The 57,671-nt window shown below is 70.6% G+C and carries 40 protein-coding genes; 24 read left to right on the forward strand and 16 right to left on the reverse strand.

What is annotated here, in order from left to right:
* Window positions 1-197: 197 nt before the first annotated feature.
* Window positions 198-1,700, forward strand: coding sequence for a SulP family inorganic anion transporter (locus ACFW48_RS22400; protein WP_386317169.1), 1,503 nt, complete (start codon window positions 198-200; stop codon window positions 1,698-1,700).
* Window positions 1,701-1,859: 159 nt separating this feature from the next.
* Here the strand turns inward: ACFW48_RS22400 and ACFW48_RS22405 are convergent, their stop codons facing one another.
* A complete protein-coding gene (locus ACFW48_RS22405; RefSeq protein ID WP_386317172.1) occupies window positions 1,860-3,389 on the reverse strand; it encodes a helix-turn-helix domain-containing protein in 1,530 nt (509 codons plus the stop codon).
* 75 nt (window positions 3,390-3,464) lie between these two features.
* On the reverse strand, window positions 3,465-3,662 hold the full coding sequence (locus ACFW48_RS22410) for a DUF4236 domain-containing protein (RefSeq protein ID WP_386317173.1): 198 nt from the start codon (window positions 3,660-3,662) through the stop codon (window positions 3,465-3,467).
* 318 nt (window positions 3,663-3,980) lie between these two features.
* Between ACFW48_RS22410 and acnA the strand changes: the two genes are divergently transcribed.
* On the forward strand, window positions 3,981-6,698 hold the full coding sequence (gene acnA / locus ACFW48_RS22415; protein ID WP_386317175.1) for an aconitate hydratase AcnA: 2,718 nt from the start codon (window positions 3,981-3,983) through the stop codon (window positions 6,696-6,698).
* Between the two features lie 70 nt (window positions 6,699-6,768).
* Here the strand turns inward: acnA and ACFW48_RS22420 are convergent, their stop codons facing one another.
* A complete protein-coding gene (locus ACFW48_RS22420) occupies window positions 6,769-7,707 on the reverse strand; it encodes an FG-GAP repeat domain-containing protein (protein WP_386317177.1) in 939 nt (312 codons plus the stop codon).
* 229 nt (window positions 7,708-7,936) lie between these two features.
* Window positions 7,937-11,743 (reverse strand): GH92 family glycosyl hydrolase, encoded by a 3,807-nt coding sequence (locus ACFW48_RS22425; protein WP_386317179.1) that lies wholly within the window; start codon window positions 11,741-11,743, stop codon window positions 7,937-7,939.
* 393 nt (window positions 11,744-12,136) lie between these two features.
* On the opposite strand from ACFW48_RS22425, the gene ngcE reads away from it, so the two are divergent.
* The 9 genes from ngcE (at window position 12,137) to ACFW48_RS22470 (ending at window position 24,277) form a co-directional block, all read left to right on the forward strand.
* Entirely contained in the window at window positions 12,137-13,585 is a 1,449-nt protein-coding gene (gene ngcE, locus ACFW48_RS22430) for an N-acetylglucosamine/diacetylchitobiose ABC transporter substrate-binding protein (RefSeq protein WP_386317181.1), read from the forward strand.
* An 85-nt stretch (window positions 13,586-13,670) separates the two neighbouring features.
* A complete protein-coding gene (locus ACFW48_RS22435; protein ID WP_121749741.1) occupies window positions 13,671-14,597 on the forward strand; it encodes a carbohydrate ABC transporter permease in 927 nt (308 codons plus the stop codon).
* A 3-nt stretch (window positions 14,598-14,600) separates the two neighbouring features.
* Window positions 14,601-15,524, forward strand: coding sequence for a carbohydrate ABC transporter permease (locus ACFW48_RS22440; protein WP_386317185.1), 924 nt, complete (start codon window positions 14,601-14,603; stop codon window positions 15,522-15,524).
* A 194-nt stretch (window positions 15,525-15,718) separates the two neighbouring features.
* Window positions 15,719-16,930, forward strand: coding sequence for an ROK family transcriptional regulator (locus ACFW48_RS22445; RefSeq protein WP_121749743.1), 1,212 nt, complete (start codon window positions 15,719-15,721; stop codon window positions 16,928-16,930).
* Window positions 16,931-17,063: 133 nt separating this feature from the next.
* Entirely contained in the window at window positions 17,064-18,167 is a 1,104-nt protein-coding gene (locus tag ACFW48_RS22450) for a sugar ABC transporter substrate-binding protein (RefSeq protein ID WP_386317354.1), read from the forward strand.
* A gap of 165 nt (window positions 18,168-18,332) precedes the next feature.
* Window positions 18,333-19,124 (forward strand): ATP-binding cassette domain-containing protein, encoded by a 792-nt coding sequence (locus ACFW48_RS22455; protein WP_055419686.1) that lies wholly within the window; start codon window positions 18,333-18,335, stop codon window positions 19,122-19,124.
* A complete protein-coding gene (locus ACFW48_RS22460; protein WP_386317188.1) occupies window positions 19,121-20,413 on the forward strand; it encodes a sugar ABC transporter permease in 1,293 nt (430 codons plus the stop codon). Before ACFW48_RS22455 ends, ACFW48_RS22460 begins: the two co-directional genes overlap by 4 nt.
* A gap of 271 nt (window positions 20,414-20,684) precedes the next feature.
* Window positions 20,685-22,607, forward strand: a complete 1,923-nt coding sequence (gene dxs / locus ACFW48_RS22465) for a 1-deoxy-D-xylulose-5-phosphate synthase (RefSeq protein ID WP_386317356.1) — start codon at window positions 20,685-20,687, stop codon at window positions 22,605-22,607.
* Window positions 22,608-22,714: 107 nt separating this feature from the next.
* Window positions 22,715-24,277 (forward strand): amino acid permease, encoded by a 1,563-nt coding sequence (locus ACFW48_RS22470; protein ID WP_386317191.1) that lies wholly within the window; start codon window positions 22,715-22,717, stop codon window positions 24,275-24,277.
* Window positions 24,278-24,356: 79 nt separating this feature from the next.
* Here ACFW48_RS22470 and ACFW48_RS22475 read toward each other — a convergent pair whose 3' ends face one another.
* Entirely contained in the window at window positions 24,357-24,734 is a 378-nt protein-coding gene (locus tag ACFW48_RS22475) for an NTP pyrophosphohydrolase (protein ID WP_386317358.1), read from the reverse strand.
* Between the two features lie 94 nt (window positions 24,735-24,828).
* Between ACFW48_RS22475 and ACFW48_RS22480 the strand changes: the two genes are divergently transcribed.
* Entirely contained in the window at window positions 24,829-25,848 is a 1,020-nt protein-coding gene (locus tag ACFW48_RS22480) for a hypothetical protein (protein ID WP_386317194.1), read from the forward strand.
* A gap of 120 nt (window positions 25,849-25,968) precedes the next feature.
* On the forward strand, window positions 25,969-27,093 hold the full coding sequence (locus ACFW48_RS22485) for a hypothetical protein (protein ID WP_386317197.1): 1,125 nt from the start codon (window positions 25,969-25,971) through the stop codon (window positions 27,091-27,093).
* 26 nt (window positions 27,094-27,119) lie between these two features.
* On the opposite strand, the gene ACFW48_RS22490 is transcribed toward ACFW48_RS22485, so the two are convergent.
* Window positions 27,120-28,208 carry an LCP family protein gene (locus ACFW48_RS22490; RefSeq protein WP_386317200.1) on the reverse strand — a complete coding sequence of 363 codons (1,089 nt, stop codon included), beginning with the start codon at window positions 28,206-28,208 and terminating at the stop codon, window positions 27,120-27,122.
* A 370-nt stretch (window positions 28,209-28,578) separates the two neighbouring features.
* Between ACFW48_RS22490 and ACFW48_RS22495 the strand changes: the two genes are divergently transcribed.
* A complete protein-coding gene (locus ACFW48_RS22495; RefSeq protein WP_386317202.1) occupies window positions 28,579-32,544 on the forward strand; it encodes a CDP-glycerol glycerophosphotransferase family protein in 3,966 nt (1,321 codons plus the stop codon).
* A 151-nt stretch (window positions 32,545-32,695) separates the two neighbouring features.
* On the opposite strand, the gene ACFW48_RS22500 is transcribed toward ACFW48_RS22495, so the two are convergent.
* Window positions 32,696-33,604, reverse strand: coding sequence for an endonuclease/exonuclease/phosphatase family protein (locus ACFW48_RS22500; protein WP_386317205.1), 909 nt, complete (start codon window positions 33,602-33,604; stop codon window positions 32,696-32,698).
* 71 nt (window positions 33,605-33,675) lie between these two features.
* Here ACFW48_RS22500 and ACFW48_RS22505 point away from each other — a divergent pair, with 71 nt between their 5' ends.
* Genes ACFW48_RS22505 through ACFW48_RS22515 form a run of 3 tightly spaced genes read left to right on the forward strand, consistent with a single transcriptional unit; the run spans window position 33,676 to window position 38,224 of the window.
* Entirely contained in the window at window positions 33,676-35,136 is a 1,461-nt protein-coding gene (locus tag ACFW48_RS22505) for a hypothetical protein (protein WP_386317208.1), read from the forward strand.
* Window positions 35,137-35,178: 42 nt separating this feature from the next.
* Window positions 35,179-36,669, forward strand: coding sequence for a hypothetical protein (locus ACFW48_RS22510; RefSeq protein ID WP_386317211.1), 1,491 nt, complete (start codon window positions 35,179-35,181; stop codon window positions 36,667-36,669).
* A 46-nt stretch (window positions 36,670-36,715) separates the two neighbouring features.
* On the forward strand, window positions 36,716-38,224 hold the full coding sequence (locus tag ACFW48_RS22515; protein ID WP_386317213.1) for a hypothetical protein: 1,509 nt from the start codon (window positions 36,716-36,718) through the stop codon (window positions 38,222-38,224).
* Between the two features lie 81 nt (window positions 38,225-38,305).
* Here ACFW48_RS22515 and ACFW48_RS22520 read toward each other — a convergent pair whose 3' ends face one another.
* From ACFW48_RS22520 to ACFW48_RS22540, 5 genes are all read right to left on the reverse strand, one after another.
* Entirely contained in the window at window positions 38,306-40,444 is a 2,139-nt protein-coding gene (locus tag ACFW48_RS22520; protein ID WP_386317216.1) for a 3-hydroxyacyl-CoA dehydrogenase NAD-binding domain-containing protein, read from the reverse strand.
* The gene (locus ACFW48_RS22525; RefSeq protein ID WP_386317219.1) at window positions 40,441-41,658 is read right to left on the reverse strand and encodes a thiolase family protein; all 1,218 of its coding nucleotides are present in this window, start codon (window positions 41,656-41,658) and stop codon (window positions 40,441-40,443) included. Before ACFW48_RS22525 ends, ACFW48_RS22520 begins: the two co-directional genes overlap by 4 nt.
* A 221-nt stretch (window positions 41,659-41,879) precedes the next feature.
* Window positions 41,880-43,172, reverse strand: a complete 1,293-nt coding sequence (locus tag ACFW48_RS22530) for an HRDC domain-containing protein (protein ID WP_386317222.1) — start codon at window positions 43,170-43,172, stop codon at window positions 41,880-41,882.
* A gap of 155 nt (window positions 43,173-43,327) precedes the next feature.
* Window positions 43,328-43,990: a response regulator transcription factor gene (locus ACFW48_RS22535; protein WP_003972894.1), complete on the reverse strand. Its 663-nt coding sequence runs from the start codon at window positions 43,988-43,990 to the stop codon at window positions 43,328-43,330.
* Between the two features lie 291 nt (window positions 43,991-44,281).
* Window positions 44,282-44,959 (reverse strand): DUF3000 domain-containing protein, encoded by a 678-nt coding sequence (locus tag ACFW48_RS22540; RefSeq protein ID WP_386317225.1) that lies wholly within the window; start codon window positions 44,957-44,959, stop codon window positions 44,282-44,284.
* A 150-nt stretch (window positions 44,960-45,109) separates the two neighbouring features.
* Here ACFW48_RS22540 and hemE point away from each other — a divergent pair, with 150 nt between their 5' ends.
* On the forward strand, window positions 45,110-46,177 hold the full coding sequence (gene hemE, locus ACFW48_RS22545; protein WP_386317228.1) for a uroporphyrinogen decarboxylase: 1,068 nt from the start codon (window positions 45,110-45,112) through the stop codon (window positions 46,175-46,177).
* A 278-nt stretch (window positions 46,178-46,455) separates the two neighbouring features.
* Here hemE and ACFW48_RS22550 read toward each other — a convergent pair whose 3' ends face one another.
* Window positions 46,456-47,976 carry a glycoside hydrolase family 3 protein gene (locus ACFW48_RS22550; RefSeq protein WP_386317229.1) on the reverse strand — a complete coding sequence of 507 codons (1,521 nt, stop codon included), beginning with the start codon at window positions 47,974-47,976 and terminating at the stop codon, window positions 46,456-46,458.
* A 446-nt stretch (window positions 47,977-48,422) separates the two neighbouring features.
* On the opposite strand from ACFW48_RS22550, the gene ACFW48_RS22555 reads away from it, so the two are divergent.
* Genes ACFW48_RS22555 through ACFW48_RS22575 form a run of 5 tightly spaced genes read left to right on the forward strand, consistent with a single transcriptional unit; the run spans window position 48,423 to window position 53,799 of the window.
* Window positions 48,423-49,508 (forward strand): phytanoyl-CoA dioxygenase family protein, encoded by a 1,086-nt coding sequence (locus ACFW48_RS22555; protein WP_386317232.1) that lies wholly within the window; start codon window positions 48,423-48,425, stop codon window positions 49,506-49,508.
* Window positions 49,490-50,815, forward strand: coding sequence for a DUF6271 family protein (locus ACFW48_RS22560; RefSeq protein ID WP_386317234.1), 1,326 nt, complete (start codon window positions 49,490-49,492; stop codon window positions 50,813-50,815). Before ACFW48_RS22555 ends, ACFW48_RS22560 begins: the two co-directional genes overlap by 19 nt.
* Before the next feature lie 8 nt (window positions 50,816-50,823).
* Window positions 50,824-52,032 (forward strand): type III PLP-dependent enzyme, encoded by a 1,209-nt coding sequence (locus ACFW48_RS22565; protein ID WP_386317237.1) that lies wholly within the window; start codon window positions 50,824-50,826, stop codon window positions 52,030-52,032.
* Window positions 52,025-52,594, forward strand: a complete 570-nt coding sequence (locus ACFW48_RS22570; protein ID WP_386317240.1) for a GNAT family N-acetyltransferase — start codon at window positions 52,025-52,027, stop codon at window positions 52,592-52,594. The genes ACFW48_RS22565 and ACFW48_RS22570 overlap by 8 nt, the downstream gene beginning before the upstream one ends.
* Entirely contained in the window at window positions 52,594-53,799 is a 1,206-nt protein-coding gene (locus ACFW48_RS22575) for an MFS transporter (protein ID WP_386317243.1), read from the forward strand. The genes ACFW48_RS22570 and ACFW48_RS22575 overlap by 1 nt, the downstream gene beginning before the upstream one ends.
* An 18-nt stretch (window positions 53,800-53,817) precedes the next feature.
* On the opposite strand, the gene ACFW48_RS22580 is transcribed toward ACFW48_RS22575, so the two are convergent.
* Window positions 53,818-54,636, reverse strand: coding sequence for a rhomboid family intramembrane serine protease (locus ACFW48_RS22580; protein WP_386317246.1), 819 nt, complete (start codon window positions 54,634-54,636; stop codon window positions 53,818-53,820).
* A gap of 134 nt (window positions 54,637-54,770) precedes the next feature.
* Between ACFW48_RS22580 and ACFW48_RS22585 the strand changes: the two genes are divergently transcribed.
* Entirely contained in the window at window positions 54,771-55,136 is a 366-nt protein-coding gene (locus tag ACFW48_RS22585; protein WP_386317249.1) for a hypothetical protein, read from the forward strand.
* Window positions 55,137-55,205: 69 nt separating this feature from the next.
* Here ACFW48_RS22585 and ACFW48_RS22590 read toward each other — a convergent pair whose 3' ends face one another.
* Window positions 55,206-56,630: an FAD-dependent oxidoreductase gene (locus ACFW48_RS22590; RefSeq protein WP_386317251.1), complete on the reverse strand. Its 1,425-nt coding sequence runs from the start codon at window positions 56,628-56,630 to the stop codon at window positions 55,206-55,208.
* Between the two features lie 27 nt (window positions 56,631-56,657).
* Complete coding sequence (locus ACFW48_RS22595) at window positions 56,658-57,629, reverse strand: DUF4349 domain-containing protein (protein ID WP_386317253.1); 972 nt, start codon at window positions 57,627-57,629, stop codon at window positions 56,658-56,660.
* Window positions 57,630-57,671: the final 42 nt, after the last annotated feature.

A 57,671-nucleotide genomic window follows, 5' to 3' on the forward strand; every position in this document is an offset into this window, starting at 1 on the left:
GGCCCTGATCCGGTCCATGGCGGCACTGAAGACTCGCGGGCAATGATGCCCGACCGGTGACCCAAGGGTCGCCGCCCTGTCCGGCAAGGCCCCCGTCGAGGCGGCCGGGGTGCCGGACGATTCCTCATCGGGATCACGTACGCCGAGCGCGTGTGTCCAGCGGCAGTGGATGCGTGCGCCTGAACAGAAACGGTTGCATGTCCTCACCGCTGTCCCAAGCTCCCAAGCTGCGCCTGTCCAAGCCGGACTGGCTCGCGTCTCCGAAGGTCGTGCGCACCGAGGTGCTGGCCGGTCTGGTCGTCGCCCTGGCGCTCATCCCGGAGGCGATCTCGTTCTCGATCATCGCCGGGGTCGACCCCGCGGTCGGCCTGTTCGCCTCCTTCACGATGGCCGTCGTCATCTCCGTCGTCGGTGGCCGCAAGGCGATGATCTCTGCCGCGACCGGCGCCGTCGCCCTGGTCATCGCCCCGCTCAACCAGGAGTACGGCCTCGGCTACATGGTCGCCGCCGTCATTCTCGCCGGCGTCTTCCAGGTGATCCTCGGTGCACTCGGCGTCGCCAAACTGATGCGGTTCGTGCCGCGCAGCGTCATGGTGGGCTTCGTCAACGCCCTGGCCATCCTGATCTTCATGGCCCAGGTGCCCGAGATGCACGACGTGCCGTGGGCCGTCTACCCGCTCCTCGTCGCCGGCCTCGCGCTCATGGTGTTCTTCCCGAAGGTCACCAAGGTGATCCCGGCGCCGCTGGTCTCCATCGTCGTCCTGACGGTGATCACCGTCGCGGCGGGCATCGCCGTCCCGAACGTCGGCGACAAGGGTGAACTGCCCTCCTCCCTGCCGGTACCCGGGCTGCCCGACGTGCCCTTCACTCTGGACATGCTGACCACCATCGCGCCCTACGCGCTCGCCATGGCGCTGGTGGGTCTGATGGAGTCGCTGATGACGGCCAAGCTGGTCGACGACATCACCGACACCCACTCCGGCAAGACCCGCGAGTCCATCGGCCAGGGCATCGCCAATATCGTCACCGGCTTCTTCGGCGGCATGGGCGGCTGCGCCATGATCGGCCAGACCATGATCAACGTAAAGGTCTCGGGCGCCCGCACCCGCCTGTCCACCTTCCTGGCCGGTACCTTCCTGATCATCCTGGTCGTCGTCTTCGGCCCCATCGTCTCCGACATCCCCATGGCCGCCCTGGTCGCCGTCATGATCATGGTGTCGGTGGGTACGTTCGACTGGCACTCGATCCAGCCCAAGACGCTCAAGCGGATGCCGGTCGGCGAGACGATCGTCATGGCCGTCACCGTCATCTGTGTGGTCGCCACCCACAACCTGGCCATCGGTGTGGTCGTCGGCACCATCGCCGCGATGATCATCTTCGCCAAGCGGGTCGCTCACCTCGCCAACGTCTCAGGCGTGGTCGACCCCGACGGCGAGCAGGTCGTCTACTCGGTCACCGGCGAGCTGTTCTTCGCCTCGTCCAACGACCTCGTCTACCAGTTCGACTACAAGGACGACCCCGACGACGTCGTCATCGACCTGTCCGGCACCCACATCTGGGACGCCTCGTCGGTCGCCGCCCTGGACGCGATCGAGACCAAGTACGCCCAGCGCGGCAAGAAGGTCACGATCGTGGGGCTGAACAAGCCCAGCGCCGACATGCACCAGCGCCTGGCCGGCCAGCTCACCGGCGGGCACTGACGGACCGTCGAGGCTGCCGCCGACTTCCTGGAGGGCGGCCCGCAGTCCGCCGCGGGCCCAAAGTCCCAGAGAAGTCCCAGAGAATTCCCCGAGATGCCGCCGCGCCCCGCCCTGACCCGCTTCACCGCAGGTCGGACGAGGCGCGGCGGCATTCGTATGTCAGATGTCCCGGAAGATCTCGATCTGCGCCCCGATCGAGTTCAGCCGCTCGGCCAGGTCCTCGTACCCGCGGTTGATGACGTACACGTTGCGCAGTACCGACGTGCCCTCGGCCGCCATCATCGCCAGCAGGACCACCACGGCGGGGCGCAGGGCCGGCGGGCACATCATCTCGGCGGCGCGCCAGCGGGTGGGGCCCTCGACCAGGACGCGGTGGGGGTCCAGGAGTTGGAGGCGTCCGCCGAGGCGGTTGAGGTCGGTCAGGTAGATGGCGCGGTTGTCGTAGACCCAGTCGTGGATGAGGGTCTGGCCCTGCGCGGAGGCGGCGATGGCCGCGAAGAAGGGGACGTTGTCGATGTTCAGGCCCGGGAAGGGCATCGGGTGGATCTTGTCGATCGGCGCTTCGAGTTTGGAGGGGCGGACGGTGAGGTCCACCAGGCGCGTACGGCCGTTGTCGGCGAAGTACTCCGGCGTGCGGTCGTGGTCGAGGCCCATCTCCTCCAGGACCGCCAGCTCGATCTCCAGGAACTCGATGGGGACGCGGCGGACCGTCAGCTCCGACTCCGTCACCACGGCGGCGGCGAGCAGGCTCATCGCCTCGACCGGGTCCTCGGAGGGGGAGTAGTCCACGTCGGCGTCGATGACCGGCATGCCGTGCACGGTGAGGGTGGTGGTGCCGACGCCCTCGACCCGGACGCCGAGGGCCTCCAGGAAGAAGCAGAAGTCCTGGACCATGTAGTTGGAGGAGGCGTTGCGGATGACGGTGACGCCGTCGTGGCGGGCGGCCGCGAGGAGCGCGTTCTCGGTGACCGTGTCGCCCCGCTCGGTCAGCACGATCGGGCGGTCCGGGCGCACCTGACGGTCGACCACCGCGTGGTAGTGACCCTCGGTCGCGGCGACGTCCAGGCCGAACCGGCGCAGCGCGATCATGTGCGGCTCGATGGTCCGGGTGCCGAGGTCGCAGCCACCGGCGTAGGGAAGCCGGAAGCGGTCCATGCGGTGCAGCAGCGGACCGAGGAACATGATGATCGAGCGGGTGCGGACGGCGGCCTCGGCGTCGATGGCCTCCATGTCCAGCTCGGCCGGCGGCACGATCTCCAGGTCGGTGCCGTCGTTGATCCAGCGGGTGCGTACGCCGATGGAGTTCAGCACCTCCAGGAGGCGGTAGACCTCCTCGATGCGGGCGACCCGGCGCAGCACCGTGCGCCCCTTGTTGAGCAGCGAGGCGCACAGCAGGGCCACGCAGGCGTTCTTGCTGGTCTTGACGTCGATGGCGCCGGAGAGGTGCCGGCCGCCGACCACCCGCAGGTGCATCGGACCCGCGTAGCCGAGAGAGACGATTTCGCTGTCCAGCGCTTCGCCGATGCGGGCGATCATCTCAAGGCTGATGTTCTGGTTGCCGCGCTCGATGCGGTTGACGGCGCTCTGACTTGTGCCGAGCGCCTCCGCAAGCTGTGACTGCGTCCAGCCGCGGTGCTGCCGGGCGTCACGGATGAGCTTGCCGATGCGTACGAGGTAGTCGTCTGCCATGAGGTTGAGGCTATCTCAGATATGAGATGGCACCTCTCGGGGGGTCCGTCGGAGTGACGGGCCGTCAAGGCCACCTCAATGATGCCTGGTCGAGCGGGTGCGCCGCCATCCGAAAGGTCCGGGCAAATCCATCGATGTCGTACGACGTCCCGTGCTGCTGCGGGTGTGGCGCGGGCCGTTCCTGCCGCCGGTCGTGATGGACCAGGAACGTTTGTTGATGTTCAGTCGTACTCCGGGAAGGATCCGGAGGCTCTTGCGGAACGTGAGGGGCATCGCGCCTCCTTCCGAGTCGCGCCGGGATGTTCCCGGCGCAAGTCGGATACCCCCGTTCTGCGTAGTGATGGCCGCGCGGGTCACCCGGGACGGGTGCCGGGTGGGGCGTACGCCACACCGCGCCCGGGCATGACCAGTCCGCCCCCATGTACTAGAGTTATCTCGACATCGAGATATCTGCCGAGGCGCACCGCAGTCGCATGCCGCTATCGGGTCTGGCAGTAAGGGTTACCTAACTTAGCCCTACCTTAGCGGATCGGCCAGGGCGGCGTGGCGGCAGGATGCGGTGGTACGCGCACATAAATGAAGGAGACTGTCGTGTCGGCGAACAGCTTCGACGCCCGCAGCACACTGCAGGTGGGCGACGAGTCTTACGAGATCTTCCGGCTGGACAAGGTCGAGGGCTCCGCGCGCCTTCCCTACAGCCTGAAGGTGCTGCTGGAGAACCTCCTCCGCACCGAGGACGGCGCGAACATCACCGCCGACCACATCCGCGCCCTCGGCGGCTGGGACTCGCAGGCCCAGCCGTCGCAGGAGATCCAGTTCACGCCGGCCCGCGTGATCATGCAGGACTTCACCGGCGTGCCCTGTGTCGTCGACCTCGCCACCATGCGCGAGGCCGTCAAGGAACTCGGCGGTGACGCGGCGAAGATCAACCCGCTGGCCCCGGCCGAGCTGGTCATCGACCACTCCGTCATCGCCGACAAGTTCGGCACCAACGACGCCTTCAAGCAGAACGTCGACCTGGAGTACGGCCGCAACAAGGAGCGCTACCAGTTCCTGCGCTGGGGTCAGACCGCCTTCGACGAGTTCAAGGTCGTCCCGCCGGGCACCGGCATCGTCCACCAGGTGAACATCGAGCACCTGGCCCGCGTCGTCATGACCCGTGACGGCAAGGCCTACCCCGACACCCTGGTCGGCACCGACTCGCACACCACCATGGTCAACGGCCTCGGCGTCCTCGGCTGGGGCGTCGGCGGCATCGAGGCCGAGGCCGCGATGCTCGGCCAGCCGGTCTCCATGCTGATCCCGCGCGTCGTCGGCTTCAAGCTGACCGGCGAGCTGACGCCCGGCACCACCGCCACCGACCTGGTCCTCACGATCACCGAGATGCTGCGCAAGCACGGCGTCGTCGGCAAGTTCGTCGAGTTCTACGGCGAGGGTGTCGCCGCCACGTCGCTGGCCAACCGCGCCACCATCGGCAACATGTCGCCGGAGTTCGGCTCCACCGCCGCGATCTTCCCGATCGACGACGAGACGCTGAACTACATGCGCCTGACCGGCCGCAGCGACCAGCAGGTCGCGCTCGTCGAGGCGTACGCCAAGCAGCAGGGCCTCTGGCTGGACCCGAAGGCCGAGCCGGACTTCTCCGAGAAGCTGGAGCTCGACCTCTCCACGGTCGTGCCCTCCATCGCCGGCCCGAAGCGCCCGCAGGACCGCATCGTCCTCGCGAACGCCGCCGAGCAGTTCAAGCAGGACGTCCGCAACTACGTGGACAGCGTGGACGAGGCGGGCCAGGAGTCCTTCCCGGCCTCCGACGCCCCGGCCGTCGCCCCCAACGGCGCCCCGTCCAACCCGGTTCCGGTCACCGCCCCCGACGGCACGACCTACGAGCTGGACCACGGTGCGGTGACGGTCGCCGCCATCACCTCCTGCACCAACACCTCCAACCCGTACGTCATGGTCGCCGCCGCCCTGGTGGCCAAGAAGGCGGTGGAGAAGGGCCTGACCCGCAAGCCGTGGGTCAAGACCACCCTCGCCCCGGGCTCCAAAGTCGTCACCGACTACTTCGAGAAGGCGGGCCTGACCCCGTACCTCGACAAGGTCGGCTTCAACCTCGTCGGCTACGGCTGCACCACCTGCATCGGCAACTCCGGCCCGCTGCCGGACGAGGTCTCCAAGGCCGTCAACGACCACGACCTCGCCGTCACCTCGGTCCTCTCCGGCAACCGGAACTTCGAGGGCCGGATCAACCCCGACGTCAAGATGAACTACCTGGCGTCGCCCCCGCTGGTGGTCGCCTACGCGCTCGCGGGCTCCATGAAGGTGGACATCACCAAGGACGCCCTGGGCGCCGACCAGGACGGCAACCCGGTCTACCTCAAGGACATCTGGCCCACCGAGGCCGAGGTCAACGAGGTCGTCGCCAGCGCCATCGGCGAGGACATGTTCACCAAGTCCTACAGCGACGTCTTCGCCGGCGACGCCCAGTGGCAGGCGCTGCCGATCCCGACCGGCGACACGTTCGAGTGGGACGCCGAGTCCACCTACGTGCGCAAGCCCCCGTACTTCGAGGGCATGGGCATGGAGCCGGCCCCGGTCGAGGACATCTCCGGTGCCCGCGTGCTGGCCAAGCTGGGCGACTCGGTCACCACCGACCACATCTCCCCGGCCGGTGCGATCAAGGCCGACACCCCGGCCGGCAAGTACCTGACGGAGCACGGCGTCGAGCGCCGGGACTTCAACAGCTACGGCTCGCGCCGCGGCAACCACGAGATCATGATCCGCGGTACGTTCGCCAACATCCGCCTGCGCAACCAGATCGCGCCGGGCACCGAGGGCGGCTACACCCGCGACTTCACCCAGGACGGCGGTCCGGTGTCGTTCATCTACGACGCCTCCCGCAACTACATCGAGCAGGGCATCCCGCTCGTCGTCCTGGCCGGCAAGGAGTACGGCTCCGGCTCGTCCCGTGACTGGGCGGCCAAGGGCACCGCGCTCCTCGGCGTCAAGGCCGTCATCGCCGAGTCCTACGAGCGCATCCACCGCTCGAACCTCATCGGCATGGGCGTCCTGCCGCTCCAGTTCCCGGAGGGCCAGACGGCCGGCTCCCTCGGCCTGACCGGCGAGGAGGCCTTCTCCGTCTCCGGCGTCACCGAGCTGAACGACGGCACCACCCCGCGCACGGTGAAGGTCACCACCGACACCGGTGTCGAGTTCGACGCGGTCGTCCGCATCGACACCCCCGGTGAGGCGGACTACTACCGCAACGGCGGCATCCTGCAGTACGTGCTGCGCAGCCTGATCCGCAAGTAGGCGGCACCGCACAACGGCCGAGGGCCGCACCCCCGTCGCCGGGGGTGCGGCCCTCGCCCTTGCTCGCCCCTCAGAACAGCAGGCGGTACGTGTTCCAGCCGCCGCTGCCGATCTTCACACGGGACTTGTACGGGGACGCGGCGTTGCCGGTGCCCTTGTACAGGTACAGCGCGCCCGTCTTGTCACGGGCGACCAGGTCCGTGATGCCGTCGATGTCGATGTCGCCGACGGAGACGATGTTGTTGTAGGTGTTCCAGCCGCCGCCGATGCGGGCGCGGGACGTGAACGGCGCCTTGTAGTCGCCGGTGCCCTTGTAGAGCCACAGCACGCCGGAGCTGTCCTTGGCGACGATGTCGTCCTTGCCGTCACCGGTCAGGTCGCCCTTGCCGGTGATGTGGGTGTAGGCGTTCCACCCGCCGCCGACCCTGTAGCGCTGGGTCAGCTTGCCGTTGCCGTAGCCGAGGTACAGGTACAGCACGCCGGAGCTGTCACGGGCGAGCAGGTCGTCGGCTGCGGCGCCACCGACGTTCGCCGGCGAGAACAGCTGGTTGTAGATGTTCCAGCCGTTGCCGACGAAGACGTGCTCGTCGCTGGTGGTGCCCCACTCACCGTAGTACAGCTGGCCCCCGGACGTGACGTGCCAGAGGCCGTCCGAGAATCCGTCGGCGTCGTGGTCGACCTGCGTCATGGCGCGGGCGCTCTGCCAGCCGTATCCGGCGTCCCAGCGAGCGTCCAGCCCGCCCTCGAAGTCCGGGTCGTAGCTCCACAGGTCACCCTCGCCGTCCACACCGAACAGCGGGTTGATCGGGGCGTCTCCGGGTATGGCGGAAGCGCCGTACTTCTCGGCGCCCGAGGGCTTCACTTCGAGGTGCGACCGGGACGCGGTGGCTCCCGGTTCGTCGGCGGCGACCGCGACACTCGCACCGCTCGCCACCAGAGCGGCGGTGAGCGCCGCAGCCGTGGCACGCGCCAGGGCGCGACGCGTGTTCAGGCCGGAGCTTTTGGCCACGTGGGTCCTCCATTTGGTCATGTGGAAGGGATCGCGGACGGGTAAGTCCGCATGATCCCGGGGTACTTCGTGATCCTTACACATGACGTTCACACGTCAATCAGATTAACCACGGGGGACGAGAGCGGTACAGAACAGGTACGCAAGCGCAACGTGGGGCGTACAACCTTTTGCGGGGTACGCCGGTCGCCCGGCGTACCCCCCACGCACCGTCATTCCACGGTCACCCTCACGCCAGCAGTTCCACCTCCGCCAGCGTGTGCTCACCGTCGAGGACCAGCCGGTACTTCGCGTACGTCCCCGGCGACTTCACCGAGAACGCCCGGGTCTGCCGGTCCCAGGCGAAGGACTCGCCGGAGCGCTGGTCCAGCGTCCGCCAGGTCGTGCCGTCGGCCGAGCCCTGGAGCTTCCAGCCGGTCGGGGCCTTCGCGTGGTCCGCCGACGACGTCAGCGTGTACTGGAGGGCCTTGGCGCCCTTCCGGGGCACCGGCAGGTCCACCGACGTCACGGCCGCCTCGGTCGCCGACGTGTCGTCGAACAGGGCGCCCTCGCCCTCGATCGCGTCCGCGCGCGGGGTCGGCACCTCGTCGTCCTTGGTGATCGACACCGGCGCTGAATTCTGGCCGGTGCCCCACGAGGAGGGCCGCGGGCCCATGTCGAACTCCAGGACGCCGCCCTTCGCGATCAGGTCGTGGGGGAGCGCGGTGGAGTTCCAGCGCTTGCCGTTGACCTTCAGGCCCTGCACGTAGACGTTCTTCGTGCTGTTCTTCGGCGCCTTGACGACCAGCTCGCGGCCGTTCTCCAGCTCGACGGTCGCCTTGGTGAACAACGGGGAGCCGATGGCGTACTCGCCGCTGCCCATCACCAGCGGGTAGAAGCCGAGCGCGGAGAAGAGGAACCAGGCCGACTGCTCGCCGTTGTCCTCGTCACCGTGGTAGCCCTGCCCGATGTCACTGCCGGTGTACAGGCGGGAGAGCACCTCGCGGACGTTCTTCTGCGTCTTGTGGGGCTGCCCGGCCGCGTCGTACATGTACAGGGCGTGGTGGGCGACCTGGTTGGAGTGCCCGTACATGCCCATGCGGACGTCCCGCGCCTCGGTCATCTCGTGGATGACACCGCCGTAGGAGCCCTTGAACTCCGGTGAGGCCGTCTCCGGGGTGGCGAGGTACTCGTCGAGCTTGTCGCCGAGGCCGTCCCGGCCGCCGTACAGGTTGGCCAGGCCCCGGCTGTCCTGCGGGGCGGTGAAGGCGTAGCCCCAGCCGTTGGTCTCCGTGTAGTCGTAGCCCCACACGCGCGGGTCGTACTTCTCGGAGTCCACGCGCCAGTCGCCCGCCAGGTCCCTGCCCTGGAAGAAGCCGGCCTTCGCGTCGAACATGTTGACGTAGTCCTGGGCGCGGTCGAGGAAGTACGCCGACTCCTCCTTGTACCGCTTCTCGCCCGTCTCCTTGTAGAGCTTCTCGCCCATCTTGGCGATGCCGTAGTCGTTGAGGTAGCCCTCCAGCGCCCACGACATGCCCTCGTGCGTCTCGGTGCTGGTGTAGCCGAGGAACGGCGAGGTCGCCATGCCCTTGCGGCCCACGCCCGAGGACGGGGGCACGACGGTGGCGTTCTTGACGGCCGCGTCGTACGCCGCCTTCGCGTCGAAGTCGACGCCCTTGACGTAGGCGTCGGCGAACGCCACGTCCGAGGAGGTGCCGGTCATCAGGTCCGCGTAGCCCGGGGAGGACCAGCGGGAGGTCCAGCCGCCGTCCTTGTAGTGCTGCACGAAGCCGTCGACCAGCTCACCGGCCTTCGACGGGGTCAGGAAGGAGTACGCGGGCCAGGTGGTCCGGTAGGTGTCCCAGAAGCCGTTGTTGACGTACACCTTGCCGTCCACGATCTTGGCGCCGGTGTGCGTCGGGGTGTCCTCCTTGACCGCCTTGGAGAACGGGGAGGCGTACTTGTACTTCCCGTCGACCTTCTCGTGGCCCGCGTTCGGGTACAGGTACAGCCGGTAGAGGCTGGAGTACAGCGTGGTCAGCTGGTCCTGCGTGGCGCCCTCGACCTCGACCTTGCCGAGGATCTTGTCCCACTGCTTCTGGGCGTCGCGCTTGACCTTGTCGAAGGAGGTGCGCTTCGGGATCTCCTGGCGCAGGTTGTCCTTCGCCTGGTCGACGCTGATCAGCGAGGTCGCGATGCGCAGCGTCACGGTGCGGTCCCGGCCCGCGTCGAAACGCAGGTGGCCCTTGACGCCGCTGGAGTCACCGCCGGTGACCTTGCTGTCGAACTCGCCGTGGACGAACAGACGGGTGGCGCCCGTGGACAGCCCGGACTTGACGTCCGAGTAGCCGCTGAAGGTGCCGTTCTCCTTGTCCAGGGTCAGGCCGGCCTTGTCCTCGACGTTGTCGAAGATCACGCTCGCGTCGTCACCGGGGTAGGTGAAGCGCATCATCGCCGCGTGGTCGGTCGGCGCCATCTCGGCCTTCAGGCCGTTCTCGAACCGCACGCCGTAGTAGTACGGCCGGGCGGTCTCGTTCTCGTGCCGGAAGGCCAGCTCGCGTTCCTCGCGGCCGGTGTCCGGGGTGCCGGAGGCGGCGGACGGCATCACCTGGAAGGTCTGCCGGTCGCCCATCCACGGGCTCGGCTCGTGGCTCGCGCCGAACGCCTGGAGCGTCGGCAGGTTGTCCGCGTTGTTGCCGCGCGCGTAGTCGTACAGCCAGCTCAGCGAACCGGCGTTGGTCACCGGCGTCCAGAAGTTGAAGCCGTGCGGTACGGCGGTCGCGGGGAAGTTGTTGCCGCGGGAGAAGCTGCCGCTGGAGTTGGTGCCGCGGGTGGTCAGCGCGTAGTCGGAGAGGTGGGCCTTCGGCCGCTCCGGCTTCGCGCGCTCGATGGCCACGTCGTCCAGCCAGCCGCGGAACTTCGCCGGGCCCTTGGGGGAGTCGTACGCCACCAGGATCCGGTCGACGGTCTTGCCGGCCGCGACCGACCCGATCCCCGACTTCACGCTGCTCCACTGGTTGACGTACAGGACCTTGGCGACGCCCTGGCCGCGCGGCGTCAGCGGGAAGCCGTGCTGGTCCGTCGCCTTGAGGTCGCTCAGGTAGGTGCCGTCGGTGAAGGCGAGGTCGACGGAGACGTTCGTGGCGTCGTAGTCGAGGTCGCCGTCCGCCATCGACGGGAAGATCTTGTACGACAGCTCCGTGCGGCGGTCGACCTTCACGTCGACGTCGAAGATTTTGTTGTACGAGTAGGCCCGGCCGTCCGCGGTGTGCCGGCCGGCGTACTTGAGGGCCCGCTTGCCGGTGAAGCCGGCGCCCGCCTTCGCGGTCGGCGAGCCGCTCGGGCCGCGGTCGACGAGGGAGAGCATGTCCTCGGGGACGGGTGTGTCGGTGGCGGCGGTGGCCAGCTGGACGTCGGCGAGCTGGAGCGCGTCGCCGGCGCCGTTGTTCCTGGTGATCTCCAGCCGGAAGTGCTGGAACTCGGCGGCCTCGGCGAGGTCGTACGTCTTCGTCTGGAACCGCTCGTCGAAGGACTCCCCGGAGCGGATGTCCAGCGTCTGCCAGTTCTCGCCGTCCGCCGAGCCCTTCAGCGTCCAGTCCACCGGGTCGCGTTCGTCGTGGTCGTTGGCCGAAGTGAGCGCGTATTTCGTGATATTCGCCGGTTCGTCCAGGTCGAACTCGACCCAGCCGGTCTTGTCGAAGGTCAGCCACTTGGTGCCCGGCTCGCCGTCGACGAGGTTCTCCTTCACCTCCCCGCCGCCCGTGTTCTCGGCGCTGGCCCGCACATCGGTGACGTGGTCGGTCACGTTGCCCGGTATGCCGGTGCTGTAGCCGCCGTCGACGCCCGTGGCCCGCTTGCTGCCGTCCGGGCCCGTGTCCACGGTGCTGAGCCAGTCCGGAACCGGGTCGTCCGCCTCGAACGACGAAGCGAACTCCCGGTCGGCCTTGGCGGGCGCGGTGGGCAGCGCGACCGCCGCACCCTGCGAACCCACCGCCAAAGCGAGGGCGGTCGTCATCACGACCGCCGGACCCCATCTGTGCCGAACTCTGTACTGCATGCCCTGGCCACCCTCCCTGCGCTGGGGACAACGTTGTCAACTCAACTGCGCAAGGACCAGTAGGGGTCAAGTGGCATGTGATGTCAAGGGTGTTGGATGTGGCGTTCGGGGCTTATGCCGGGGATTCTTCCGGCAAGTGGCACACAGGCCACTCATATTTCCGGGAGGTCTCAACTCGGAAAAGACGTACCGCCAACCTTGCATTCGATCTTGCTCAGCTGGCGGGAAGTGGACTATACCTGTCGGCCACCGGGGGGTTCAGGGGGGAACCGCGAATTCGGGACCTCCCAAGCGTCCGAACAGCACTTCCTGCACGACCCAGCGTGACCCGATCGCGGTGCCGGGGAGGATCCGGTTCACCGCCTGAGTCCTGGAGAAGGCGAGGACTTGAGCATGGGATCCACTTCCGCCGAGAACAACGGTAAAGGCGTCGGCCGCCGCGATCTGATCAAGCGGTCCGCCGCGCTCGGCCTGATCTCCGTACCGACCATGAGTTTCCTCTCCGCCTGCGCGAGCGGCGGCGGGGACGACCAGGAGAAGGCCGAGGCGGGCAAGAAGTCCGCCGAGAACCCGCTCGCGGTCAACGACAGTGCCCAGATGGAGTTCGTCCTCTTCGACGGAGGCTTCGGCAAGGAGTACGCCGAGGACGCCGTGAAGCTGTACGAGAAGGCCTTCCCCAAGGCCGAGGTGAAGTTCTCCGCCACCCAGAAGATCCAGTCCACCCTTCAGCCGCGCTTCAACGGGGGCAACCCGCCCGACCTCGTCGACAACTCCGGTGCCGAGCAGATGGACATGGGCGTCCTGGTCGGCAAGAAGCAGCTCGCCGACCTCACCCCGCTGCTGGACGCCCCGTCCTACGACGACCCGAACAAGAAGGTCCGCGACACGCTGCGCCCCGGCATCGTGGAGATGGGCCAGTTCGACGGCGACCCGGTCTGGATCCTGTACTACGCCTACACGGTGTACGGCAACTGGTACTCGCAGAAGGCCCTGGACTCCCTCGACGCGGAGTACCCCAAGACCTGGGACGAGATGCTCGCGGTCTGCGAGAAGGCCAAGAAGAAGGGCATGGCCGGCTGGACGTACGCGGGCAAGTATCCGTACTACATCCCCTTCTCGATGTCCCCGATGATCGCCAAGGTCGGCGGCGTCGAGGTGCTCAACGCCATCGACAACCTGGAGCCGAACGCCTGGAAGCACCCGGCGGTCAAGACGGTCTTCGAGGCCTGGTACGAGCTGTACAAGAAGGGCTACATCCTCAAGGGCACCCCGGGCCTGGACCACATCCAGTCGCAGACCGCCTGGGCCAAGGGCGACGCCCTGTTCATCCCCAACGGCTCCTGGGTGGAGAACGAGTCGGCCAAGGTCATCCCCGCCGACTTCGGGCTCACCGTCTCCGCCCCGCCCGGGATCGACGAGAACGACAAGATGCCCTTCGGCACCATGTGGGCCTCCGGCGGCGAGCCCTTCATCGTCCCGGCCAAGGCGGCCAACGGCGCCGGCGGCATGGAGCAGCTGCGCATCATGCTCAGCGAGGCCTCCTCGAAGAACTTCACCAGCAAGGTGAAGTCGCTGAGCGCCTACAACGGCGGCACCGACGGCATCGAGCTGACCCCGGGCCTCAAGTCCGGCGTCGCGGCACTGGAACTGGCCGGCGACAACGTGGTGAACCCGCGCATGCAGGACTGGTACGTGCAGCTCCAGAAGGAGAAGATCGGCGTCTCCTGCCTGGGCGAGATGATGGCCGGCCGGCTCACCCCGGCCGAGACCATCAAGAAGATCCAGGGCTACGCCGACGACGCCGCCAAGGACTCGTCGATCAAGCACTACAAGCACCAGTGAGGACGCGTCACCAGGGCCTGTCCGGCGCCGCCGCGCCGGACAGGCCCTGGCGGCGCCACCCGCACGCAGATCGGGGTCGGTAGCAATGCAGCACGGCAAGTACCGGTTCATCGTGGGGTTCCTGGCGGTTCCCCTGGGGCTGTACGCGCTCTTCGTCATCTGGCCGTTCATCCAGTCCATCTACTACTCGTTCACGGACTGGACGGGCCTGAGTCCCGAGTTCTCGATGGTCGGCTTCGACAACTACTCGCGGATGCTCGACGACGACATCTTCTGGAAGTCGTTGCAGCACAGCGTGATGTTCGCCCTGCTGGTGCCGCTGGTCACCCTCGGCCTGGCGCTCTTCTTCGCCTTCATGATCAATGTGGGCGGACGCCGCCGCCGGGGCGGCCCGGCGATCACCGGAGTCCGCGGCTCCGGCTTCTACAAGATCGTCTACTTCTTCCCGCAGGTGCTCTCCATCGCGATCGTCGCCCTGCTGTTCCAGTTCGCGTACAACCCGGACAGCGGTGCGATCAACTCCCTGCTGCGCGGCATCGGCCTGGACTCCGTCCAGCCGCTGTGGCTCGGTGACCCGAACATCGCCCTGTGGTGCGTGATGGCGGTGCTCGTCTGGTCCACCGTCGGCTTCTTCGTGGTCCTCTTCTCCGCGGGCATGGCCTCCATCCCGGCGGAGCTGTACGAGGCCGCGCTGCTGGACGGGGCCAACCGCGCCACCACCTTCTTCAAGGTCACCCTGCCGCTGCTGTGGGACACCGTGCAGTCCGGCTGGGTCTACATGGGCATCCTCGCGCTCGGCGCCGAGTCGTTCGCGGTCGTGCAGATCATGACGACCGGGCCCGGCGGACCCGACTACTCGACCACCGTGATGGTCCTGTACGTGTACCAGAAGGCGTTCCGGGACGGTCAGGCCGCCTACGCCACCACCATCGGCGTCGCCCTGCTCGTCGTCACGCTGGCCTTCGCCGCCCTCGTGATGCGACTGGGCCGGCGCGAGCGGCTGGAGTACTGATCAATGAAGACGACCGAGACCCCCGCCCCCGTACCGGCCGAGTCCGGCGCGCCCGTCCGCAAGAGCGACGCACCGCCCAGCGGGCCCCGCAAGGGGAAGAAGGAGGGCACCACCCTCAACGTCTTCTCCCACGGCGTCCTCGTCATCTGGGCGATCATGGTCGGCATGCCGCTGGTGTGGGCGGTGATGACCTCCTTCAAGGACGACGCCGCCATCTTCGGCTCGCCCTGGTCGCTCCCCGACAAGCTGAACTTCGACAACTGGTCGCGGGCCTGGTCCCAGGCCCACATGAGCGACTACTTCCTCAACACTGTCATGGTGGTGGGCGGCTCGCTCGTCGGCACCCTGGTGCTGGGTTCCATGGCGGCCTATGTACTGGCCCGGTTCGACTTTCCGGGCAACCGGTTCATCTATTACTTGTTCATCGCCGGCATGAGCTTCCCGATCATGCTCGCGCTGGTCCCGTTGTTCTACGTGGTGGACAACATGGGGATGCTGAACACCATCCACGGGCTGATCCTGGTCTACATCGCCTATTCGCTGCCTTTCACGGTGTTCTTCCTGACCGGGTTCTTCCGCACGCTGCCCAGTTCGGTTGCGGAGGCCGCGTTCGTGGACGGGGCTTCGCACACCCGGACGTTCTTCCAGGTCATGCTGCCGATGGCCAAGCCGGGCCTGATCAGCGTGGGGATCTTCAATTTCCTGGGGCAGTGGAACCAGTACATGCTGCCGACCGTGCTGAACACGGACCCGGACAAGCACGTCCTCACCCAGGGCCTGGTGCAGCTGGCGGTCAGCCAGGGCTACAAGGGCGACTGGTCGGGCCTCTTCGCCGGCCTGGTGATGGCGATGCTGCCGGTCCTGGCCGCGTACATCATCTTCCAGCGCCAGGTGGTCCAGGGGCTCACGGCGGGCGCCCTGAAGTAACACCGCCGCGCTGGTGTGCGTGCCGCTCCGGGCATCCCGGAGCGGCACGCACACGTGTGTGCGGATATGTGTGGCGGACACCCGGATGCGGTTCAACCTCTTGACGGGAGGCGACCCGAACGGCTCAGCTTAGAGTTCACTAGTTGGACATGGACGGGGCCTCATCGAAGCGGCCCCGCGCGCAGGAGGTCGTCGTGGAGACTCCCGGGTCGCAGTCGTCGCTGCACCGAGCCAACCTGGAACGGGTCGTACGAGCGGTACGGCTCGCCGGGTCGCTCACGCAGGCGGAGATCGCGAGGACGACGGGCCTGTCCGCGGCGACGGTCTCGAACATCGTGAGGGAACTGAAGGACGGCGGGACGGTCGAGGTCACGCCCACCTCGGCGGGCGGCCGCCGGGCCCGCAGCGTCTCGCTGAGCGGGGACGCCGGCATCGTCATCGGCGTGGACTTCGGGCACACGCATCTGCGGGTCGCGGTCGGGAACCTCGCCCACCAGGTACTCGCCGAGGAGTCCGAGCCGCTGGACGTCGACGCGTCCTCGGCGCAGGGCTTCGACCGGGCGGAGCAGCTGGTCGACCGGCTGATCGCGGCGACCGGCATCGACCGCGCGAAGATCGCCGGAGTGGGCCTCGGCGTGCCCGGCCCGATCGACGTGGAGTCCGGGACGCTGGGCTCGACCGCCATCCTGCCCGGCTGGGGCGGCACCCGGCCCGCCGAGGAGCTGCGGGGGCGGCTCGGCGTGCCGGTGCACGTGGACAACGACGCCAACCTGGGCGCCCTGGGCGAGCTGGTCTGGGGCAGCGGCCGGGGGGTGCGGGACCTGGCGTACATCAAGGTCGCCAGCGGCGTCGGCGCGGGGCTGGTGATCAACGGGAAGATCTACCGCGGTCCCGGCGGCACCGCGGGCGAAATCGGGCATATCACACTCGACGAAGCCGGTCCCGTCTGCCGCTGCGGAAACCGGGGCTGCCTGGAGACCTTCGCCGCCGCACGCTACGTGCTGCCGTTGCTCCAGCCGAGCCACGGCACCGACCTGACGATGGAAGGCGTCGTGCGGCTGGCGAGGGACGGCGACCCGGGCTGCCGTCGGGTGATCGCCGACGTCGGCCGCCACATCGGCAGTGGAGTCGCCAACCTCTGCAACCTGCTCAACCCGAGCCGCGTCGTTCTCGGCGGCGATCTCGCCGAGGCCGGTGAACTGGTGCTCGGCCCGATCCGGGAGTCCGTCGGCCGGTACGCGATCCCCAGCGCGGCACGTCAACTCTCCGTTCTGCCCGGGGCACTTGGAGGCCGCGCGGAGGTGCTCGGAGCGCTCGCCCTCGCCCTCAGCGAGATGGGCGATTCGACGCTTTTGGACGGAAGTGCGACCGGCGCTCTGTCGGCGGCCACCCCTGCCTTCACTTAGAGCACGGATGGCACCGTTGTCATCTCGTTAAGGATTTACTTCTTGACGTCGCACGTGTGGCCGAGTTGACTTCCAGCCACCTCGGCCGCAACGACGCGGCCTCGTCAGGGAGGTTTCTGAAGTGAACACGCGTATGCGTCGTGCCGCCGTTGCCGTTGCCGCCACCGCGATGGCGGTCTCGCTCGCCGCTTGCGGCAACGCCGCGGAGTCCGACGAGAACAGTGACTCCTCGGGCTCCGCCGAGAAGAAGGGCGACGACATCAAGGTCGGTCTGCTCCTTCCGGAGAACCAGACCGCGCGCTACGAGAAGTTCGACAAGCCCTTGATCGAGAAGAAGGTCAAGGAGCTCACGAACAACAAGGGCGAGGTCGTCTACGCCAACGCCAAGCAGGACGCCACGCTGCAGGCGCAGCAGGTCGACACGATGATCACCAACAAGGTCGACGTGCTGATCGTGGACGCGGTGGACTCCAAGGCCATCGCCGGCTCGATCACCAAGGCGGAGCAGGCCGGCATCCCGGTCGTCGCCTACGACCGCCTGGCCGAGGGCCCGATCGACGCCTACACCTCGTTCGACAACGTCACCGTCGGCAAGACGCAGGGCGAGGCCCTCCTGAAGGCGCTGGGCGACAAGGCCAAGGACGGCCAGGTCGTCATGATGAACGGGTCCTCCACCGACCCGAACGCCGCCCAGTTCAAGGAGGGCGCGATGTCCGTCCTCAAGGGCAAGGTGAACATCGGCCGCTCCTACGACACCAAGGAGTGGAAGCCGGAGAACGCCAACTCCAACATGCAGGCCGCCATCTCGGCGCTCGGCAAGGACAAGATCATCGGCGTCTACTCCGCCAACGACGGCATGGCGGGCGGCATCATCACCGCCCTCAAGCGCGCGGGCATCGCCGACATCCCGGTCACCGGCCAGGACGCCGAACTCGCGGGCGTGCAGCGCATCGTCACCGGCGAGCAGTACATGAGCGTCTACAAGTCCTACCCGCAGGAGGCCGCGGTCGCCGGTGAGATGGCCGTCGCCCTCGCCCAGGGCAAGTCGCTCGACTCCATCGCCAAGGACAAGGCCGACAGCGCCACCACCAAGGGCATCCCGACGACGCTGGTTCCGGTCGTCTCGCTGACGAAGGACAACATCAAGGAGACCGTCGTCAAGGAGGGCTTCTACACGATCGACGAGATCTGTGGCGGCAAGTACAAGGCCTCCTGCGACAAGATCGGTCTCAAGTAGGCGGACCCCGTCTCCCGTACCGCGTGAGCGCGTACGGGACCGGCCGCACGCAGCTTCCTCCGGCGCCCCGCATTCAACAGCCCCGCAAGCTAGGCGGGGCGCCGGACGGAACACCCCCCCCGAAAACTTCTGCACAACCTCCCGCCGGGTCAGGCGGCGAAGGAGATGGTTCACGTGTCCGCTACGCCCGTGCTGGCGTTGCGCGGGGTCTCCAAGCGATTCGGTGCCGTCCAGGCGCTCACCGACGTAGAGCTTGAGGTCCACGCCGGTGAGGTGGTCGCCCTGGTCGGCGACAACGGCGCCGGAAAGTCCACGCTGGTCAAGACGATCGCCGGCGTGCACCCCATCGATGAGGGCTCCATCGAATGGGACGGCAAGGCCGTCTCGATCAACAGGCCGCACGACGCCCAGAACCTGGGCATCGCGACCGTCTACCAGGACCTCGCGCTGTGCGACAACATCGACGTGGTCGGCAACCTCTACCTGGGCCGCGAGATCATCAAGCGCGGCGTCCTGGACGAGGTCGAGATGGAGCGCCGCTCCCGCGAGCTGCTGGACACGCTGTCCATCCGCATCCCCAGCGTCCGCATCCCGATCGCCTCGCTCTCCGGCGGCCAGCGCCAGGTCGTGGCGATCGCCCGGTCGATGCTCGGTGAGCCCAAGCTGGTCATCCTCGACGAGCCCACGGCCGCCCTCGGTGTCGAGCAGACCGCACAGGTCCTCGACCTCGTGGAGCGGCTGCGCGAGCGCGGTCACGCCGTCATCCTCATCAGCCACAACATGGCCGACGTGAAGGCGGTGGCCGACAAGGTCGCCGTCCTGCGCCTCGGCCGCAACAACGGCGTCTTCGAGGTCAAGTCGACCTCGCAGGAAGAGATCATCTCCGCCATCACGGGCGCCACGGAGAACGCCGTGACCCGTCGTGCGGCGCGCACCAATGGGGAGATCAAGAAGTGAGCATCGACAAGACCTCCACACCCGCCGAGGACAAGGCGGTGGACAACCCCGCCGCGGCCTCCGGCGCGGCCACCGCGGTCGACCCGCGGCTGCTGGTCCGCGAGCAGGGTTTCGCGGGCTACCTCGGCGAGTTCAAGCGGAAGATGAAGGCCGGCGACCTCGGGTCGATCCCGGTCGTCGTCGGCCTGCTGGTCATCTGGGCCATCTTCACCAGCCTGAACTCCAACTTCCTCACCGCCGGCAACTTCTCCGACATGTCCGTCGCCATGGTCGGCACGGGCATGATCGCCGTCGGTATCGTCTTCGTGCTGCTGCTCGGCGAGATCGACCTGTCCGTCGGCTCGGTCAGCGGCGTCGCGGGCGCCACCTTCGCGGTGCTGAACATCACGCACGGGATGAACGAGGTGCTGGCCCTCGTCCTGGCCATCCTCACCGGCACGGTGGCCGGCGCCATCCACGGCTTCTTCTTCGCCCGCATCGGCGTCCCGGCCTTCGCCGTGACGCTCGCCGGACTCCTGTTCTGGCAGGGCTTCATGCTGCAGATCCTGGGCAGCAACGGCACCATCAACCTGAACTCCGACGGCATAGTCGTCAAGCTGACCAGCTACTACTTCAGCGATGTGGCCGCCGCCTACGGCCTGGCGATCGTCGTGACCGCGGGGTACTTCCTCTCCGCCTTCTTCGACAACCGCCGCCGCGAGGCCGCGGGCGTGCCGTCCCGGCCGCTGAACGAGATCATCGTCCGCACGGTGCTGCTGGCCGTCCTGGCCTTCGTCGTGGCGATCGTCTTCAACCAGTACAAGGGCCTGCCGCTGGCCGTGGTGATCTTCCTCGGGTTCCTGCTGTTCACGGACTTCGTGCTGCGCCGCACCTCCTACGGCCGCAAGGTCTTCGCGCTCGGCGGCAGCGTCGAGGCGTCCCGCCGCGCCGGTATCAACGTGGAACTGGTCCGGATCTCGGTCTTCGCGATCGCCGGCACCTTCGCCGCGATCGGCGGCCTCTTCGTCGCGTCGAAGATCGCTTCCGCCAACCAGGGCGCGGGCACCGGTGAGTTCCTGATGAACGTCATCGCCGCGGCCGTGATCGGCGGCACGTCCCTCTTCGGCGGCCGCGGCCGCACCTGGGACGCGCTGCTCGGTGTGATGGTCATCGTCTCGATCCAGTACGGCCTCGCCCTGGAGGGCATCGCCTCGCCGGTCCAGTACATGATCACCGGCGGCGTGCTGCTGGCCACGGTCGTCATCGACGCGGTCACCCGCAAGACCCAGAAGACGGCGGGACGCGCGTAGCCACGCCCCGCCCGTCCAGGGCGCACCACCCCACCGCCCGCCCGAGCTGAGCCCTCGGGCGGGCGGTGGGCTGCCCGCCCGCGCCGCGCGCACGGGACGGCCACGCGTGTCAGGGTGCCGAGGACGACGGCCGGCGGGGCAGTCGTAGAACGGACCGCCGATGGGTAAGGCCGAACGCGTGACGTACGACGCACCGCCCGGACACGTTCCGCCACGGCGGAACATTAGACTCGGGCAGGCCCGGCAACAGCTCTACTGCAAGGAGGCACGGGTGCCGCTGCTGACCCGCATCACGGGACCGCGCGATCTGGACCGGCTCAGCCTGGACGAGCTGGGCCGGCTGGCAGAGGAGATCCGCACCTTCCTCGTCGACGCCGTCTCCAAGACCGGCGGCCACCTCGGCCCCAACCTCGGCGTGGTGGAGCTCACCCTCGCCCTGCACCGCGTCTTCGACTCGCCGAAGGACAAGGTGCTCTGGGACACCGGCCACCAGTCCTACGTGCACAAGCTGCTCACCGGCCGTCAGGACTTCTCGAAGCTGAAGATGAAGGGCGGCCTGTCCGGCTACCCCTCGCAGGCCGAGTCCGAGCACGACGTCATCGAGAACAGCCACGCCTCCACCGTCCTCGGCTGGGCCGACGGCATCGCCAAGGCCAACCAGGTCCTCGACCGCGACGACCACGTCGTCGCCGTCATCGGCGACGGCGCGCTCACCGGCGGTATGGCCTGGGAGGCGCTGAACAACATCGCCGCCGCAAAGGACCGCCCCCTCGTCATCGTCGTCAACGACAACGAGCGCTCCTACGCGCCCACCATCGGCGGCCTCGCCAACCACCTGGCGACCCTGCGCACCACCGACGGCTACGAGCGCTTCCTGGCCCGCACCAAGGAGGTCCTGGAGCGCACCCCGGTCGTCGGCCGCCCGCTCTACGACACCCTGCACGGCGCCAAGAAGGGCCTGAAGGACTTCATCGCCCCGCAGGGCATGTTCGAGGACCTCGGCCTGAAGTACGTCGGCCCCATCGACGGCCACGACCTCGAGGCCCTGGAGTCCGCGCTCACCCGCGCCAAGCGCTTCGGCGGCCCGGTCATCGTGCACTGCCTCACCGAGAAGGGCCGCGGCTACCAGCCCGCCCTGGCGGACGAGGCCGACCGCTTCCACGCCGTCGGCAAGATCCACCCCGACACGGGCCTGCCCATCTCCACCTCCGGCGCCGACTGGACGAGCGTCTTCGGTGACGAGATGCTGGAGCTCGGCCGCGAGCGCGAGGACGTCGTCGCCATCACCGCCGCCATGCTCCAGCCGGTCGGCCTCGACAAGTTCGCCAAGGCCTTCCCGGACCGCGTCTACGACGTCGGCATCGCCGAGCAGCACGGCGCGGTCTCCGCGGCCGGCCTCGCCCACGGCGGGGTGCACCCGGTCTTCGCCGTGTACGCCACCTTCCTCAACCGCGCCTTCGACCAGGTGCTGATGGACGTGGCCCTGCACAAGTGCGGCGTGACGTTCGTGCTGGACCGCGCTGGTGTCACCGGCACCGACGGCGCCTCCCACAACGGCATGTGGGACATGTCGATCCTCCAGGTCGTGCCCGGCCTGCGCCTCGCCGCCCCGCGCGACGCCGACCAGGTCCGCGCCCAGCTGCGCGAGGCCGTCGAGGTGGACGACGCGCCGACCGTGGTCCGCTTCTCCAAGGGCGCCGTCGGCCCCGCCGTACCGGCCGTCGGCCGCGTCGGCGGCATGGACGTGCTGCGCGCCCCCGGCACCGACACGCCCGATGTCCTCCTGGTCTCCGTCGGCGCCCTCGCGCCGATGTGCCTGGAGGTGGCGGACCTGCTGAACAAGCAGGGCATCTCCACCACCGTGGTCGACCCCCGCTGGGTCAAGCCCGTCGACGAGGCCATGGCCCCGCTCGCCGAGCGGCACCGCGTGGTCGTCACCGTCGAGGACAACTCCCGCGTCGGCGGCGTCGGATCCGCCGTCGCCCAGGCCCTGCGCGACACGGGCGTCGACGTGCCGCTGCGCGACTTCGGCATCCCGCCGCGCTTCCTCGACCACGCCTCCCGCGCCGAGGTCATGGCCGAGATCGGACTCACCGCCCCCGACATCGCCCGCCAGGTCACCGGCCTGGTCGCCAAGCTCGACGGCCGGTACGAGCGCTCCGAGGTGGACTCGGTGGAGGCCGCGCGCGACTGACGTACGACCGGATGGGCAGGTTTCACCACTGCAACGAGTGGTGAAACCTGCCCATCCGCGTGAATCCGCTCACGCCGGGGCATACGCAGTACGCCCCCCTCTCGATCATGTCGGGGACGACAAGCTCGGAGGTACCCGTGAGCAACAGCAGTCTCTTCAGGACCAAGAAGATCGAGCAATCCATCCGGGACACGGAGGAGCCGGAGCACGCGCTCAAGAAATCCCTGTCCGCACTGGATCTGACCGTCTTCGGCGTCGGTGTCATCATCGGCACCGGCATCTTCGTACTGACCGGCACGGTCGCCAAGAACAACGCCGGGCCCTCCGTGGCCCTGGCCTTCGTCGTCGCCGGTGTAGTGTGCGCGCTCGCCGCGCTCTGCTACGCGGAGTTCGCCTCGACGGTCCCGGTTGCCGGCTCGGCGTACACGTTCTCCTACGCGTCGCTCGGCGAACTGCCCGCCTGGATCATCGGCTGGGACCTGGTCCTGGAGTTCGCGCTCGGCACGGCGGTGGTGGCCGTCGGCTGGTCGGGCTACATCCGTTCCCTGCTGGACAACGCGGGCTGGCAGATGCCCGCGTCGCTCGGCGGCCGGGACGGCGCCGAGGGATTCGGCTTCGACATCCTGGCCGCCGTCCTGGTGCTGGTGCTCACCGGCATCCTCGTCCTCGGCATGAAGCTGTCGGCCCGGGTCACCTCGGTCGTCGTCGCCATCAAGGTGACCGTCGTCCTCATCGTGATCATCGCGGGTGCCTTCTTCATCAAGGGTTCCAACTACGACCCCTTCGTCCCGAAGGCGCAGCCGGTGGAGGCGGGCGGGGGACTCGACTCGCCACTGATCCAGCTGATGTTCGGGTGGGCGCCGGCCAACTTCGGCGTGATGGGCATCTTCACCGCGGCCTCCGTCGTCTTCTTCGCCTTCATCGGCTTCGACATCGTCGCCACGGCCGCCGAGGAGACCAAGAACCCGCAGCGCGACATGCCCCGCGGCATCCTCGGCTCCCTGTTCATCTGCACCGCGCTGTACGTCGCCGTATCGATCGTCGTCACCGGCATGCAGCACTACAGCGAGCTGTCCATCGACGCCCCGCTCGCCGACGCCTTCAAGTCCACCGGGCACCCCTTCTTCGCCGGTGTGATCAGCTTCGGCGCCGCCGTCGGCCTGACCACGGTGTGCATGATCCTGCTGCTCGGCCAGACCCGGGTGTTCTTCGCGATGAGCCGCGACGGGCTGCTGCCGCGCTTCTTCTCCCGCGTCCACCCGAAGTTCCGGACGCCGTACCGGCCGACCATCCTGCTCGGCGTGATCATCGCGATCGTCGCCGGCTTCACCAGCCTGAGCGAGCTGGCCGAGCTGGTGAACATCGGCACGCTGTTCGCGTTCGTCATCGTCGCCCTCAGCGTGATCATCCTGCGTCGGACCCGCCCCGACCTGCCGCGCGCCTTCCGCACCCCGCTGGTGCCGCTGCTGCCGATCGTGTCGGTGGGGGCCTCGCTGTGGCTGATGCTGAACCTGCCCGCCGAGACATGGGTGCGGTTCGGCGTCTGGATGGCGATCGGCGTCGTCGTGTACTTCCTCTACAGCCGCACCCACAGCCGCATGGCCCGCGGCGAGGAGGCACCGGCCGGCACGCCCGGGTCGACCGGGCCGTCCGGCGGAGACACCCCGTAGCCCCATCCACTCCCGCTCCGGCCCCGCACCCCCGCCCGGGGACCGCGGGGCCGGTCCGCGTACGCCGGTGGGGGCGCCGTCACGCGGGCCGCACCGTCCGCGGCCCCGCCACCTCCGCGCCCAGCTCGCTCACCCGGCGGCGCAACTCGCGGTCGGCCGTCACGACCAGGACCGGACGGTCGCCGGTGGCCCGGGCGACCAGGTCGACCATGTGGTCGTCCCCGCTGCCGGGCGCCGACTCCACCCGTACGCCCGGCACGGAGTCCACCCCTCGGGCCGCGCCCTCGACGACCAGGACCACCTCCACCGGGCCGGCATGCCCCGGCACACCGTCCGCCGCCAGCCGGTCCCGCAACCGTTCGGCCGCCCCGCGCCGGTCGTGCCACCACCCGTCGGGCACCGACCCGACGACGTTCGCGGCGTCGACGATCACGAGCAGGGGAGCGTTGTCGTCCATGCCGTTGTCGTCCATGCCGTCAGGGTCGCACGGCACCGTCGCGCGGGCCGTACCCGATCGACGCGGACCCGGCGGCCCCGCTTAGAGTGATGCGGTGAACGGCGACTGGCTTCTCCTCGGCCGCGACGGCCGCCTCAGTGTCTACCTCCCGTCGGACGGTGCCGCCCTGTGGCGTGCCGAACGCGCGCCCGCCGGGCCCTGGGAGGCGCCGCGCAGGCTCGGCGGCGACCAGGAACTGCACCCCGGCCTCGCGGTCGGCCGGGGCCCCGACGGCTACGCACATCTGGTCGCCTGGCGGCCCGTCGGGACCGGCCGGTCCGACCTCGTGCACACCACGCACTTCCGGCCGCTGCTCGCGCCCCTCGACTGGCAGCCGGCCGGCCACCCCAACAAGCAGGGCGACCGCACCGGGACACCGGCCGTCGCGGTCGACGCGCAGGGACGTGCCCATGTCTTCGTCCGCAACGGGGGCGGCGGCATGAGCATGGTGGCCCAGAAGGAGAAGGGCGGCTGGGAGCCCTGGCGGGACCTGAAGGGGCGCGGCGTCCAGGAGGCGCCCGCGGCCGTGACGGGGGAGTCCGGCCGGGTCGAGCTCTACGCGGCCGTCACCGGCGGTATCCGGCACTGGCGGCAGGAGCAGCCGGGCGCGCGGCCGGTGCCGGGGGAGGGCGTCGACGCGGCCGTCCGCCCGGGCACCCTGCGCGCGCTGGCGACCTCCGAGGAGTACACCACCGTCCTCTTCACCGACGACGACACCGGTGAGCTGTGCGCCTGGCGCCCCGGCGAGAAGCCGGTGCCGCTGGTGACCGCGGCAGGACCCGGCCCCGTCTCCGTCGTCCGCTGCGCCATCGACGGTCACGACTGCACACTGCTCGCCCAGCGTGCGAAGAGCGGCCGGGTCGCCTTCGCCGCCTACCCCTCGGAGCAGGAGGCGCTCGGCGCCGCGTGGACGGAGTCGGGTCCGGAGCTGCCGGCCGACGCGGTGGTGTCCCTGGCGCTGGACGCCGGCGGCCGGCTGGTGGCGGCCACGCTCTCCCCGTCCACCGGACAGCTCCGCCTCACCCGCCGCAAGGACGAACCGGGCCTCGCGCTCGGTCCCTGGCAAGCCGTCTGACGGGTCCTCGACGGCCCGGTGGCCGAGCCATGGGGAACGGGTGAACGAACGGCATATGATGTTCCGCGTTCGAGGGTCCCTGTCCGTGACACGGCGGGCTTCAGGAAGGTGCAGCAGGCCATGCGGAGAAGGTCGGCAGACCCCGTCGGCGCCGCCCGCCAGGTCGGGCCCGGCACCGTGGAGGGGGGCCGGGGCGGTGCGTCCGGACCGGCCCACGGCGACTGGCTCACCCTCGGCAGGGACGGCCGGCTCAGCCTCTACGTGCCCGCCGACGGCGGTCTGGTGCGCTGGACGGAGACCGTCGCGGGCGGCCCCGACTGGAGCGGGCCGCATTTCGTGCCCGTGGCGGGTCTGACCCATCTGACGGTGGTGCAGGGAGTGGACACCTATGTCCACTTCCTCGGCCGCAGGGAGCGCGAGCGCGCCGACGGCGGGCTCGGCGTGGACGTCGTGCACGCGATCCAGTACCAGACGGGACTGGCCTTCACCGAATGGCGTTCGCTCGGCAATCCGCACCGCGACCGTGAGCAGGCCCGGGAGCTGGGGCCGCCGGTCGGGGCCGTCGCGGCCGACGGCACGGTGCACGTCTTCGTACGGAACGCGAACGGTGGTCTGTCGCTGCGTCGCGAGTCCCCGAGCGGCAAGTGGCGGGCCTGGGAGGACCTGCGGGGCGGTGAGACCGACGCCCTGCCGGCGCCGGTCGCCCTCGCCGGGGGACGGCTGGAGGTCTGCGCCGCGGCCGCGTCGGGCGTCCTCGTCTGGCGCCAGACGGCGCCCGGCGGCGACTTCGACGGCCCCCGCGGCTTCGCCCTGCGTCCCGTGCCGGGGACGGTCACCGCGCTGGAGACGGGGCCGGAGCGCGCCACGTTCTTCTGGACCGACGCCGAGAGCGGCGGCGCGGCCGCGTGGCGGGACGGGGACTGGCCCGCCACGCTGGGCGGATCGCCGGCCGGGCAGGGGTACGCGTCGCTGCGCACGGCGGTGGACGGCTACGACTGCGTCGTGCTCGCCCACCGGGACCGGGACGGCTCCGTGGTGCTCGGCATGGGCGGCACGGAGAACGAGGCCGGGGGGTTCTGGTGGTTCGCGCTGGCCGAGTCCTGCCAGGGCGTTCCCGCTCTCGCGCGGGACGGCCGCGGGCGGGTGGTGCTGGCGCTGATCGGACCCGACGGGGTGCCGAAGGTGGCCCGTCAGGACGACGGCGCCGGCCTCTCCCTCACCCGGTGGCACACCCTCGGGCACTGAGCGGCCGGCGCCGTGGCGCCCGGAGGTCAGCCGCCCGTCGCGGGCGACTTCTTCGCGGACTCGGGAATCTCGGAGTCCGAGCGGACGGCCTTCCACAGCTCGGTCGCCTGGGGCTCGGCGGCGACGACCCGGTTCCGGTCGATCTTGTCGTACGCCACCGGCAGCATGATCGTTTCCATGGTCGCGGGGTCGACCCCGTTCATGCTGCGCGCGAAGTCGGCCAGGCTGGTCAGCGAGGCCAGTTCGGAGTCGGTGGTGAGCGCCGAGGTCAGGGTGTCGGCGATCTTGTACGTCTTGGTGGGGCTGCCCAGCAGGTCCTGCTTCTTGACCTCGCTCAGCAGCGCGATCAGGAACTGCTGCTGGAGCCCGATGCGGCCGAGGTCGCTGCCGTCGCCCACCCCGTGCCGGGTGCGCACGAAGGCCAGGGACTCGGCGCCGTCCAGGGTGTGGGTGCCGGCGCTCAGGTCCAGGCCGCTGGCCTTGTCCCTGATGGGCTCGTCGATGGTGACGGGCACGCCGCCGATGGCGTCGACCAGTCCCTTGAAGCCGGCGAAGTCGATCTCCACGTAGTGGTCCATGCGGACGCCGGACATCTTCTCCACGGTCTTGACCACGCACGCCGGTCCCGCCAGCGCGTACACGGAGTTGAACATCACGCGCTCCTTCTCCGGGAGGGCGGAGCCGTCGGACTTGGCGCACTCCGGGCGGGTGACGAGGGTGTCGCGCGGGATGCTCACGGCGACGGCCTGCTTGCGGCCCTCGGGTATGTGCACCACCAGGGCGGTGTCCGAACGGGCGCCGGAGACCTCGCCGGTGCCGAGCGAGGCGTTGGCGCCGGCGCGCGAGTCCGACCCGAGGACCAGCAGGTTCTGTCCCGAGGTCGGCAGCTTCTCGGGGCGGTCTTCACCGAGGGCCTTGTTCAGGTCCACCCCGTCGATGTTTCCGTTCAGGCCGCTGTAGAGCCAGTAGCCGGTGCCGCCGGCGGCGAGCAGGAGGACGACGAGGGAGAGCAGGACGATCCGTCCCCAGCGCCTGCGGCGGCGGGGCGCGCGGCGACCGCCGCCGGGTGCGGCCCGGCGGGCACGCCGAGGCTCCGTGGTGGCGCTGTGGCTCATGGTGTTCGGTTCCTCTCCTCACGGGCTCCGCGCGGCGGAGTCGCAGGGCCCGGGTGGGGGGAAGCCGGTCCACTATGCGGTCATGTCGGTGCGAGAACTATATGCGCCTGCTCATGGGGATTTTACGAGCCGGGAACCATAGCGCGTTACAGCGATGGACGCCACATTAACTGGCCTTGACCAACCTTAAGGGTGACATAAGATGTGGCGGACCTATGGCCGTGGCGAGGGGGGCTTCGTCGGCGGTCAGGGGTGCCGGTGAAGCCGAAGGCGGTTGAGGGGGCCGCGGGTGCACCAGGTAGGGGTGGGGCGTCCAGTACGGACTGATGGTGGCCCGCTGGGCGAATTGTCTTGGTAGGAGTACGAGTTGGTGGATCATCCGCGTCTGAGCATCGTCGTGCCCTTTCAGGACGTCGAGGCCTATCTCGCCGAATGCCTGGAGTCGATCGCGCGCCAGTCGTTCCGCGACTTCGAGGTGATCCTCGTCGACGACGGCTCCACCGACGGCTCCTCGCGGATCGCCGCCGACTTCTGCGCCGCGGACCCGCGCTTCCGCATGATCCGCCAGGAACCGCACGGCCCGGGACACGCGCGCAACACCGGGCTGCGCGCCATGCATCCCCAGGGCGAGTTCCTGGCCTTCGTCGACGGTGACGACGTCATCCCCGAGTACGCCTACGGACTGCTGGTCCGCACCCTGGAGGGGTCCGAGTCGGACTTCGTCTCGGGCAACGTGCAGATGATGAACTCCACCAAGAAGTGGCAGTCGCCGCTGCACAAGGGCCCGATGCAGAAGAACCGGCGCGGCACGCACATCACCAGGTTCGAGGCGCTGATCTACGACCGCACCGTCTGGAACAAGATGTTCCGGCGGTCCTTCTGGGACTACCACTACATCGCGTTCCCCGAGGGCGTCATGTACGAGGACTCCTGGGTCAACATGTACGCCCACTTCCGCGCCGCCAAGGTCGACGTCATCACCGACATCGTCTACTTCTGGCGCCGGCGCGAGGGCGGGGCCGCGCCGTCGATCACCCAGCGCCACACCGAGCTGTCCAACCTGCGCGACCGGGTCGCGGCGGTGCAGTCGGTCAGCCGTTTCCTGGCGGAGCGGCGCTCACGGCAGTACGAGGAGAGCAAGCGCAAGTACGACCTCGCCTGCCTGAAGTCCGATCTGATGCTGCACCTCAAGGTGCTGCCGGACGCGGACGAGGAGTACCGGCAGTCGTTCATGCAGTGGGCCAACGAGTTCCTCGACGAGACCGATCTCACCATCATCGACGAACTGCCCGCCGACGCCCGGGTCAAGTGGCTCCTGGTACGCGAGTGGCGCCTGCCCGAACTCATGGAGGTCATCGAGTTCGAGCGCAGGGGCGGCCCGATGCCGGTCCAGCGGCGCTTCCACCGCTATCTGAAGTACCCCTACCTCGGGGACCGCGGGGTCGGACTCGACAAGAAGGCGTTCCGGCTCGACAAGGAACTGTCCCTGCACGGTTCGCTCAGCGGGGCCCGCTGGAGCACCAACGGCCACCTGCTGACCCTCACCGGGACCGCGTACGTGCGCTACATCAACGTGCACAAACGGCACATGTCGGTGAAGGCCATCGCCCTGCGGAACAAGAAGCAGGGCCGCATGGTGATCACCACGGCGAAGACCACCTACGCGCCGCAGGCCACCGAGTCCTCCAACCAGAATCGTTACTGCTACGACTGGGCCGGCTTCGACGCCCGCATCGACACGACCCGCCTGAAGCGCAAGGGCCAGTGGGTCGAGGGGACCTGGGACGTGGCCGCCGGCGTCCTCAGCCGGGGGCTGTTCCGCTACCGCGGCATCGACCGGGGCGGCGCCGGCACCGCCGCCAACCCCCCGTACCGGTACGTCGACAAGAACACCCGCATCCTCCCGGTCTTCCTCCAGGGCAAGCTGAAGCTGCGGGTGGAGATCGTGCGCTGCCGGATCACCGGCCACCGCGTGGTCGGGGACCAGCTGGAGCTGCGCGGGGTGTACCTGGGCCCGAAGGTGCCCGAGTGGGGCAAGCTGCGCGTCACCAGCCTGAGCGGCTCGGGCCAGCACGACGGGCGGGTGTACTTCACGCCGGGCGGCGAGGGCTGGTGCACCTTCGCGGCCAGGCTGCCGCTGCGCTCGCTGGTGCCGGCCTTCCGGGCCGACGCCCAGGCCGACACGGACATCCCGCAGTCCTGGAGCATGGGCAGCAACGGCTGGAAGACGACCCTCCACGTCGAGGGCCGCAAGACGGCCATCTATCCCGTCATGGCCGAGGAGACCCCGGACGGGCACTACCGCATGCCCGCCTCGCTGCAGACCCGCGAGAGCGACCGTGAGGTCGTCGTCCACCGCAACGGCTCGGGCTACCTGGTGCTCTTCGAGCGGGCCACCCTGCCGACGGCGACGGCGTTCGCCTGGCACGAGGACGGCTCGCTGGAGATCCACGGCCGGTACCTGGCGGCGGACCGGCTCTCGCCACGGGAGTACCAGGACGCGCACCTGGTGGTCCGCTCGCGGGCGCACGGCGCCGAACGCGAGATCCCGATCGAGTGGCACGGCAACGAGTTCCGCTGCCTGCTCAGCCCGGCCGCCATGCGGACGCTGGCCGGGGACATCCCGCTCGCGGCCGGCCGCTGGGACTTCTTCCTGCGCCGGCAGGACCTCTCGGCGGTGGCCCGCGAGGACCGCCTCGAGGACCTGATGGTGAAGACCGAGCAGGACCTCATCGGTGCCCTCCCCCAGGAGCACGAGGAGAACGAGCGGCGCTACGACCTCCAGGCCGAGGCGTACGACCGGTTGTCCCTCCTGGTCCACTCGGCCATGCCCGACCACGCCCGCGGCCCGTACCGTCAGAAGCTGCTGCGCACGAAGGCGTACCCGGCGGCCCGGCGGCAGCGGGTGCGTCCCGCCGTCCTCTTCGACGCCTTCAAGGGCACCCAGTACTCGGACAGCCCCCGGGCGCTGCACGAGGAACTGCTCCGGCGCGGTACCGACCTCGAACAGCTGTGGGTGGTGCGCGACGACCAGGTGGAGGTGCCACCCACCGCGATCCCGATCCGCATGTGGTCGCCCGAGTGGTACGAGGCCCTCGCCACCAGCCGCTACGTCGTGGCCAACAACCACCTCCCGGACTGGTTCCAGAAGCGGGACGGCCAGACCGTCGTCCAGACCTGGCACGGCACCCCGCTGAAGAAGATCGGCCACGACATCGAGTCCATCCACTTCGCCGACCAGCGCTACCTGGAACGGGTCGAGAAGGAGGTGCAGAACTGGGACATGCTCGTCTCGCCCAACAGCTTCTCCACCCCGATCCTCCAGCGCGCCTTCGGTTTCCCCGGCGAGATGGTGGAGTCGGGCTACCCGCGCAACGACATCCTGCGCCTGCCCGGAACCGAGCAGCGGGAGCAGGAGATCCGGCGCCGGATCGGCGTGCCCGAGGGCAAGCGGGTCGTGATGTACGCACCCACGTGGCGCGACGACCAGTACTACGCGCCCGGCAAGTACAAGCTGGACTTCCGCATCGACCTCGAGGACGCCCGCGCCAGGCTGGGCGCCGAGCACGTACTCCTGGTCCGCCGCCACCCCAACGTCGTGGACCCGGTGCCGGGCGCCGGCGACGGATTCGTCTTCGACGTCTCCGACTACCCGGACATGGCCGACCTCTCCCTGATCACCGACGTGATGATCACGGACTACTCGTCCCTGATGTTCGACTACGTCAACACCGGGCGCCCGATCCTCTTCTTCACCTACGACCTGGACCACTACCGCGACACCCTGCGCGGCTTCTACTTCGACTTCGCGAGCAGCGCCCCGGGCCCCCTTCTGGACACCTCCGAGGACCTGGTGTCGGCCGTCGAGCAGATCGACCGGATCCAGGACGCCTACGCCGAGCGGTACCGCTGGTTCCAGCGCGAGTTCTGCGACCTGGACGACGGGTACGCCTCCGCGCGGCTCGCCGACCGGATGCTGGTGGCGGGCGGCGACCTCGCGCCCGGACAGGCGCACGCACCGGCCGTCGGGACCGTCGACACCCGCCGGACCGGACGGCCCATGACACCGGTCCAGGGCAGTGCGGGGAACTGGTTCACCGCACCGCGTCGATCGGCGCAACCCGGGCCCGCCGCCGCGCGGCAGGCCGGGGCGGTGCCCGCGCAGCCCGACCCGGCGCACGCCGGCGCGTCGCAGCAGGCGCACCCGCAGCAGCAGCCGCACTTGCAGCAGCAGTACCTGCCGCAGCTCATGCCGGCGGAATTCGAGCGGCCCGCCGAAACGCTTGAGCAGGCGCCGGTCACCGAAGGCCGGACCTACGAAGGCGCGATCGTATGACGCCGACGGCCCGGCCGGGCGGCGGCACCGGAGCGCGCGCGGCCGCGCCGGAAGGCACCGGCGCCCCATGACCGCACCGTCGTACGCCTCCCCGGCGCCCGGCCTGCCCCCCGTCCACGGTGGGGGAGCCGGGCGCCCCTTCGGCGTCGGCTCAGCCGGCGTCCACCCGCATCAGCAGCGCCCGGTGGTCGGAGACCCCGGTGTCGCGCACCGTGCAGGAGGACCGCGGCAATCCGGTGAAGAGATAGTCGAGTTTGTGACCGGACACGTGGGTCGGACGGCCCGTCCGGTCGGCGCCGGAAGCCTGGTCGCACTCCCGGAAAGCACCGTAGGCGGCGGACGGCCACACCCAGCCGGACCGATTGCGGGCACCCGGCGGCTTCAGGTTGAAGTCACCGCCGAACACGGTGCGCCGTCCGGGCACCGCCGCGACCAGCGCCTTCAACTGGTCGTCGCGGTACTCCCGGCCGGGGTGCGCCCGGTCGCTGCCGGGAAGGCTCAGATGGGCGTTGCACACCCGGACGTCGAACGCCGCGACGGTCACGCACAGGACGCCCCGCCGCAGTCCGACCTCGGGCTGGCGCGTGGGCACCGACCGCACCGAGGACAGCGGGTGGGCCGAGAGGACGGCGAGCCCGGCCGTGCCCCGGCCGCGTCCCGCACAGTCGATCGTTCCGCCGCGCCCACCGCTGTCCCGCCAGGTGTAGGGCCGGAAGGACAGCCGCCAGGAACCGCCGAGCGCCTCGCGCACCGACTCGGCGTGCGTGGCGCAGGCCTCCTGGAGCAGCACGACGTCGGCCCCGGCGTCGACGAACCGCTCCACCGCGAGTCGCTTGGCCGAGGCACTGCCGGTGTCCGCGCAACCCCACTGCCTGACGCCGCACATGTTCCAGGTCGCCACCGTCAGGGTGCGGTCGGCGGCCAGGGACCGGGCCGTGCCCGTGGTGGTCCGCACCAGCACCGCGGCGAGGACGGCCGAGACCGCGAGCACCGAGGCCAGGGCGATCAGTCTGCGATGCCGGCGAAGGCCGGGCGGGAGCGAGGGGGCCGTGAGAGGCATCCCGACATCATGTCCGATCAGATGATTCGGAGCCAATCCGACGATCTGTCCCCGAAACTGGAGTTCCGTACATGTCCAAAGCACCCTCGAGCGGGCGAAAGCAGTTCAACGGGATCGAGGCGTCGGGGGCGTTCCCGGTCGAGTACCGGTTCTCCCACGCCAAGAGCGGCAACCGCCACCTCGTCGTCGTGTTCGCCAACTTCTCGGCGCCCGACGACTACGGCTGGTCCAACGGCGTCTTCGACAACGTGCGCGCCAACATCCTGTGGATCCGCGACCGTTTCGACGGGATGAACGCCTACTACCTGTGCCGGAACATGGACTTCGGCCTGGCGGACTCGGTGCAGACCCTCATCTCGAACGTCATGCGCTCGCTGGGGCTCACCCCGGACCAGGTCACCCTGTGGGGCGGCTCCAAGGGCGGCAGCGCCGCACTGTACTTCGGACTGCGGTACGGCTACCGGAACATCGTGGCCATCGTCCCGCAGTTCCTCGTCGGCGACGCCCTGGAGAAGCGGCACCCGAAGGTCTCCGCCTACATGCTCGGCGAGGGGGCGCCCGCGCACAACGCCCGGGTCCTGGACGCGCTCCTGCCGGACCTGGTGCGCAGCCGGGCCAACCCCGGGGCCAACATCTACGTGCTCTCCTCGCCGCAGGACGAGCACTACGCCGTGCAGGTGGAGCCGTTCCTCGGCATGTTCCAGGGCTACGAGAACTTCAACTTCATGTACAGCGAATCGCCCACCATCACCGGCCATGCCACGGTGACGCGGCGGAACGTCCCGGCCCTGGTCGGCCTGTTGAACCTGCTGGCCGACGGCTACGCCCCCCGCCTGGGGTTCGTGCGCCACGCCGCCGAGGAGTTCGACCGCGACCAGTCGGGCATCGGTGCCTACCTCTCCGCCACCTCCAAGGTCCAGGGCGCCGACGCGTTCGCGCCGCCGGTGGTCAGCCACCCGGGCTACAACAGCGAGGCTCCCGTCACCGGCCTCTTCTTCGCCGGGCTCGCCCCGGGCGCGGTGCGGGTGAGCATGTGGCGCAACGGCAAGTTCGTGGCGTCCCCGGAGGTCGCGGCGGACGGCTCCTGGTCCTGGCAGCCGGCCAAGCCGTGGGAGACGGGGAACCACCTGGTCAAGATCTTCGCGGTGGACCCGGCGGGCTTCCACTCGAGCCGGGTCGAGGTCCCCTTCACGGTGGTGGACGCCCCCGCCGCGGGCCCGGCCGCGCCCGCCCCGCCGGTCGTCTCGGTGCCCGCCCCGCAGCAGCAGTCGGGGACGTCGGTCGCCTTCCAGGGCACCGCGCCGGGCGCGATGCAGGTGGGCTTCAGGGAGAACGGCGTGCTCCTGGGCGCGGCGGCCGTCGCGCCGGACGGGATCTGGGGCTGGGACCCGGGCTGGCCGTGGCCGGCCGGCCCGCACCTGGTCGAGGTCGTCGCGGTGGACGCGAACGGCGTGGAGTCCGCTCCCGCCCCGGCCGGCTTCACGGTCGTCGACGTCCCCGTGCCCGCCGGTCACCTTCCGCCGCGGTACTGAGTACCCGCCGATCACAACGACTCCACGAGTGGAAAGCCGCCCATGCCCAAAGCAGCGTCGAAGGCGCGCCAGATCATCACCGGCATCGACACGTCCGGTGCGCACCCGGTCGAGTACCGCTTCACCCACGCGAAGAAGGGGAACCGTCATCTGACGGTCGTCTTCGCCAACCTCGCGGCACCGGACGACTACGGCTGGTCCACCGGCACCCTCGACGACCTGCGGTCCAACATCCTGTGGATCCGTGACCGCTTCGACGGTGGACTGACGTACTACCTGTGCCGGGAGATGGACTTCTCCGTCGAGCGGTCCGTCATCGACCTGATCGCGAAGGTCGTGTCGGCCCTCGGCCTGACCCCGAACGACGTGACGCTCTGGGGCAGTTCCAAGGGGGCCAGCGCGGCCCTCTACTTCGGGCTGCGCTACGGCTTCCGGAACATCGTCGCGTGCGTTCCCCAGTTCCGTATCGGCACCTTCGTGCGCGAGGTCTATCCCAAGGTAGGCCGCTCCATGCTCGGCGAGGGGCTCCCCGAGGTGAACGCGCGGGTCTTGGACGCGATCCTGCCCGACCTGCTGAGAGCGGGTGCGAACCCCGAGGCCAACATCTACCTCGTGTCGTCGCCGCAGGACGAGCAGTACCGGGACCAGGTCGAGCCCTACCTCGAACTGCTGCGCCGGTACCCGAACTTCAACTACCTGCACAGCGAGTCCCCGTTCATCAAGGAACACAACCAGGTGACCCTGCGGAACGTGCCGCTCCTGATGGGGATCGCCTATCTGCTGGTCGAGGGGGTCACCCCGCGACTCGGGCTGACCCGACACGGCTTCGAGGAACCGGACCGGGACACGTCGGCCATCGACGACTTCCTCGGCGCGACCGCCAAGGTCAAGGAGACCACGGCCTTCCAGCCTCCGGTGGTGACCGTCCCGGCCGCGGGCGGACAACTGCCCCGGACGGGCTCGCCCTTCACCGGGACCGCCCCGGGCGCGGTACGGGTGAGCCTGTGGGAGAAGGGCAAGTTCCTGGCCTCACCGCCGGTCGCCGTCGACGGGACCTGGTCCTGGGAGCCCTCCAAGCCGTGGGCCGAGGGGGAGCACCGCGTCAAGATCTTCGCGGTGGACCCGGCGGGCTTCCACTCGGCGACCACGGAGGTCCGCTTCACGGCGACGCCGGGCGCCGGGCCCGGCCCGGCCGCACCGGCGGCACGGCCCGTGGCCGCGGGCGTGCGGCCGCCCGTCGTGTCCCTGCCCGCGGCACATCAGCAGGTGCCCGGGACGGCGGTCGGATTCCGCGGCATCGCCCCCGGCGCGGCGCAGGTCCGCTTTCGCGCGGGCGGCGCGCTGCTGGGGGCGAACGGCGTCCGGCCGGACGGGACCTGGGCCTGGGAGCCGGACGGGCCGTGGCCGCAGGGCCCGCACCTGGTCGAGGTCGTCGCGGTGGACGCCGGCGGCGCGGAGTCCGTGCCCGCCCAGATCCCCTTCGCCGTCGCCCCGGTGGCCGCACCGGCCGACTACTTCACGCCGCGGTACTGACCACCGCCGCGACCGCCGTCGAACAACTCATGAGTGGAAGCCACACATGCCCAAAGCACCGTCGCAAGCACGCGAACTGATCAACGGGATCGACACCTCCGGCGCCTATCCCGTCGAGTACCGCTTCACGCATGCCAAGGGCGGCAACCGCCATCTCCTCGTCGTCTTCGCCAACTTCGGCGTCACCGACGACTACGGCTGGTCGAACGGCGTCCTCAACCCGGTGCGGGCCAACATACTGTGGATCCGCGACCGCTTCCACGGCATGCGGAGCTACTACCTGTGCGAGGGGATGGACTTCTCCCTGGAGCAGTCCGTGATCGGCGTCATCTCCAAGGTGATGAACGCCCTCGACCTGACCCCGGACCGCGTCACCCTGTGGGGCGGCTCGAAGGGCGGGAGCGCGGCCCTCTACTTCGGCATGCGCTACGGGTTCGGCAACATCGTCTCCATCGTGCCGCAGTTCCTCATCGGCACCTACATCAAGAACGTCCACCCGAAGACCGCCCGATTCATGCTGGGGGAGGGAGCGCCCGAGCAGAACGTCCGGACGCTCGACGCGATCATCCCGGACCTGGTGCGCTCGGGCGTCGCCCGGCAGGCCAACATCTACCTGCTCTCCTCGCCGCAGGACGAGCAGTACACGGAGCAGGTCGAGCCGTTCATCCCTCTCTTTCAGGGCTACGACAACTTCAACTTCGTCTACAGCGAGTCGCCCTACATCACCAAGCACTCCGAGGTCACCAGGCGCAACGTCCCCTTCCTGATGGGCCTCGTCAACATGCTCGCCGACGGGCTGCCGCCGCGGCTCGGCATGGTGCGCAACGGGTACGAGGAACCCGACCGCGACACCTCGGCCATCACCGCGTACCTCTCCGACACCTCGCGGGACAAGCCCTCCGCCCTGGCCCTTCCGGTGGTCACCCACCCGGTGCCCGACTCCGAACTGCCCACCGATGGTGTGTACTTCACCGGGATCGCCCACGGCGCCGTACGTGTGAGCCTGTGGGAGCACGGCAAGTTCCTGGGCTCGCCGTCGGTGGCCGCGGACGGCACCTGGTCCTGGAAGCTGAGCAAGCCCTGGAGCAAGGGCAAGCACCAGGTGAAGGCCGTCGCCTGGGACGCCGCCGGAGGCCACACCAAGGGTGTCCTCGTCCCGTTCACCACCGTGGCCGGCGCCGCGGCAGCCGCCGGGACCGCGATCCCGGCCCAGCCGACGGCGCGTTTCGACGCAGCCCTCACGGGCGGTCGGCTCCCGGCGCCGACGGTCCAGGCCCCGGCGGCCTACGAGCAGGTCGCCACGCCGGCCGTGCGCTTCACCGGCCTGGCCCAGGGCGCCGCGCAGGTGGGGTTCCGGGCGGGCGGCACCCTCCTCGGCGGGAGTCCGGTCGCGGTCGACGGACGCTGGGCCTGGGACTCCGGCTGGCCGTGGCAGGAGGGCCGGCACACGGTGGAGGTGTTCGCGGTGGACGCGGTGGGAAACGAGTCCCCCGCCACGCTGGTCCCCTTCGCCGTCGCGCACGCCACGGCGGGCGCGACGCCGTACGGCTACTGACCTGCCCCACGGCACGCGAGAGGGCCCCCGCCTCGGAGCGGGGGCCCTCTCTTCGCCGTACGGAGACGACGCGGGCGGAGACTACGCGGGCACGCTCGCCACGCCCGCCTCCAGGAACCGCTTCCCGTTCACCCGCTCGGCGACGCCCTCACGGTCCAGGTACGGCGTGATGCCGCCCAGGTGGAAGGGCCAGCCGGCGCCGGTGATCAGGCAGAGGTCGATGTCCTGGGCCTCGGCGACGACGCCCTCGTCGAGCATGAGGCCGATCTCCTGGGCCACCGCGTCCAGGACACGGTCGCGGACCTGCTCCTCGGTCAGGACGGAGTCGCCCTGCTTGAGGAGCGCGGCGACCTCGGGGTCCAGCTCGGGCTTGGCGGGATTTTCGGCGGAGTAGACGTAGAAGCCGCGCTTGCCGGCCTCGACGACCGCCTTGAGGTTCGGGGAGACCGTGAAGCGCTCCGGGAAGGCCCGGTTGAGGGTCTCCGAGACGTGCAGCCCGATCGCCGGGCCGACCAGTTCGAGAAGGACCAGCGGCGACATCGGCAGGCCGAGCGGCTCCACCGCCCTCTCCGCGACCTCGACCGGGGTGCCCTCGTCGATGACGTTCTGGATCTCGCCCATGAAGCGGGTCAGGATGCGGTTGACCACGAACGCCGGGGCGTCCTTGACCAGCACCGCGGTCTTCTTCAGCTTCTTGGCGACACCGAACGCCGTGGCCAGCGAGGCATCGTCCGTCTGCTCGCCGCGGACGATCTCCAGGAGCGGGAGGACCGCGACCGGGTTGAAGAAGTGGAAGCCGACGACCCGCTCGGGGTGCTTCAGCTTCGACGCCATCTCCGAGACGGAGAGGGACGAGGTGTTGGTGGCGAGGATCGCGTGCGCGGGCGCCACCGCCTCGACCTCCGCGAACACCTTCTGCTTGACGCCCATCTCCTCGAAGACGGCCTCGATGATGAAGTCCGCGTCCGTGAAGCCCTCGGCCTTGTCCAGGACGCCGGAGACCAGGCCCTTCAGCCGGTTCGCCTTGTCCTGGTTGACACGGCCCTTGCCGAGCAGCTTGTCGATCTCGGCGTGGACGTAGCCCACACCCTTGTCGACGCGCTCCTGGTCGATGTCGGTCAGGACGACCGGCACCTCCAGGCGACGCAGGAAGAGCAGCGCGAGCTGGGAGGCCATCAGGCCGGCGCCGACGACGCCCACCTTGGTGACCGGACGGGCCAGCGACTTGTCCGGAGCGCCGGCGGGGCGCTTGCCGCGCTTCTGCACCAGGTTGAAGGCGTAGATGCCGGAGCGGAGTTCGCCGCCCATGATCAGGTCGGCGAGCGCCTGGTCCTCGGCGTCGTAGCCCTGCTGGAGGTCGCCGTTCTTGGCGGCGGCGATGATGTCCAGCGCGCGGTAGGCGGCCGGGGCGGCGCCGTGCACCTTGCCGTCGGCGATGAAGCGGCCCTTGGCGACGGCCTGGTCCCAGGCCTCGCCGCGGTCGATCACCGGACGCTCGACGGCGATCTCGCCCTTGAGGACGGACGCGGTCCAGATCAGCGACTGCTCCAGGAAGTCCGCGCCCTCGAAGATCGCGTCCGCGATGCCGAGTTCGTAGACCTGCTTGCCCTTGAGCTGCTTGTTCTGGTTGAGGCTGTTCTCGATGATGACCGAGACGGCCTTGTCGGCGCCGATCAGGTTCGGCAGCAGCGTGCAGCCGCCCCAGCCGGGGACCAGGCCGAGGAAGACCTCGGGGAGGGAGAAGGCGGGGAGCGCGGCCGAGACCGTGCGGTAGGCGCAGTGCAGGCCGATCTCCACGCCGCCGCCCATGGCCGCGCCGTTGTAGTACGCGAAGGTCGGCACGGCCAGCTTCGCCAGCCGCTTGAAGACGTCGTGGCCGCCCTTGCCGATGGCGAGCGCGTCCTCGTGCCGCTTGAGCAGCTCGACGCCCTTGAGGTCGGCGCCGACCGCGAAGATGAACGGCTTGCCGGTGACGCCGACGCCGACGATCTCGCCGTCCGCGGCCTCCTTCTCGACCCGGTCGATCGCGGCGTCGATGTTCGCCAGCGACTGCGGGCCCAGCGTGGTCGGCTTGGTGTGGTCGTGACCGTTGTCGAGGGTGATGAGCGCGAAGCGCCCGGCGCCCAGGGGGAGGTCGAAGTGGCGTACGTGCGCCTGCGTGACGACCTCGCCGGGGAACAGCTCGGCCGCACCCTTCAGAAGCTCTGCGGTGGTGCTCACTTGTCCCCCTCGAAGTGCGGGTTCTCCCAGACGACCGTCGCGCCCATGCCGAAGCCGACGCACATGGTGGTCAGGCCGTAGCGGACGTGCGGCTGCTCCTCGAACTGGCGGGCCAGCTGCGTCATCAGGCGGACGCCCGACGAGGCCAGCGGGTGGCCGAAGGCGATGGCGCCGCCGTACTGGTTGACGCGCGCGTCGTCGTCGGCGATGCCGTAGTGCTCCAGGAAGGCGAGGACCTGGACGGCGAAGGCCTCGTTGATCTCGAACAGACCGATGTCGTCGATGGACAGGCCGGCCTGGGCCAGGGCCTTCTCCGTCGCCGGGATCGGGCCGTAGCCCATGACCTCCGGCTCGACGCCCGCGAAGGAGTACGAGACGAGGCGCATCTTGACGGGCAGGTTGTTCTCGCGGGCGAAGTCCTCGCTCGCGATGAGGGAGGCGGTGGCGCCGTCGTTCAGACCGGCCGCGTTGCCCGCGGTGACCCGGCCGTGCACGCGGAACGGCGTCTTCAGGCCCGCCAGGCTCTCCATGGTGGTGCCCGGGCGCATCGGCTCGTCGGCGGTGACCAGGCCCCAGCCGGTCTCACCGGCCTCCTCGTTGGTGCGGCGCACCGAGACCGGCACCAGGTCGGCCTGGATCTTGCCGTTGGCGTACGCCTTGGCGGCCTTCTCCTGCGAGCGCACCGCGTACTCGTCGGCGCGCTGCTTGGTGATGCTCGGGTAGCGGTCGTGCAGGTTCTCGGCGGTCATGCCCATGAACAGGGCGGACTCGTCGACCAGCTTCTCGCTGACGAACCGCGGGTTCGGGTCCACGCCCTCGCCCATCGGGTGGCGGCCCATGTGCTCGACGCCACCGGCGACGGCGACATCGTACGCGCCGAAGGCGACGGAGCCGGCCACCGAGGTGACGGCGGTGAGGGCGCCCGCGCACATGCGGTCGATCGAGTAGCCGGGGACCGAGGTGGGCAGGCCCGCCAGGATGCCGGCGGTGCGGCCGATGGTCAGGCCCTGGTCGCCGATCTGCGTGGTCGCGGCGACGGCGACCTCGTCGATCTTCTTGGGGTCGAGACCGGGGTTGCGGCGCAGCAGCTCCCGGATCGCCTTCACGACCAGGTCGTCGGCGCGGGTCTCGTGGTAGATGCCCTTCGGGCCCGCCTTGCCGAACGGGGTGCGGACGCCGTCTACGAAGACGACGTCCCTGACGGTACGAGGCACGATGGCTCTCCTCCAGGGTGCGGGATGGCACTGCTGCGGCACGCAGGTACTGAGCGCGCGCTCAGGCCCATGCTACTTATGAGTAACGTAGCTGCCCAGTCCCCCTGGCCCAAGCGGCGAAGGTCACACCGCCGGGCCACCGCGCCCTCCCTGGATCTTGGCCGGATCTCGCCGCCGCCTCCTCTGCGACACGCCCTGCTCAGTCCTACGAAACGCTCGGCTCAGCTCTGCGACTCGCTCTGCGTCAGCGCCGTCACCAGCGCGGGTGTCACCTGCTCCACCTGCCAGGGCCGGGCCCCGTGTCCGGCGAGGGCCGCGCCCACGGACTCCGGGTCGACCGGTGCCGGCGGCTCCCAGCAGACCCGGCGCACCGTGTCCGGCGTGATCAGGTTCTCCTGCGGCATGTTCAGCCGCTCGGCCAGCGCCGTCACCGCCGCCCGCGCGGCGGTGAGCCGGGCCGCGGCGGCGGGGTCCTTGTCGGCCCACGCCCGCGGCGGCGGGGGACCGGTCACCGGCTGGCCGGGCTGCGGCAGCTGCGACTCGGACAGGCCCCGGGCCCGGTCGACCGCCACCTGCCACTGCTCCAGCTGCCGGCGGTTGACCCGTCCGAACCCGTTCAGCGCGGCCAGCGCGTGCGCGTTGACCGGGAGCGCGAGCGCCGCCTCGACGATGGCCGCGTCCCCGAGCACCTTGCCGGGGGAGACGTCGCGGCGCTGCGCGATGCGGTCCCGGGTCTGCCACAGCTCCCGCACGACGGCGAGCTGCCGGCGCCGGCGCACCTTGTGCATGCCGGACGTACGGCGCCACGGGTCCTTGCGGGGCTCGGGCGGTGGGGCGGAGGCGATCGCGTCGAACTCCTGCCGGGCCCACTCCAGCTTGCCCTGCCGGTCCAGCTCCTTCTCCAGCGCGTCGCGCAGGTCGACGAGCAGCTCTACGTCGAGCGCGGCGTAGCGCAGCCACGGTTCGGGCAGCGGGCGGGTGGACCAGTCGACGGCCGAGTGGCCCTTCTCCAGGACGAAGCCCAGCACGTTCTCGACCATCGCGCCGAGGCCGACCCTCGGGAACCCGGCGAGCCGGCCCGCCAGCTCGGTGTCGAAGATGCGGGTGGGCACCATCCCTATTTCGCGCAGGCACGGCAGGTCCTGGGTGGCCGCGTGCAGCACCCACTCCACGTCACAGAGCGCCGCGCCCAGCCCCGACAGGTCGGGACAGGCCACCGGGTCGATCAGCGCGCTCCCGGCGCCCTCGCGGCGCAGCTGCACCAGATACGCGCGCTGCCCGTATCGGTAGCCGGAGGCGCGCTCGGCGTCGACGGCGACGGGGCCGCGGCCGGCGGCGAAGGCGGCGGTCACCTCGGCGAGGGCGGCCGCGTCGGCGATCACCTGCGGAATGCCCTCGCGTGGTTCGAGCAAGGGGGTCGGCGCCTGACTCGCAGAAGATCCGGCGTCGTCCGGAGGGGCGCCTCCGGTGGTTCGCAGTGAAGGGTCTGCTGCGGTTTCGTGGGCGTCGGTCACCTGTCAAGGGTATCGGTGGATCGACGGCGCCCGCCGACGGAACGTTCCGTCGGCGGGCGCCGGGGGGTCGTAAACCAGTCAGGTCGGTGAAAGATCGGCTGCGGGGGAGGCGAGGGAGGCGGGGAGGGTGGGGGAGCGGGCGGGATCGGCGGCGGTCAGTGGATGATGCCGGTCCGCAGGGCCACGGCGACCATTCCGGCGCGGTCGCCGGTGCCGAGCTTGCGGGCGATGCGGGCCAGGTGGCTCTTGACGGTCAGGGCGGACAGGCCCATCGAGACGCCGATCGCCTTGTTCGACTGGCCTTCCGCGACCAGTCTCAGCACCTCCACCTCGCGGCCGGAGAGCTCGCGGTAACCGCCCGGGTGGCTCGGGGCGCCCGGGGGGCGGCGGTGCAGGCGGGCGGCGGCGGCGCCGATGGGGGCGGCGCCCGGCCGGGTGGGGAGCCCGACGTTGGTGCGGGTGCCGGTGACGACGTAGCCCTTGACGCCGCCGGCGAGGGCGTTGCGTACGGCGCCGATGTCGTCGGCGGCGGACAGGGCGAGGCCGTTGGGCCAGCCCGCGGCACGGGTCTCCGACAGCAGGGTCAGGCCGGAGCCGTCGGGGAGATGGACGTCTGCGACACAGATGTCGCGGGGGTTGCCGATGCGGGGACGAGCCTCCGCGACGGACGAGGCCTCGATGACGTCGCGCACACCGAGCGCCCACAGATGGCGGGTGACGGTGGAACGAACGCGCGGGTCGGCCACGACCACCATGGCGGTCGGCTTGTTCGGGCGGTAGGCGACCAGGCTTGCAGGCTGCTCGAGGAGAACGGACACCAGGCCTCCTGGGGTGCGGGACGGGGCCGGCTCGTGGGGGGTGAAGCCGGGACGAACCGTGCTTTCAAGGTCACAGTCGTCTTCGGCACCGAAGCCGTCCGCCTTTAGAGAATGATCACGATCTGGTGAGTAACAATCCGAGCAATTCGGACACGCGGTCGATCATTCGAAGATCGAACGGTTTCGTACTTTGTCGATACGGGGCCGAAAGTGGCCGTGTCGACAAAGTGACGGAACGTTTCCTGGGCCGGACGGGCGCCAGTGGCAGAGAAAGCGACAAGGGGTCGGGGCTCAGCGCGACTGCGGTCCGCGCCGCTGCGGCAGCGTCACGATCGACGCGTCGCCCGGCGCGGCCGGCGGCAGGCCCGCGACCTGCGCCAGCAGATCGCACCACGAGGCGAGGTGCGCCGCGGTGTCCGGGACGCCGCCCAGCCCCTCGCGCGGCGTCCAGGACGCCCGGATCTCGATCTGCGAGGCGGACGGGCGCGCCGAGAGGCCCCCGAAGTAGTGGGAGCTCGCCCGTGTGACCGTGCCACTGGGCTCCCCGTACGTCAGCCCGCGCGCCTGGAGCGCGCCGGTGAGCCAGGACCAGCACACGTCCGGCAACAGCGGGTCGGCGGCCATCTCCGCCTCCAGTTCAGCCCGCACCAGCGTCACCAGCCGGAAGGAGCCGTGCCAGGCGTCGTGCCCGGCCGGGTCGTGCAGCAGCACCAGCCGCCCGTCCGCCAGGTCGTCGTCCCCGTCGACGACCGCGGCCTCCAGGGCGTACGCGTACGGGGCGAGCCGCTTCGGCGGGGGCACCGCCTCCACCTCGATCTGCGGCCGCAGCCGCGCGGCCCTGAGCGCCTCGACGGCCGCCGCGAAGGCCGGCGGTGCCGTACTCCCCGTATGCCGGGCCTCCTCCTCGGTACCCTTCGGTTCGTCCATTCCGCCAGCGCCGTCCGACAGTCGTCCCTGAGCCGCAGCCATGCGGGGAAGATTAAGGGGAACGGCGCCTCGGCGCAGGGAGGGACACCCGCGTGCGGACGCGATGTCCGGATCACGCGGTCCCGCGGGGTGCGCGGGAGCCGCCCCACCCGAGGTCGGGCGCTGCCGCGGCGACATGCGAGACTTGCCGGTGTGAGTGCCAACCAGAGCCCCGCGGGCAAGCAGCCGACCGCCACGTACGACTCCGCTTTCCTCAAGGCGTGCAGGCGTGAGCCGGTGCCGCACACTCCCGTGTGGTTCATGCGGCAGGCCGGGCGCTCGCTGCCGGAGTACCGCAAGGTGCGCGAGGGCATCCCGATGCTCGAGTCCTGCATGCGGCCGGAACTGGTCACGGAGATCACCCTCCAGCCGGTGCGCCGGCACGGCGTGGACGCGGCCATCTACTTCAGCGACATCGTGGTCCCGCTCAAGGCCATCGGTATCGACCTCGACATCAAGCCGGGCGTCGGCCCGGTCGTCGAGAACCCGATCCGCACCCGCGCGGACCTGGCACAGCTGCGCGACCTCACCCCCGAGGACGTCTCCTACGTCACCGAGGCGTTCGGCCTGCTCACCCAGGAGCTCGGCGCCACCCCGCTGATCGGCTTCGCGGGCGCGCCGTTCACCCTCGCGAGCTACCTCGTGGAGGGCGGCCCGTCCCGCAACCACGAGCACACCAAGGCGCTCATGTACGGCGACCCGCAGCTGTGGGCCGACCTCCTGGACCGGCTCGCCGACATCACCGCCGCCTTCCTCAAGGTGCAGATCGAGGCGGGCGCGAGCGCCGTCCAGCTCTTCGACTCCTGGGTCGGGGCGCTGTCCCCCGCGGACTACCGCCGCTCGGTGATGCCCGCCTCCAGCAAGGTCTTCGAGGCCGTCGCCGGGTACGGCGTGCCGCGCATCCACTTCGGCGTCGGCACCGGTGAACTCCTCGGGCTCATGGGCGAGGCCGGCGCGGACGTCGTGGGCGTCGACTGGCGCGTCCCGATGGACGAGGCCGCCCGCCGCGTCGGACCCGGCAAGGCGCTCCAGGGCAACCTGGACCCGGCGCTCCTCTTCTCCACCTCCCAGGCCGTCGAGACCAAGACGCGCGAGATCCTGGACGCCGCGGCGGACCTGGAGGGCCACGTCTTCAACCTCGGCCACGGCGTCCTGCCCGACACCGACCCGGACGCGCTGACCCGGCTCGTGGAGTACGTGCACACCCAGACCGCGCGCTGACCACCTCCGGCGCCCGGGGGCCGTGCGGGCCACCGAGGTGTCGGGGCACCACGCCGAGGGCGTAGGCGGCGTACTGCCCGCCTCGGCCGGCAGTTCGCCGCCGCACCGGTTGTGCACGACCCCGGTGCGGGACGGCCTTCAGCGCCGTCCGCGGCGGCGCCACGACCTGCTCCCTCCCGGCGCCCCGCTGCAAGGAGCGCCACCTCGACGGCACCCGGCGCCGGTCTCAGGGGCTCGCCGGGCCGCGCGGCGGCGCCTCCTCCCGGCGGCGGCGCGGCTCAGCGCGAGGGCGTGCCGGTGAGGACCTCCACCGCGGCCGTCCCGGAGGCGGCGCTCGCGCCGTGGGTGAAGATCTGGACCGCGCCGGCGGTGCCGGCACCCGGCAGGCCCATCTCCACCACGATCGCGTCCGGGCGGGCGGTGGTGAGGCCGGTGACGGCGCGGTCCATCCAGGCGTGCCGGGCCGCGTCGCGGGCGACGATCACCAGGGGGCGTCCCGCGGCCGGTTCGAGGGCGCAGCTCTCCAACGCGACCGTCCCCTCCTCCAGTTCCTCGCCGCGCACCCGCACGGAGGTCGTGCCCGGCAGCCGCTCGCGCAGCGGGTCCGCGACGCCCCACGGGGTCTCCCGGCCGATGGCCATGTTGGTGACCGGGGCCAGCTCGACCACGTGCGGCGCGGCGGTCAGCGGCAGGGCGTCCCGCGCGGCCCCGGCGACCCGGACGGCGCGGCGTGCGGCGAGGTGACCGATACCGTCCCCGGCCGCCTCCCCGGCGGACCCGGCCGTCCGCAGCCCGGCCGACCAGTCGGCGAACTCCCTTACCCGGTCCGCCGCCTCGGCCAGCCGTTCCGCCGGCAGCTCGCCGGCGGTCACCGCGGTGACCAGCCCCTTGACCAGCAGGTCGACCGTGGCCTCCTCGGCGCTCTCGCCGCCGACGCAGACGGCGTCCACCCCGGCGGCGACGGCCTTCACCGTGGCCCCGTCGATGCCGTGGCGGGCCGTGACGGCGCCCATCTCGATGGCGTCGCTGACGATCAGGCCGTCGAAGCCCAGCTCGTCGCGGAGCAGGCCCTGGAGGATGCGGCGGCTGAGCGTGGCGGGCAGGTCGGGGTCGTAGGCCGGCACCAGCAGGTGGCCGCTCATGACCGCGCGGACGCCCGCGGCCACGGCGGCCCGGAACGGGGGCAGGGCCTGGGCGGCGATCTCGTCCCGCCCGGCACCGTAGGCCGGCAGGTCGTGGTGGGAGTCGACGGCGACGTCCCCGTGACCGGGGAAGTGCTTGGCGCAGGCGGCGACGCCGGACGACTGGAGCCCCCGGATCCACGCGGCGGTGTGCCGGGACACCACGACCGGGTCGGTGCCGAAGGAACGTACGCCGATGATCGGGTTGTCGGGGTTGGAGTTGACGTCCGCGCTCGGCGCGTAGTCGAGGCTCACCCCGGCGGAGCGCAACTGACGGCCCAGGTCGGCGGCGACGGCCTCGGTCAGCTCCGCGTCGTCGACGGTGCCGAGGGCGAAGTTGCCGGGCCGGGTCGACCCGGTCGCGGACTCGATGCGCGTGACGTCGCCCGCTTCCTCGTCGATGGCGACGATCAACTCCGGGTTCTCCGCGCGCAGTCGCGCGGTGAGCCGGGCGACCTGCTCGACGGAGACGATATTGCGGGAGAAGAGTACGACGGAGGCCAGTCCGTCCCCGATGTCGCGCAGGACCCAGTCGGGTGCCTCGGTGCCCACGAAACCCGGTTGCAGGACGGAGAGCGCGAGCCGGCGCAACTCGCCGCTGTGCTTGCTGGAGGCCATCGATCGCGCCTTTCAGGTGGTGGCTCTTGGTATAGACCAAGTGGGTGCGCGCTCAGGTTAACCAGGCGTGTCAAGGGGGTGCTCTCGAACTCGGAAGTAACAACTGGGCCCGTGGATACGGGTGTTGACACCTTTCCTTGGTCTAGTCCATTGTGAGACGCAAGTTCGGCGAGGGGCGCATGGGACGCCCCGTTCTCACGCCGGACGACTTCCGCTTCCGTGACGACCACCCCGGACGAGACGACCATTCCGGACGGGGGCGCGGACCGGGCGATCCCCTGACCAGGGAGAGCCCCGTCCCACCGAGCCGCCCCCGTCGCCCCGCTCCGCCCACGAGCGCGAGCGGGCCCCAGCCGCCCCCACCGACCTCATGTGCGACGGCCCGACCTCCGTCGCGCACACCGCCGTTGCCCGCACGAGGTGACGGCGAGGATCTGGAGCACCACATGGCGACGCCCGATTCCTACCTCCACCGAGCCCCGTCGGACCTCCCCTACTTCAGCGCGGACGCCGACACCTACCTGGCCCGCACCCAGCTGCGCGACCTGCGCAAGACACGTCCGCTGCGGGTGCTGTCCGAGGAGGACTTCGCCCACTGGCAGACCTACGGATACGTAGTGGTGAAAGAGGCGATACCGGCCCCCTCCGCCCGTCGACTGCTCGACTTCGCCTGGGAGTTCCAGGGACTCGACCCGGACCGCCCCGACACCTGGTACCGGGACCGTCGGTACCGCTCCGACCTCGACCGGGAACTGCACATCTACGGCTTCGTCGAGGCGTACCACCACCAGCTCATCTGGGACAGCCGCCAGACCCGGCGCGTCTACGACGCCTTCGTCGACGTATGGGACTGCGAGGAGCTGTGGGTCACCCTCGACCGGCTCAACCTCAACCCGCCCAACACCGGCAACCGCGACCGCGCCCTCATCGACAAGCCGGACCGCGGCTTCGACATCGAACTGCACTGGGACGTCGACACCTCCCTCGGCGTCCTCCCCCAGCGGGTCCAGGGCATCATCGCCCTCAACGACACCAAGCCGGACCACGGCGGCTTCCAGTGCTGCCCCGACCTGTTCCGGCGCTTCGACCGCTGGAAGGCCCTCCAGCCCGACGACCGCGACCCGATCCGCCCCGCGATCGACCGCGAGGACATGCCCGTCGTACGGCCCGACCTGGAAGCCGGCGACCTGCTCATCTGGAACGGACTGCTGGCCCACGGCGTGGCACCCAATGTCTCCGGCGAGGGCGTGCGCGCCGTCCAGTACCTGTCGATGATGCCCGCGCTGGAGACCCACCGGACACTGCGCGACTCCCGCGTCGACTCCTGGCGCACCCTCGCCACCCCCGACTGGAACGCCACGCTCCTCGGCGACGCCCACCGGCACGAGTCCGAGCGCTACGGACCCGCCGAGCTGAACGAACTCGGCGCCAGGCTGCTGGGCCTGAAGTCCTGGCACGCGGACACCGACGCCGACAGCACCGAGGCGACCGACGAGGCCACCGGGGAAGCCGCATGCGCAGCATCTGCCTGACCCTTCCCACCAACCGGCCCTGCCCGGACGCCATCGCCGCCCTCGGTGAGGAAGCGGCCTACGCCGCCGACCACTTCGACATCGATGTCCACCTGCTGGTCCTCGACTCCTGCCCGCCCCCGGTCCACGCCGCCCACGCCGAGGCCGTACGGCGCCTGCCCGCGCACCCCCGGATCACGGCGCACCACCTCGACGAGGCCGCCCAGCGCGACTTCCTGGAACGGGTGACGGCACACTCCGGCAGCGCCAAGCCCGACCTGCTCCTCGACCTGATGCTCCCGGACGGCCTGTCCTACGGCGCCTGCACCAACCGCGCCTTCCTGATCGCGGCGGCGCTCGGCTGCGAGTCCGTCCACCGCAGGGACTCGGACAGCCGGTACCAGAGCGTGGACGGCCGTACCGTCTTCCCCGTCCACCACGAGCTGCTGTCGATCGGCAGACGCGCCGCGGACGCCGCCCCCGTCGTCACCGAGTCGACCCTGCCGGCGGCCCTGGCGGACCGGCGGGTCGCCATGGTGGGCGGCTCCTTCGTGGGCGAACTCTCCGTGGACGTAGCGCGGATCCGCGACGCCGACCCCGGCGTCTACCACGACGTCGTCTCCCTCTGGGCGCCCGGACACTGGTCCGCCGAGCAGAAGCGGGAGCTGGTCGAGGAGTCCTTCCGCGGCGCGGGCACCGCCCCCTTCGCGGCCGACCACTCGCTGCTGACGCTGGTCGACCCCATGCGGGTGGACATGTGCAACATCGCCTTCCACGGCGACAGCGTCAGCGAACGGGTGCCGTTGCCGCCCGCCCGGGACACCATCGGCAGCGACTACTTCCTCATCCACCTCGTGCACGACGCCGGTCTGCCCGGCGTGCTGCACAACCGGAACATCGTCAACTACCACACGGGCGAACGCAGGACCGGACCCGGCTTCCTCGCCTACCAGACCCGCTTCGCCAAGTTCCTCCTGTCGATGCTCCACTTCCACTTCGTCTACGACCGCATGGCCGAGGCGGGCGACACGCTGCTGGACCGGCACGGCCGGGTCCGCCCCGCCGCCGTCGCCGCCCTGGCCCGCCGGAGCACCGGCCTGGACCCGGCGGAGAACGTCCGCCGGCTCGACACCCTCGACACCGCCTACCGGCGCCTCGGCGGCCGGTACGCCGACTTCGCCGACCTCCTCGCCACCCGGCGCGCGCGCCTCCTCGACGAGGCGCGCGGCGACATGACGGACTTCGCGCTGCTGACGGAGGCGTGGGAGGGCCTGGTCGGCGCGGCCAAGGCCACGCCTCTCGCTCTCCCGCCCGGGCGGACGGGGTGAGCGCGGCGATGCGCACGGAGATCAGCGCGGGTCTCAGCGGGCCCCTGGCCGCCGCCCTCGCCGCCGCGACCGACGACCGGATCGTCTACGACCTCGCCGGCATCGAGCAGCGCTACGACACCCTGCGCCGCGAACTGCCCGGCGTACAGGTGCGGTTCGCCATGAAGGCCTGCCCGGTCGACGAGGTCCTCGGTGCCCTGGCACGCAGGGGCGCCGGTGTCGACGCGGCGAGCCCCGGCGAGGTGGAACAGGCGCTGCGGGCCGGGGTGCCGGCCGCGCGCGTGCATTACGGCAACACCGTCAAGTCCGACCGGCACATCACCGACGCCCACCGGCTCGGCATCCGCACCTTCGCGACCGACAGCCTCCAGGACGTGGCCGCCCTGGCCGTCCGCGCCCCCGGCGCCCGCGTCTTCTGCCGGGTGGCGACCGGCGGAGCGGGCGCCGTATGGGGACTGAGCCACAAGTTCGGGTGCTCACCCGGCGACGCCGTCCACGTCATGGAGCGGGCCCGGGACGCGGGGCTGGTCCCGGCGGGACTGTCCGTGCACGTCGGCTCGCAGCAGATGACGGGCGAGGCGTGGCACACCGCCCTGGAGGACCTGGGCGACACCCTGCGCGCCCTGGGCCGGCGCGGCATCCGCGTCGACCACGTCAATCTCGGCGGCGGCCTGCCCGCGCTCGGTTACCGCGACCGGCACGGCACGCCCCTCGACCCACCGCTGGACAAGATCTTCGCGGTGATCCGGGAAGGGACGGACGAACTGCGCCGGATCCACGGCGGCCCCCTGGACTTCGTCATCGAACCCGGACGGCACCTGGTCGCCGACCACGGGGCGATCCGCGCGCACGTCGCCCGCCTCACCGAGCGCCGCGGGGCGGGCGGCGAGCGGCAGTACTGGCTGTACCTGAGCTGCGGCAAGTTCAACGGCCTGTACGAGATGGACGCGCTCCAGTACCGGCTGGTCTTCCCGGGCCACACGGACGGACCGCGGGTGGCGGCCGTCGTCGCCGGACCCACCTGCGACAGCGACGACGCCTACTCCCACGAGGAGGCACTGGTCCCGGTACCCGAGGCGCTGGCCTCGGGCGACCCGGTCTGGGTGCTGTCCAGCGGCGCCTACGCGACCAGCTACACCACCCTGGGCTTCAACGGCTTCGCCCCGCTCCCGTACGCCTGGGCGGGCCGCCCGGACGGGGGCGCCGCCGATGGATGACGCCGTGCGCGTACGCCGTATCGCCGACGGGGACTGGGACGCCGTCGTGGCGCTGGAACGGGACGCCTACAGCGGACTGGGCCTGTCGGAGGGCCGGGCGGCGCTGCAGTCCCGGGCGGCGGCGTCGCCGGACACGTGCTTCGTCCTGGACGTCGGCTCCCGCACGGCCGGCTACGCGCTGGCCCTGCCCTACCCCTTCCACCGCTACCCGGACCTGGAGCGGGCGGAGGAGACCGCGACCGCCTTCCCGCCCGGGAACCTCCATCTGCACGACATCGTCGTGGCGCCCGGCCTGCGCCGCAGAGGGCTGGCGCGGCACCTCCTGCACCACCTCACCGGCACCGCCCGCACGCGCGGGGACGAGCGGATCTCCCTGGTCGCCGTCGGCGGCACCGAGCGGTTCTGGTCGGCGCGCGGCTTCGTACCCCAACCCGGAGTGGTGGCCGTCGGCGACTACGGCGCGGACGCCGTCTACATGTCCAGGCCGGTACCGGCGACCGACCGGGCCGGACGCCCGTTCCCGTTCCCGTCCCAGTCCCCGCCCCTGCGCGAAGTGAGCTGATGCGCGTGTCCCGTCTCCACGACCCCTTCCTCCGCGGCCAGTTGGCGATCGCCGCGCTGTTCCTGTCCCTCGGCTTCCAGTACGCCACCTGGGCCGCGCGGATCCCGGCCGTCAAGTCCGGCCTGGACCTGACCGCGGCCGAGGTGGGAGTGCTCCTGATGGCCGCGGGGGTCGGCGCCGCGGTCTCCTTCCCCATGGTGGCGTGGCTGATGCGACGCCTGGGCTCGCGGCGGCTCGCCCTGCTGTCCCAGCTCGGCCTCGCCCTGCTGCTGCTCGCCCTGGCGGCGGCCCCGAACTACCCGGTGGCCCTGCTGGTGATGTGCGTCGACGGCGTCCTCGTGGGCTGTCTGAACGTGGCCATGAACGCGCAGGGCGCGGCCCTGGAGACACGGCACGAGCGCAACACCATGGCGAGGCTGCACGCGACGTTCAGCGTCGGGTCGCTGCTCGCGGCGCTGCTCGCCTCCGGTATGACCGCCGCGACCGGGTCGGTCGGAGCGCACTTCGGGGTGGCCGCCGCCCTCCTCGTGGTACTGGGGGCGTCCGCGCGGACGGGACTGCTCGACGACGAGGCACCCGCCGACACCACCGCTCCCGCCGAGCGGGCGGAGAAGCAGCCGGGCCGCCGCTGGACCGTCCCCTCCCGCCTGACCCTGTGGATGTGCTGTGCCATGGTCTTCGGCACGGTCGCCGAGGGCGCCATGAACGACTGGTCCGCCCTCTACCTGGAGGACGTCGCCGAGGCGTCGGCGGAACTCGCCCCCCTGGGCATCGCCGTCGTCTCGGGAATGATGGTCGTCGCCCGCCTCTTCGCCGACGGCTGGCGGGCCCGCTGGGGAGACGGCCGGGTCGTCCTCCTGGGCAGCGCGGTGGCGGGTGCCGGCCTCGCCGTCGCCCTGGTCAGCGGCGGCGTCGCACCCGCCCTCGCCGGCTTCGCGTGCATGGGTCTGGGCATCGCGGCCGTGACCCCCTGCGTCTACGCCGCCGCCGCGCGGCAGGGCTCGGACGCGCTGACCCTGGTCGCCGCCATGGGAACCACCGGTCTGCTGGCCGGCCCGCCGCTCATCGGTTTCATCGCGGGCGCGAGCAACCTGGCGTGGGGCATGGGCGCCGTCGCCGCGTCGGCGGTCGCCGTGTCGCTGTGCAGCACCCGCATCCGCTGGACCCCGGAGCCCATGGTCACGGGAGAGCCCTCCCACGCCTGATGGCGGCACCGACGGTGGTCACCACCCCGGCCGCGCCCGCCGCCCGAACAGCAGCCCGCGCGGTTCGGGCGGGGGCGGGGTGCCGCGTCGCAGCGGCCAGGTGATCACCATGCCGACGACGAAGCCGACGACATGGGCCACGTACGCCACGGTGCCCGCCTCGGAGACGGCCCCGCCGGACGAGTAGACCGCCTGGAGCCCGAACCAGGAACCCAGCACGATCCAGGCCGGCAGGCGCAGCGGCAGGAAGACGAGGAAGGGGACGAGGACCCAGACGCGGGCCTTCGGATACAGCACCAGATAGGCGCCGAGCACCCCGGCGATCGCGCCCGACGCGCCGATCAGCGGGGCGCCCGAGCCGGAGTTGAGGAGGGCGAAGCCATAGGTCGCCGCGTAGCCGCAGACGCCGTAGAAGAGCAGGTAGCGCACGTGGCCCAGTCGGTCCTCGACATTGTTGCCGAAGATCCAGAGGAAGAGCGTGTTGCCCAGCAGGTGCAGCCAGCCGCCGTGCAGGAACATCGCCGTCAGGACGCTCAGCTCGGGGGACTTCTCGTAGTCCGGCGGCCCGACCACGCAGCCCGGCCCCTGCGGGCCGACCCCGGTGTCGCCCGTCGGCACCAGCCCCGGCAACCGGTGGTGGAGCAACTCCCGCGGAACCGCCGCGTACCGGTCGAGGAAGGCCTCGAGGCGGCACAGCTGGGCGAGACTGCCCTCGCCCGTCACGGAACCGGCCGTACCGGGGGTGAACAGGAAGACCAGGACGTTCGCGAGGATCAGGGCGTACGTCACCCAGGGGGTACGGCGCGCGGGGTTCACGTCATGGACGGGGATGACCACGAGACACTACTGCCCGCCTGCCGGACGGTGAATCGGTACGTCCCCTGAACGCCCGCGCCCGTGTCCGCGTATGTCCTCTCAACCGCCCGCGGCCCGGGGAAGGCGGGACGCGGGGACGACGTGAGGAACAGGCGATGAACGAACGGGTCACACCGGCTCCGGCGATGCACGCCCTGCCCGACGGCGAGGCCGAGGTCGCCCTCGTGCTGCGCCTGCCGTGGGAGGACGTCGCCCGGCTCGGTCAGGAGGCCGGGCGGCTGGCCGCGCAGATGCAGCGGCCGGTGACACTGGACGAGGCGGTGAGCCACCGGCTGCGCTCCGCGCGGGGCGCGGCGCACGCCAAGCCGGCCGGTGAGCAGCCGCCCGCGGTGAGCGCTCCGGGGCCCGCGGCCACCACCCCGGCACGCGTGACCACCCCGGCGTCGGTGTCGTCCCTGCCGTCGCGGCCCCCTGCCGAGCAGGCACGGCAGGCCATCGACCGGATCAACGGTACGGCGTAGCGGGCGGTGCGGCGGGCGGGGCGTGGCGGGCCTTCCGAGGCCCGGGGTCCGCTCAGGCCGGGGGTCTGCTCAGGCCTGCCGCTCCACCGCCCGCGCCGCCTTCCTGGCGGCCACCAGTACCGGATCCCACACCGGTGAGAAGGGCGGCGCGTAGCCCAGGTCCAGGGCCGTCATCCGCTCCACCGTCATCCCGGTCGTGAGGGCCACCGCGGCGATGTCGACCCGCTTGCCCGCGCCCTCGCGGCCGACGATCTGGACGCCGAGCAGCCGTCCGGTGCGCTGCTCGGCGAGCATCTTCACCGTCATGGGGGAGGTGCCCGGGTAGTAGCCGGCGCGGCTGGTGGACTCGATGGTGACCGTCACGAACCGCAGCCCCGCCCGCAGCGCGTCCTTCTCGCGCAGTCCGGTCCGCGCGATCTCCAGGTCGCAGACCTTGCTGACCGCCGTGCCGACCACGCCCGGGAAGGTGGCGTAACCGCCGCCCGCGTTGGTGCCGATGACCTGCCCGTGCTTGTTGGCGTGGGTGCCCAGCGGGATGTGCCGCTCCTGCCCGGAGACCAGGTCGAGCACCTCCACGCAGTCGCCGCCCGCCCAGATGTTCTCGTGCCCGCGCACCCGCATGCCCAGGTCGGTCAGCAGCCCGCCGTGGACACCCAGCGGCAGCCCGGCGGCCTCGGCGAGCGAGGTCTCGGGGCGTACGCCGATGCCGAGCACCACCACGTCCGCCGGGAACTCGGCGTCCTCGGTGGCCACCGCGCGCACCCGGCCGTCGTCGCCGGTGAGCACCTTGGTGACCTCGGCGCCGTTCACCATGGTGATGCCGAGGCCCTCCATGGCCTCGTGCACCATGCGGCCCATGTCCGGATCGAGCGTGGACATCGGCTCCCGGCCGCGGTTGACGACGGTCACCTCGTAACCGCGGTTGATGAGCGCCTCGGCCATCTCCACGCCGATGTACCCGGCGCCGACGACCACCGCGCGGCGGCCGCGCGTGTGTGCCAGCGTGTCGAGCAGCGCCTGCCCGTCGTCCAGCGTCTGCACCCCGTGCACGCCGGGCGCGTCGACGCCCGGCAGCTCCGGACGGATCGGGCGGGCACCGGTCCCGATCACGAGCTTGTCGTACGACGTCCAGGACTCCGCCCCCGAATCGACGTCACGCGCGCGCACCCGCCCGCCGGCGACGTCGATCTCCGTGACCTCGGTGCGCATCCGCAGGTCGATGCCGCGCGCGCGGTGCTCCTCGGGCGTCCGGGCGATCAGCCGGTCCCGGTCGGTCACGTCACCGCCGACCCAGTACGGGATGCCGCACGCCGAGAACGAGCTGAAGTGGCCGCGTTCGAACGCCACGATCTCCAGCTCGTCCGGTCCCTTCAGCCGCCGTGCCTGCGACGCCGCGGACATGCCCGCGGCGTCACCGCCGACCACGACCAGTCGTTCCCTCGCCCGTCCGGTACCGCTCGTACGGTTCGTGCCACTCGCAGCGCTCATGCCCATGCGAACACGCTACGGGGACGGGGCATTTCAGTCCTGCCCACCGGGCTCCTCACCGCGTGCCGTCACCGGTGCCGGGCGGCGCGGCAGCCGGGGCCGTATCAGCCGCAGCCACAGCAGCACCAGCAGCGCCGCCACTCCGGCGAACGGCAGCGCCGCGCCGAGCGCCACCGCCAGCCAGCGCAGCATCGTCACGAACGCGTCCCAGCCGCCTGCCAGCGCGTCCGTGAACCCGGGGTCGTCGTCCTCCGCCGCCCGCTCCACCGGCGTCTCGGACAGGGAGAGGGTGATGGTGGTCAGGCTCGTGCGGTCCTTCAGGGCCGCCTGCCGGGCGAGCAGCGCCTCCAGTTCCGCCTGGCGGGTGCTCAGTTCGCCCTCCAGCGTCACCACGTCGCTCAGTTTCGTCGCCCGGTCCATCAGCTCGCGGACGCGGGCCACGCTGGCGCGCTGCGACTTGACGCGGCTGTCCACGTCCACGACCTGGTCGGTGACGTCCTCCGCCTTCGCGCTGCGTTCGAGGAGTTCGCCGGCGCCTTCCAACTCGTCGAGCACTTCCTCGTAGCGTTCCACGGGCACGCGCAGTACGACCTCGGTCCGCTCGTGGCCCTCCTCGTCCCGGGTGGTGGTCTCGTCACCGACGTAGCCGCCCGCGTTCTCGGTCGCGGTGCGGGCCGCGTCGAGGGCCTCGGGGGCGTCCTCGACCCGCACGGTCAGGGAGGCGGTGCGGATGATGTGGGCCGGGGCGGGTGCCGGCGGCGCGGTCGCCTTGGCGCCGTCGGTCTCGCCGCCCGCGGCACCGGCCCGGTCCTCGGCCGCCGGGCCGTCCGCCCGCGAGTCCCCCTGGGCCGCGGCCTCCTTGGCGCCGCCCGCCGAGTCGGAGTCGTCGCCCGACCCGCCGCATCCGGTGAGGACGAGGGCCGCGGCCAGCAGCAGGCCGGCGAGGGCGTGGGCGGGCGGTGCGGAACGTCGTGCCGATCGTGGTGCTGATCGTCGTGCGTGCATGGCGGGTACCCCCGGGGGTCGTGACGACTGACGCTCCTTCGA

The sequence above is a fragment of the Streptomyces sp. NPDC058812 genome, from assembly GCF_042744565.1.
GTDB lineage: Bacteria > Actinomycetota > Actinomycetes > Streptomycetales > Streptomycetaceae > Streptomyces > Streptomyces thinghirensis.

What these genes read in the sequence shown, in the direction of transcription:
- ACFW48_RS22565 (WP_386317237.1), top strand. Translation starts at nt 50,824, where the DNA reads ATGCGCACGGAGATCAGCGCGGGTCTCAGCGGGCCCCTGGCCGCCGCC.
- ACFW48_RS22475 (WP_386317358.1), bottom strand. Translation starts at nt 24,734, where the DNA reads ATGGACGACAACGCTCCCCTGCTCGTGATCGTCGACGCCGCGAACGTC.
- ACFW48_RS22595 (WP_386317253.1), bottom strand. Translation starts at nt 57,629, where the DNA reads ATGCACGCACGACGATCAGCACCACGATCGGCACGACGTTCCGCACCG.
- ACFW48_RS22510 (WP_386317211.1), top strand. Translation starts at nt 35,179, where the DNA reads ATGCCCAAAGCAGCGTCGAAGGCGCGCCAGATCATCACCGGCATCGAC.
- ACFW48_RS22560 (WP_386317234.1), top strand. Translation starts at nt 49,490, where the DNA reads ATGCGCAGCATCTGCCTGACCCTTCCCACCAACCGGCCCTGCCCGGAC.
- ACFW48_RS22585 (WP_386317249.1), top strand. Translation starts at nt 54,771, where the DNA reads ATGAACGAACGGGTCACACCGGCTCCGGCGATGCACGCCCTGCCCGAC.
- ACFW48_RS22425 (WP_386317179.1), bottom strand. Translation starts at nt 11,743, where the DNA reads ATGCAGTACAGAGTTCGGCACAGATGGGGTCCGGCGGTCGTGATGACG.
- ACFW48_RS22540 (WP_386317225.1), bottom strand. Translation starts at nt 44,959, where the DNA reads ATGGCTGCGGCTCAGGGACGACTGTCGGACGGCGCTGGCGGAATGGAC.
- ACFW48_RS22440 (WP_386317185.1), top strand. Translation starts at nt 14,601, where the DNA reads ATGAAGACGACCGAGACCCCCGCCCCCGTACCGGCCGAGTCCGGCGCG.
- ACFW48_RS22515 (WP_386317213.1), top strand. Translation starts at nt 36,716, where the DNA reads ATGCCCAAAGCACCGTCGCAAGCACGCGAACTGATCAACGGGATCGAC.
- ngcE (WP_386317181.1), top strand. Translation starts at nt 12,137, where the DNA reads ATGGGATCCACTTCCGCCGAGAACAACGGTAAAGGCGTCGGCCGCCGC.
- ACFW48_RS22435 (WP_121749741.1), top strand. Translation starts at nt 13,671, where the DNA reads ATGCAGCACGGCAAGTACCGGTTCATCGTGGGGTTCCTGGCGGTTCCC.
- ACFW48_RS22590 (WP_386317251.1), bottom strand. Translation starts at nt 56,630, where the DNA reads ATGGGCATGAGCGCTGCGAGTGGCACGAACCGTACGAGCGGTACCGGA.
- ACFW48_RS22485 (WP_386317197.1), top strand. Translation starts at nt 25,969, where the DNA reads ATGCGGAGAAGGTCGGCAGACCCCGTCGGCGCCGCCCGCCAGGTCGGG.
- ACFW48_RS22455 (WP_055419686.1), top strand. Translation starts at nt 18,333, where the DNA reads ATGGTTCACGTGTCCGCTACGCCCGTGCTGGCGTTGCGCGGGGTCTCC.
- ACFW48_RS22400 (WP_386317169.1), top strand. Translation starts at nt 198, where the DNA reads ATGTCCTCACCGCTGTCCCAAGCTCCCAAGCTGCGCCTGTCCAAGCCG.
- ACFW48_RS22570 (WP_386317240.1), top strand. Translation starts at nt 52,025, where the DNA reads ATGGATGACGCCGTGCGCGTACGCCGTATCGCCGACGGGGACTGGGAC.
- ACFW48_RS22410 (WP_386317173.1), bottom strand. Translation starts at nt 3,662, where the DNA reads ATGCCCCTCACGTTCCGCAAGAGCCTCCGGATCCTTCCCGGAGTACGA.
- ACFW48_RS22505 (WP_386317208.1), top strand. Translation starts at nt 33,676, where the DNA reads ATGTCCAAAGCACCCTCGAGCGGGCGAAAGCAGTTCAACGGGATCGAG.
- ACFW48_RS22405 (WP_386317172.1), bottom strand. Translation starts at nt 3,389, where the DNA reads ATGGCAGACGACTACCTCGTACGCATCGGCAAGCTCATCCGTGACGCC.
- ACFW48_RS22490 (WP_386317200.1), bottom strand. Translation starts at nt 28,208, where the DNA reads ATGAGCCACAGCGCCACCACGGAGCCTCGGCGTGCCCGCCGGGCCGCA.
- ACFW48_RS22450 (WP_386317354.1), top strand. Translation starts at nt 17,064, where the DNA reads ATGCGTCGTGCCGCCGTTGCCGTTGCCGCCACCGCGATGGCGGTCTCG.
- ACFW48_RS22550 (WP_386317229.1), bottom strand. Translation starts at nt 47,976, where the DNA reads ATGGCCTCCAGCAAGCACAGCGGCGAGTTGCGCCGGCTCGCGCTCTCC.
- ACFW48_RS22575 (WP_386317243.1), top strand. Translation starts at nt 52,594, where the DNA reads ATGCGCGTGTCCCGTCTCCACGACCCCTTCCTCCGCGGCCAGTTGGCG.
- ACFW48_RS22500 (WP_386317205.1), bottom strand. Translation starts at nt 33,604, where the DNA reads ATGCCTCTCACGGCCCCCTCGCTCCCGCCCGGCCTTCGCCGGCATCGC.
- ACFW48_RS22470 (WP_386317191.1), top strand. Translation starts at nt 22,715, where the DNA reads ATGTCGGGGACGACAAGCTCGGAGGTACCCGTGAGCAACAGCAGTCTC.
- ACFW48_RS22555 (WP_386317232.1), top strand. Translation starts at nt 48,423, where the DNA reads ATGGCGACGCCCGATTCCTACCTCCACCGAGCCCCGTCGGACCTCCCC.